The organism is Micromonospora sp. BL4 (assembly GCF_003667505.1).
Classification (GTDB): Bacteria; Actinomycetota; Actinomycetes; order Mycobacteriales; family Micromonosporaceae; genus Micromonospora.
Genome location: NZ_RCVJ01000104.1, coordinates 1 through 46,244 on the forward strand (window position 1 = coordinate 1; position 46,244 = coordinate 46,244).

A 46,244-nucleotide genomic window follows, 5' to 3' on the forward strand; every position below is an offset into this window, starting at 1 on the left:
GGCGTGACCGGTGGGGGCGGCGACGCCGGATAGCCGGTCTCCGGCTGGTAACCGGTCTCCAGCAGCGCGTACCGGGACTCCACCGGCGCGCTGCCGTGCCGGTAGCCGTTGTCCAGCAGCGCGTAGCGCGACTCGACCGGCTCGGCCCGGCGGGACGGCGGCTCCGGCTCGGGTTCGGCCCGGTACGCCGGCTCCGCCCGGTAGTCCGGCTCGGCGCGGTACGCCGGCTCGGCGCGGTAGTCCGGCTCGGCGCGGTACACCGGCTCGGCCCGATACGCCGGCTCGCCCCGGTAACCGGGCTCGCCCCGATAGCCCGGCTCGGCCCGGTAGCCCGGCTCGGCGCGGTAGTCCGGCTCCGACCGGTAGCCCGGCTCGGCCCGGTAGTCCGGCTCCGGCCGGTAACCCGGCTCGGCGCGGTAGGCGGGGTCGACCCGGTAGGTCGCCTCGGCCCGGTAACCCGGCTCCGCGCCGTACGACAGCTCGGCGGGATGCCCGATGGCCGACGCCCGCCCGGCGTAGCCGTTGGGGGCCGCGCGCCGTGGCAGCGGATCCGGCGGCGGCTCGTCGGCTCGCCGGTCGGGTTCGGCCTGCTCGGGGGCGCGGGCGCCGTGCCGGGCGCGGTCCAGCAGCGCCCTCCACCTCGGCGCTGGTTCGGCCGGCCGGCCCCAGCCGGTCTCACTGCCCTCCACGGCCCGCCCTCCCAGCGCCATCGATCTCCGTCTGACAGGCTACGAAGGAAACCCTATTCGGACCACACCACGGCATGCACACCACCCGGCGCAGATCACGACGGCGAGGGTGTCGGCGGCCCGGCGTCGGTGGCGTCCGGGGAGGTGGTGACGCTCGGCGTGGCCACCTCGGTGGGCCCGGTCGGCGACGGCGCGGGTGACGGGGTCGTCACGACCGGTGCGGGTTCCGACGATTCGCCCATCGACGCCGAGGGTGCCGGCGCGACGGGCGTCGGCTCGACCGCCGCCGTCGGGGTCGCCTCCGCGCTCGGCCCGGTGTCGGCCGGCGGGCGGACCACGTCCTGCTGCTCGGGCAGTGGCGGCGTGAAGACCGTGCGGTCCAGCCGGTACACCTCGGGGGCGGGGTCGACCGCGCGCACGTCCGGTCGGCTCGCCACGCCGCGCAGGGCCACCGGCGCCGCCCGCACCACGGCCGCGTAGACGCAGGCGCAGCCGGCGCGGTACGCGGCCGCCTCGGCGGCCGCCACGTCCGCGCCGCTGGCGTACCGCTCGCGCAGCTCCCGCTCGTCCGCGTCGTCGCCGCTCACCGCGGCGGCTCTCGTCCGGTAGTCCGCGGCCTCGGTGTCCTTGCGGACAGCCACCTGCGCCATCCCGGCGACCACGTCGTCCGGCACCCGCAGCGCGGGAATCTTGACGATCTCGGTCTGCCGGCCGGGCAGCGGCACCCGCCCGAACACCGTCGAGACCGACACGTCGCCGAGCACCGCCGCCAGTCGCTGCGGCGGCAGGTAGGCGTCCAGCGTGACCAGGGCGTAGGTCCCCTCGCCGGCGACCGGGGCCGCCGTGGGCAGCGTGGCCAGGTCGGCCGCGGCGGACCGCAGGTAGCCGGGGACCGAGTCGCCGTCGACCACCCCGACCCGGGTCACCTCGCCCACCGTCCGGTCGCCGACCGGAGCGTCGTCGGTGGCCCAGACCGCGGTGCCCAGCACCGCGGCCGAGGAGAGCACCGCCGCCCAGGTGAGCACCCCGGACCGCGACGACCGGTCACCCAGCCGGGCCACGGCCCGGGTCAGCGGCGGCAGCAGCCGTTGGTCCAGCTGCCGCAGCAGGTCGCCGGCGCGCACGGGCGGGATCCCCTCGTCGGGTCGGTGTCGGGCGGTCGCCGCTCAGTCACGCAGGATCTGAAGCGCGCGGTTCAGATCGTCAGGGTAGTCGCTGACGAACCGGACCTCGTCCCCCGTTCGGGGGTGCAGGAAGCTCAACTCGCGGGCGTGCAGCCACTGTCGGGCCAGCCCGAGCCGGGCCGAGAGGGTGGGGTCGGCGCCGTAGGTGAGGTCGCCCACACAGGGGTGCCGCATGGTCGAGAAGTGCACCCGGATCTGGTGGGTCCGGCCGGTCTCCAGGCGGACGTCGACCAGGCTCGCCGCCGGGAACGCCTCCAGCGTGTCGTAGTGCGTGATGCTCGGCTTGCCGCCGGAGACCACGGCCCAGCGGTAGTCGTGGGTGGGGTGCCGGTCGATCGGCGCGTCGACGGTGCCCCGCAGCGGGTCCAGGTGCCCCTGCACCACCGCGTGGTAGCCCTTGTCCACCTCGCGGTACTTGAAGGCCCGCTTCAACGCGGTGTACGCCTGCTCGCTCTTGGCCACCACCATGATCCCGGTGGTGCCCACGTCGAGCCGGTGCACCACGCCCTGCCGCTCGGCCGCGCCGCTGGTGGAGATGCGGTGCCCGATCGCGGCGAGCGCGCCGATCACCGTCGGGCCGGTCCAGCCCGGGCTCGGGTGCGCGGCCACGCCGACCGGCTTGTCCACCACCACGATGTCGTCGTCGGCGTACACGACCCGCAGACCCGGCACCGCCTGCGGCACCACGGTCGGTGGTGCGACCGGCGCGGGAAGCGTGACTTCCAGCCAGGAGCCGGCCTTGACCTTGTGCGAGTTGGGCCGTGCGGCGCCGTCGACCAGCGCGTCCCCGGCATCGACCAGGGCCGCGGCGGCGGTGCGGGAGAGCCCGAACAGCCGGGCCACCGCCTGGTCCAGGCGCATCCCGTCGAGCCCGTCCGGCACGGGCAGTGAGCGGTGGTCGCCGCCGGCGGCGAACGCGGAGGTCACGCCCGCTCCCGCTGGTCGGCGCCCTGGGTGGCGCTGGCATCGACGGGGTGGCCGTCGCGACCGACCCGCCGGCCGTCACGCTGGCGGCCGGTCAGCTCCAGCAGCACGGCCAGCAGCACGCCGCAGACCAGCGAGCTGTCGGCCAGGTTGAACACCGGCCAGACCTGGCCGTACGGGTCGAAGAGGCTGATCATGTCGACCACGTGCCCGTGGAACGGCGCGGGCGCCCGGAAGATCCGGTCGACGAGGTTGCCCAGCGCGCCGCCGAGCACCAGGCCGAGGGAGATCGCCCAGGGCAGCGAACGCAGCCGCAGCGCCATCCACACGATCCAGCCGACCACGCCGATGGTGATCAGCGGGAAGATCCAGGTGTGGTCGGCGCCGATGCTCCACGCGGCGCCGCTGTTGCGGGTGAGGCTGAAGTAGACCAGCCCGCCGAGGAGCCGGACCGGCTCCCGGTCGGTCAGCGTGGCCAGTGCGAGGTGCTTGGTGACCAGGTCGGCCAGCAGGGCCACCAGGGCGACCCCGGCGAGGATCGCGACGGCCCTCGGCCGGCGTTTGTCGCCGCCCGGGTCGGTGCGGCCGGGTTCGGCGGACGGTGCTGCGGTCATGCGCTCCCCATCGACAGTCTCGGCGGTGATCGCTCACCGTCTCATCGCCGCCGGGGAGCGGACCTCAGCGCCGCTCCTCCAGCTGCTTGCACGTCACGCAGAGGGTCGCCGACGGGAAGGCGGCGAGGCGCTCGACCGGAATCGGGTTGCCGCACCGCTCACACCAGCCGTAACCACCCTCGTCGAGGCGCTCGAGAGCGCGCTCGACCTGCGTGATCCGTTCCAGGATGCTGTTGGCGAGAGAGATCTCCTGCTCCCGCTCGAGCGTCTTGGTGCCGGTGTCGGCCTGGTCGTCCCCGGCCGAGTCGGTCAGCCGATCGCGCTGCAGCTCGGTGATCTCGCTCAGCGTCTGATCGTACTCGGCGCGAAGCTCGTCCCGCCGCGCCGCCAAGGCCGCCCGGATCTTCTCGGTCTCCGCCGCGCTGCGGGTGGCCTTGACCACCGGCTTGCGGCTGGCGGTCCTGGTGTCGGCTGGCTTCGCCATGGGTCGCTCCCTCGGCCGCGGAACCGCGTGGTCCGCGGCGCCTGGTCAGGGGGCGCCGACCAGGGCGTCCCCTATGTACGAAAAGGGGCGCACGGCGACGATGGCCGCGCACTCCGGAGGTTGGCAAGAATACGGTGCGTACAGGCGTCCGACAACGTGCCGCACCGTCGCACCGCTTAACAGCCCCGATCCCTGCCTAACTGGGGCAAAGGGAACGCTAGCAGATCAAAGCTCCGCCTCATCCCCGTACTCACCAAACCACCGGGCCAGCCGACCCCGCCGGCTGACCGCCCGCAGCCGGCGCTCGGCGGCGTCCCGCACACCGCCCGTGGCCACGATCAACAGGCTGTCGCCGGTCTTCAGACGGGTGTCCGGAGCGGGCACGAAGCCCACCCCGTCCCGCAGCACCAGGGTGACCGAGGCGCCCAGCGGCAAGCGCAACTCGTCGACGTGCACGCCGGCCAACCGCGAGCCCGGCGGCACCTCCAGTTGCAGCAGGTCGGCCCGCATCCGCTCCAACGGCGCGGTCTCCACGTGGATCTCGGTGGCCTCGGCCGGCGCGGCGATCCGCAGCCGCCGCGAGAGCGGACCGAGCGTCCCGGTCTGCACCAGCGTGAAGATCACCACCAGCACGAAGACCGCGTCGAAGAGGCGCTCCGCGCCGGGCACCCGCTCGGAGAGCGGAATGGTGGCCAGCACGATCGGCACCGCCCCGCGCAGCCCCGCCCAGGACAGGAACACCTGCTCGCGCAGGCCGACCCGGAACGGCAGCGCCGAGACGACCACCGACAGCGGCCGGGCCAGCAACACCAGCGCCAGCCCCGCGACCACCGCCGGCAGCACCGCCGCGTCCAGCCGGCCCGGCGAGGCCAGCAGCCCGAGCAGCACGAACAGACCGATCTGGGCGAGCCAGGCCAGCCCGTCGGCGAAACCGAGGATCGCCTGCCGGTGCGGCAGCCGGGCATTGCCCAGCAGCACCCCGGCGACGTAGACGGCGAGGAACCCCGAGGCGTGCAGCACGGCCCCCGCCGCGTACGCCAGCACCGTGATCCCCACCGCGGCGATCGGGTAGAGCCCGGCCGAGGGCAGCGCCGCGCGGCGCAGCGCCCAGGTCCCGGCGACACCGGCGCCCGCGCCCACCGCGGCCCCGACGCCCAGCTCGTAGGCGACCAGGCCGGCCTCGTACCACCACGGGTGCGCCCAGCCCTCGTGGGACAGCAGCACCACCAGCAGCACCACCGGGGCGTCGTTCATGCCCGACTCGGCCTCCAGGGTCGCCACCAGCCGGGGCGGCAGGCGCAGCCGGCGCAGGGTCGCGAAGACGGCGGCCGCGTCGGTGGACGAGAGCACCGCGCCGTAGAGCAGCGCCAGCCGCCAGTCCAGGCCGAGCAGCAGGTGCAGGGCCACGCCGACCACCACGATGCTGACCGCCACGCCCACCGTGGACAGTGCGGCGGACAGGCCGAGGACCGGCCGCAACGTGCTCCACCGGGCCGTCAGGCCACCCTCCGCGATGATCACGATCAGCGCGCAGAAGCCGAGGGTCCGGGTCAGCTCGACATCGTCGAAGCGGATGCCCAGCCCCGACTCGCCGATCGCCACGCCCAGCGCCAGGTAGACCAGGAGGCTGGGCACCCCGAGCCGGGTGGAGAGCCGGACCGCGCCGACCGCCACCAACAGCACCCCCGCGCCGAGCAGCAGCGCGATATCCAGCCCGGGCGTCACGGTTGCCGAGGACCTGTGTCGACGTCCCTGGCCCTGACCCGGGCGCTCCTCACCCCGCGGATCCGTCGCGCAGCCGGCGCAGCACCTCGGACAACTCCGGGCCGGGACGGTCGACGAGGAAGAGCTTGTCCCGGCTGGCCGCGCCGGTACGCAGCGACACCGCGGCCGGCCGGACGCCCAACGCGCCGGCCAGTGCCCGGCGCGCGGCCTCGGTGGCCCGACCGTCCACGGCCGGAGCGTGCACCGCGATCACCAGCGCCGGGCCGTGCGGGCCGTCGAAGCGACCACCGACCCGGTCCCGGGAGGCGCCGGGCTTCACCCGTACCGCCACGGTGAGCGTGTCCTGCGCGGGCACGGGCGCCGCTTCAGATCGGCCGGGCGTCGGCGAGCAGGGCGGTGGCCGGCGCACAGTCCGCGCACGGGGTGAAGCCGAGCTCGACGGCCTCGGCGACCGGCAGCGTCTCGGACGCCCGGCCGACGAGGTGCGGGCAACTGGCGAGGTGGTAGCGGGGCCGACCGTCGACCACCTGCACAGGATCGGGCAGCCGGGCCACCCGGGCCGCCTCGGCGGGGGTGACCGGCTGCGCGGCCGGCTCCTCGTCCGCCGGGACGTCGGCCGCCGACGGACCGACGCGAGACGCCTCGTCGGCCGGCGCCGCGAAGGGCGACGCCTGACCGGACGAGGCGTGGTCGGAGGCGGGATCGGTCGGGGCCACGAACGGCGGCCCCTGGTCGGCCGGCGGCTCGGGTGGTTGCCGCCACCCGGTGCCGCCGGTACCGACCGTCGTGGGCACGTGCTGGACCGGCACTTCCGGCTCGACCAGCGGTGGCCCGTACGCGAAGCCCGGTCCAGCCTGGCTGGCCGTGCGGGGCGCTCCGGGGCTCCGCCGGCCGGGTTCCGCCGTGCCGCGGTTGGCGGCTGCCTGGCGGGCGCCCACCACCAACGCCACGGCGGCCAGCAGACTGGCCGCGATGGAGATGATCAACATGAAGCTGGAGCCACCGGCCAGGCCGAGCACCAGTAACACCACCGCGACGAGGATGAGCAGGAGACTCGCGACTATCACGGCTCACCCCCGCCGCTTCGTACCGTCCAGCCGGGGCCGGCGACCGTCACCATCTGCGGACAGCGATCGCCGGCCGGTGCTCAGCGTCCGGCTTCGAGGGCGCCGGAGCGCCCGCCGCCGTACGAACCGGCGAGACCCGCGGCGGCGAGCCCGTTGCCACCGGCGACCCGGCCCGCCTCGGAGCGGGTCATCTCGGCTTCGAGGCCCTGGCCGCGACCGTCGAGGTCCCGCAGCTGGCTCTCCAGGTACGCCTTGAGCCGGGTGCGGTACTCGCGCTCGAACTGCTTGAGCTCCTCGATGTGCTTCTGCAGGGCCGTGCGCTTGGCGTCCAGGCCGCCCATGGCCTCCTGGTGCCGCTGGCGGGCGTCCCGCTCCAGGGCGTCGGCCTTCGCGCGAGCCTCGCGGGTCACCTCCTCGGCCTTGCTGCGGGCCTCGGACAGGAGCTGGTCGGCCTCGCGGCGCGCGTCGGACACGTGGTCGTCGGCGGTGCGCTGGGCCATCATCAGCACCCGCAGGGCCTGCTGCTCACCGTCACCGGTGACCGCGCCGGGGCCGCCGGTCGCGCGGACCTGCTCCAGCTCGGACTGCATGGCGCGGGCGGCCTGCTCGGCCGCCGCCTTGTCGCGCTGCACCCGGTCCAGCTGTGCCTTGACGTCGTTGAGCTCCGCCGCGAGTCGGGCGTCGCCGCCGGGGCCGGCGGGGGCACCGCCACGGCCGCCGCGCTCCACCTGGGCGCGCAGCTCGTTGTTCTCCTCGATGAGACGGGCGAGCTCGCGCTCAACCTCGTCCAGGAAAGCGTCGACCTCCTCCTCGTCATACCCCCGCTTGCCGATCGGCGGCTTTTTGAAGGCGACGTTGTGTACGTCGGCCGGGGTCAGCGGCATCGAAACTCCTCGGGTCAGTTGCGGCCGCGAAAGCGCGTCGGTCATCAGGCAGATGCCCTGATCGACGGCCCTAACACGAACTCCATCAGCACGAACAGGATAACCAGGAGCACAAGGGAGGCCAGGTCGATGCTCACGGTACCAATTCGCAGCGGAGGGATCACACGCCTCAACGCGTTGAGAGGGGGATCAGTGACGCTCCACACGGATTCCAGTCCTGCCGATGCCCCACGCCCCGGCTGCCACCGGCGGCCGTACTGAAGGACGGCGCTCAGCACAAACCGGGACAGAAGAAGGAGCAGGAAGACATAAAGGATCAGGTACAACACTTGCAGCAAGATCGACAACACGGTCAGCGACGTCCCTCGGGTCGGGCGATCAACTCAGACTGAAAAAGCCGCCCTCAGCGATCTTGGCCTTGTCCTCCGCGGTGACCTGGACATTGGCCGGTGAGAGCAGAAACACCCGATTGGTCACGCGCTCGATCGTACCGCGCAGCCCGAACGCCAGACCGGCGGCGAAGTCAACCAGACGGCGGGCATCGGCCTCATCCATCTCGGTGAGGTTGATGATCACCGGGACCCCGTCGCGGAAGTGCTCACCGATCGTGCGCGCCTCGCGGTACGTGGTCGGGTGCAGCGTGGTGATCTGGTAACGCTGCTCCTCCTCGGGCATCGCCCGCTCACGTGCCGTGACCTGCGGCGCGAGGGCCAGGTTGTCCCGCGTGTGGTAGGTCAGCGCGCCAGAGGTCTCGCCCGCCGACGACCGGGTGATCGACCGGACGCTGGACCGCTCGACCCGCTCCGGACGCTCGCCGTCGCCCCGGTCGGACTCGCCGACCCGCCCGTTCGAGCGCTCGGAGAGCCGACCCCGCTCGCTGGACCGTGGCCGTGGAGCCGGCGGCTCCTCGGTGTCGTCGTCGTCCTCGTCGGCGAACTCCTCCGCGTACCGGCTCTGCCGGTAACGCGAGTCGCGGTAGCCACCCTTGTCGTAGCCACCGTCGTCGTAGGCCCGCTCATCGTCCTCTTCGACCAGACCGAGCCAGACCCCCGCCTTGCGCAGTGCACCCATCCCGCGCCCTTCCGTCCGCCGTGCGGCACGCGCCCCCGTGCCATGTCGCCCGTCGCGAGTGGACAACCATGCCCATCGGACCGGAACGGCAATCTCCCTGGCGCGCGATTCGCGTCACGCGCCACGACCCCCGACTAGGAGACGCCGTTCCTGAAACAACACTGATGTAATTTGCTTCTCTCGCGGTCAGGCTACCGCAGCGTGGGGCGCATTCCGAGCAACGCGCTACCGACGCGGACATGTGTCGCGCCGTATTGGATCGCGATTTCCAGGTCGCCGCTCATTCCGGCGGACAACGCGACCGCTCCCGGATGGACCGAGCGAAACGCCTCGGCCACCTCGGCCAGCCGGGCGAAGGCCCGCTCCGGCGCCCAACCCAGCGGCGCCACCGCCATCAGGCCCGCCAGCCGCAGCGTCGGCGAGTCGGCCACCGCCTCGGCCACCGGCTCCAACCCGACGCCCGGGTCGGCCGAGCCCGGCAACGCGCCACCCCGGGCCGGGTCGCCGTCGATGCTCACCTGGACCAGGGCGTCCAGCGGTCGCTCCCGGCCGGCCGCCGCGGTGCCCAACGCCCGGGCCAGCCGGACACTGTCGACGGAGTGCACCACGTCGGCGTACCGGACCACCGAGCGGGCCTTGTTGCGCTGCAACTGCCCGATGAAGTGCCAGCGCGGGCTCACCCCGGCCGCGGCGACCTCGGCGGCCTTGCCGGCCGCCTCCTGGTCGCGGTTCTCCCCCACGTCGGTCACCCCGAGCCCGGCCAGCGCCAGCACGTCGCCGGCCGGGTAGGTCTTGGTCACCGCGATCATCGTGACGTCGGCACGATCCCGGCCGGCGACGGCGCACGCGTCGGCTATCCGGGCCCGAACCTGGGCCAGGCCGGCCGCGAGTTCGGCGCGCCGGTCCGGTCGTACCGTGGCTGAGCTGTCGGTCATCGGCGGTGCTCAGGACCCGTTCTTGAGGAAGTCGGGCACGTCGACGTCGTCGAAGAGCACCCGGCGCGGCGACTGGGTCGGCGCCGGCATGGTGGCCGGCGCCGGGACCGGGGCGCTCTGCGCCGCCGGCTGGTTGGTGTTGGTCTTACGGGCCGGCTCGGCCGCCTTGTACGCCGGCGCGCCCCCGTCGAAGCCCGCCGCGATGACCGTCACCCGCACCTCGTCGCCGAGCGCGTCGTCGATCACGGCGCCAAAGATGATGTTGGCGTCCGGGTGGGCCGCGTCGGTGACCAGCTGGGCCGCGTCGTTGATCTCGAACAGGCCCAGGTCGGAGCCGCCGGCGATGGAGAGCAGCACCCCGCGCGCGCCGTCCATGCTCTGCTCGAGCAGCGGGCTGGAGATGGCCGCCTCGGCCGCCTCGACCGCGCGGTTCTCGCCGCGGGCGCTGCCGATGCCCATCAGCGCGCTGCCGGCGCCGCTCATCACGCTCTTGACGTCGGCGAAGTCCAGGTTGATCAGACCCGGGGTGGTGATCAGGTCGGTGATGCCCTGCACGCCGGAGAGCAGCACCTGGTCGGCGGTGCGGAACGCGTCCATCATGCTGATCCCCCGGTCGCCCAGCGCCAGCAGCCGGTCGTTCGGGATGACGATCAGGGTGTCGCACTGGTTGCGGAGTTCGTCTATTCCGGACTCGGCCTGCACCTGGCGGCGCTTGCCCTCGAAGGAGAACGGCCGGGTCACCACGCCGATGGTCAGCGCGCCGAGCTTGCGGGCGATGTTCGCCACCACGGGCGCGCCACCGGTGCCGGTGCCACCGCCCTCGCCACAGGTCACGAAGACCATGTCGGCGCCCTTGAGCACCTCCTCGATCTCGTCCCGGTGGTCCTCGGCGGCGTTCTTGCCGACGTCCGGGTTGGCGCCGGCGCCCAGCCCCCGGGTCAGCTCGCGGCCGACATCGAGCTTGACGTCGGCGTCACTCATCAGCAGCGCCTGGGCATCGGTGTTGATCGCGATGAACTCGACGCCCTTGAGCCCAACCTCGATCATCCGGTTGACGGCGTTGACGCCGCCGCCCCCGATGCCGACGACCTTGATGACCGCCAGGTAGTTGTGCGGAGGTGTCATCTCCGGTCCTTTCCTTCGAGATTGGCTTCGGCCGACCGGCTACGGCGTGGCCAGACCAGCGGCCGACGACAGCTGTCACCAGCGAGGATCAGAGCTGAACCCTCACCCTCTACTAGAGGCTTACAGTTATGTCAACCACTGATCCTCTTCGGGGCAACGTAAGCGCCGCCGCGCGATGAGCCAAGGACCCGACCGGCGTGTCGCCGCCCGGAGCGCAACGAGTCACCTTTCCGCACCTCGCGGCACGCCCCTCGGTCAGCGGAAGGTGACGACGTCCGGCGCGCTCACGTCGATCCGGTCGGCGTCCTCGCCGAGCAGCGCGGTGGCCACTCGCGCCTTGTCCGTGCTCCGGGTCGCGTCGCCCCAGACCACCGTCCGGTCACCGCGCAAACGCAGGCTGATCCGGGCCAACCCCTCCACGCTCACGTCCACCAGCTCCGCGCGCAGTTCCGGGGTCAGCGCGACGAGCACCTCGAGCGCGGCCCGGGTGCCCGGATCGTCGGCGGCCGGCCGGGCCACCTTCACCACCGGAAGCTCGGCGGGGCGTCGGGCGACCGTCCGGAACGCCACCCCGGTCCGGTCGATCAGGGCGAGGCCCTCCCCCTGCGGCACCGCCGCCACCGGAGTCCGCTCGGTCACCCGGACCACCAGCGCGCCGGGCCAGTCCCGGGACACCGTGGCCCGCTCCACCGGCGCCAACGCACCGACCCGACGGGCGGCGGCGGCCAGGTCCACCCGGGCCAGCGGCACCCCGTCCGGCACCCCGACCGCATCGCGCACCTGCACCGGCGTGACCAGGGCGGCGCCCTCCACCTTCACCTCGCGCACCCCGAACAGCCCCGTGCCGAGCACCGTCCAGGCGACCAGCCCGACCAGCGCGAGAACTCCGGCGGCCACCGCCCACGGCAGCGCCGCGCGCATCCGGCGCTGGCGCGCCCGGGCCATGAACCGGCGGGTCGACGGTGGCACGGCGTCGCGGCCGGCCCGGACCAGCTGCCAGCGCCGGACCGGACCACGTCGCGGAGCGCCGCCGTCGGCGGCGCTGGTCCGCCCTCGGGCCGGGCCGGGACTCATCCGGCCGGAGGCGCCGCGCCGTCCGGTGCGGCGGTGCCACCGAGGGCCGCTCCGTCGCCACCGGCGGTGGCCCCGCCGGGCACCGGACCACCGACCGCCGGGGCGGTGGCCACCGGGTCGACGATCGCGGGCGGCGCGGAGCCGGCGCGCGCCAGCAGGCCGGCCAGCAGCTCGTCACCCATGAGCGAGATCGGCGGGGCGCCCATGGTCACCACCACGTCCCCCGGGCGGGCCCGCCGGACCACCTCGACCGGCGCCTCCTCCCAGGAGTCGACGAAGACCTTCCGGTCGGCGGGCAGCGCCACCGCCTCGATCAGCGCCGCCGAGCCCTCACCGGGCTGGCGCAGCTCGCCCGGCCCGAAGACCTCCAGCAGCACCAGTTCGTCGGCGATGGCCAGCGCCTCGGCGATCTCCGCCTGGGAGTCGCGGGTGCGGTACAGCCGGTACGGCTGGAAGACCACGATCAGCCGCCCCTCCCCGGCCACCTCGCGCAGCGTCTGCAACGCCAGCGTCATCGAGGTCGGGTGGTAGGCGTACTCGTCGTAGACCAGCACGCCGTCCGCGACACCCTTGCGCTCGAAGCGCCGCCGCACACCCGGGAAGACCGCCAGCGCGGCCTCCGCCGCCGGCAGCGGCAGATCCAGCAGGTACGCGGTCAGCACCGCGGAGGCGCTGTTCAGGCCCATGTGCCGCCCCGGCACCGGCAGCCGGAACTCGCCCAGCGACCGGCCGTCGATCGCGGCCAGATAGCGCACCCCGCGCGCGGACGAGACGATCTCGGTCAGCCGCAGGTCGGCGTCGGCCGCCTCGCCGTACGTGTGCACCCGCCGCCCCTCGGCGCGCAGGGTCTCCGCCAGCCGCCGCCCACCGGGGTCGTCGGCGCAGGTGATGATGAACCCGTCCGGGTCGGTGAGCCGGGCGAACTCGACGAACGCGGCCTCCAGCGTCGCGTAGTCGCCGTACGTGTTCAGGTGGTCCGCCTCGACGTTCGTGATGATCGAGACGTACGGGCGGTAGATGAGGAACGAGCGGTCGCTCTCGTCCGCCTCGACCACGAAGTGCTCGCCGGTGCCGTGGTGGGCGCCCGAACCGACCTCGGAGATCTCGCCGCCGATCACGAAGGACGGGTCCACCCCGGCCTGCTGGAGCACCATGGTCACCATCGAGGTGGTGGTGGTCTTGCCGTGGGTGCCGGCGACCGCGATCGCGCGGCGGCCCGTCATGGCCGCCGCGAGGGCCTCGGAGCGGTGCAGCACCCGCAGACCGCGCCGGCGGGCCTCGACCAGCTCCAGGTGGTCCTGCGAGATGGCCGAGGAGTAGACGACGGTGTCCACGCCGTCGAGGTTGGTCGCCTCGTGGCTGAGGTAGATGGTGCCGCCGAGCGCCCGCAGCCCCGCCAGTGAGGGCCACTCACGCAGGTCGCTGCCGGACACCCGGATGCCCCGGGTGAGCAGCAGCCGGGCCACGCCGAGCATGCCCACCCCACCCACTCCGATCAGGTGAACGGCGCCCAGGTCCTCGGCGGTGAGCGTGCCGGCCGGGGTGAACTGCGCGGTCATCGGGCCACCGCCTCGATGACGAACGAGCGCAGCGCCTCGTCACCGTCGCGCCGCCCGTACGCGGACGCCGCGGCGCCCATCGCGTACAGCCGCTGCGGGTCACGGATCAGCGGGATGACGGTGCGCTCCAGCCAGGCCGGGGTCAGCTCCGCGTCGTCGACCAGCAGCCCGCCGCCGGCCTCCACCACGGGCAGCGCGTTGCGCTTCTGCTCCTGGTTGCTGTGCGGGTACGGCACGTAGATCGTGGGCAACCCGATCGCGGCCACCTCGGCGCAGGTCATCGCCCCGCCCCGGCCCAGCATCAGGTCGGCGGCGGCGTAGCCCAGCTCCATCTCCGACAGGTACGGCAGAGTCACGTACGGCACCGGCAGGTCGGTGGGGATCGGCACCGGCTCGTTGCGGGCGCCCATCACGTGCAGCACCTGCACGCCGTTGCGGGCCAACTCCTTGGCCGCCCCGGACACCGCCAGGTTGATCGAGCGGGCGCCCGACGAGCCGCCGGCGACGAAGAGCACCGGCAGGTCCGGGCGGAGCCCGAAGTGCGCGCGGGCGGCGTTGCGCAGCGCGTACCGGTCCAGCCCGGCGATGCTGCGCCGCAGGGGCACGCCGACCACGGTGGCGTCCCGCAGTGCCTCGGCCTGGCTCGGCTGGTGTGGGAACCCGACCGCGACGTTCTTGGTGAACTTCATGCCCAGCCGGTTGGCCACCCCCGGCGGCACGTTCACCTCGTGGATCACCATGGGCAGCTCCCGGCGCCAGGCGGCGAGGTAGGCCGGCACCGAGACGTACCCGCCGAAGCCGACCACCACGTCGGCGCGCACCTCGTCGATCACCTTGCCCGCGGCGCGGGCCGCGGTCCACATCCGGCCCGGGGTGCGGACCAGGTTCATGTTGACCGACCGGGGCAGCTGGTACGCCGGGATCTGCCGCAGGTCGTAGCCGTGCGGCGGGATCAGCTCGTTCTCCATCCCGCGTGGTGTGCCGAGGCAGGTGATCCGGACGCCCGGGTCGTGTCGGCGCAGGCAGTCGGCGAAGGCGAGCAGCGGGTAGACGTGCCCCCCGGTGCCACCTCCCGCGAGCACCACCGAACGCAGCGGACCCATCAGCGTCTCCTCTCGCTCGCCGTACCCTTGCGGCTCCGGTCCTGCCGGACCCCGCGCGGTGCGGCCTGGTCATCCTGGCGCCGCTCCCGGGACCGGGGCACGGACCCTCGGCCAGCCGGTGGCGTCGCCGGTCGGCGACGCCGGCCGGGAAGCGGCGGCAACGGGGCCCAGAGTAGTCGGACCCACCGGGCCGGCGGACGGGCATGCAGTGCTCTGGCCGCATCGGGTTCGGCGCGGGCGAAGGACGCCAGCATGCCGATCGCGGCCAACGTCACGACCAGGGCACTTCCGCCGTCGGAGATGAACGGCAGCGGCAGGCCGGTGATCGGCAGCAGCCCGACCACCCCACCGATATTGATCACGGCCTGGCTCACCAGCCAGGTGGTGACCGCCGCGGCCGCGAGTCGCCGGAACGGGTCGTCGACCCGCCGGGCGATCCGCAGCCCGGTGTACGCGAGCACCGCGAAGAGCGCGAGCACCACCACGCAGCCGATCACGCCCAGCTCCTCGGCGATGATCGCGAAGATGAAGTCGTTGTGCGCCTCGGGCAGCCAGTCCCACTTGAGGCTGCTCTTGCCCAGCCCGACGCCGAACCAGCCGCCGTGCTCGATGGCCAGTCGACCCTGGTAGAACTGGAGGCAACCGTCGAGCTTGCACTTCTCCGGGTCCGGCGGGTTGAAGAACATGGCCAGCCGGGCGAAGCGGTAGTTCTCCTCGCCCTGCTCGCCGGAGCCGGCGCCCAGCGATGCCACCGCGACGAGCAGGCCGACGCCGAGCAGACCGACCACCGTCAACACGCCGAAGACCCGCATCCGGACGCCGGCGGCCCAGAGCAGACCCACCACGAGGGCCAGCAGACAGAGCATGGTGCCCGTGTCGTTGTAACCGACCAGGACGAAGAGCAGCCCGATCACCGGGAAGAGCGGCGTGGCCAACTCCCGCCACCAGCCCAGGGCAGCGCCCTTGCGGGCGATCAGGTGCGCGCCCCACAGGACCAGCGCGAATTTTGCCAGCTCGGAGGGCTGGAGCTGGATCCCGCCCACGAACAGCCAGTTCAGTCGCGCCTCCACCGGCCCGAACCCGACCGACCGCTGTCTGGTGAGCCGGGCGTAGGCGACCAGCAGGTTCAGCACCACCAGCAGCGCCACCGAGGTGATCAGCAGGGGTTGGCCCAACGACCGGTAGGTGCTGGCGGGCAGCCGCTGGCAGGCCCAGAACACGACGAGGCCCATGACCGCGAAGATGGCCTGCTTGGTCACCGAGGCCGAGGCGTTGCCGTCCTCGGCGTAGTCCTTGACGCTGGTCGCCGAGAAGACCATCGTCAGCCCGATCAGCAGCAGCAGGCCGGCGCTGGACAGCAGCAGGTAGTAGGAGGCCAGCGGCCGGTCCAGCAGGCCGCGCAGCGCCGCCAGCCCGCCGGCCGCGTCCAGCCCGCGCAACGGCGCCGGCGGCCCCGGTTCCGCCTCGCGCGGCGCCGCACCCGGTTCGGGGCCGCGCGTGTCGTCCGGCGACACGCCGGCCTCCGCGGTACGCGCCCCGCCCGGTGACCGTCGCGGTCGACCGGCTGCCCTGTCCTCGGTGCCTGGTTCCTCCCCCACCGGGACATCATTGCCGCTCGACCCACCGACGGACCGACAACGACGTACCGGGCGTGTCGGGCTTCGCCCCGGGGTGCACATCGCGGCCCGAACACCCGACGTCGCGCGGGGGCCAGTGAGCACGTGCTGAGCAGCAGGTCGGCGAAGGCCCTGACACCTACTTCTCAGCACGTGCTCACCGCAGGACGGTGACCTGCCCGGACGGGGTGCGGTCAGGTCATGTTGGCGAGGAACTCGCTGTAGAACAGGCCCAGCGCGATGGCCACCCCGATGCCGGCGATGATCCAGAACCGGACCACGATGTTGACCTCGCTCCAGCCGGCCAACTCGAAGTGGTGCTGCAACGGCGACATCCGGAACACCCGCTTGCCGGTGGTCCGGAAGGAGATGATCTGGATCACCACGGACATCGTGATGATCACGAAGAGCCCGCCGATGATCGGCAGCAGCAGGATGGTGCGGGTGGACATCGCCATGCCGGCGATCAGGCCGCCCAGACCCAGCGCGCCGGTGTCGCCCATGAAGATCCGCGCCGGGGACGTGTTCCACCACAGGAAGCCCACACAGGCCCCGGCCGCCGCCCCGGCTATCAGCGCGATCTCCAGCGGGTCGCGGACCGCGTAGCAGTAGTCCTGGGTGTAGCTCGGGTCGGCGCACCAGTGCCGGTACTGCCAGAACGCGATCAACGCGTACGCGGCGAGCACCATCACCGAGGCGCCGGTGGCCAGACCGTCCAGGCCGTCGGTGAGGTTCACCCCGTTCGTCGCGCCCATCACCACGAAGATGAAGATGATCACCGCGCCGATCTTGCTGACCTCCAGGGCGTCGATGTCCCGGATGAAGCTCAGCGTGGTGCTGCCCACCGTCTCGGTGTTCGTCACCGCGCCCGACGCGTCGGTCATCGTGCTCGGGAAGTACAGCGCCACCACGCCGAAGACCGCGCCGACCAGGATCTGGCCGAGCAGCTTGCCGCGCTTGTTCAGCCCGGCGCTGTTGCGCTTGCGCACCTTGAGGAAGTCGTCGAGGAAGCCCACCGCACCGGAGAAGACCATCAGCCCCAGCAGCACCAGCGCGGTGATGGTCGGCTCGACCTGGGCGATCTGCGCGTCCGGCAGGGTGGTCAGGGCCAGGTGCCCGGCCACGTACGCGATCACCGTGGCCAGGATGAAGACCACGCCGCCCATCGTCGGCGTGCCCTTCTTGGTCTGGTGCATGGCCGGGCCCTCGGCCCGGATCGGCTGGCCGGCCTTGAGCCGGGTGAACACCTTGATCGCGATCGGGGTGCAGAAGAGCGAGACGAGGAAGGCCACCCCGACGGCGACGATCACCGCCCTCACGCGGTAGCTCCGTTCCCGGTGGTGGCGTCGGCGCGCAGGGCGTCGGCCACCTCCCACGTCCGGTACCGGGAGCCCTTGACCAGGACGACATCGCCCGGCCGTAGCTCGCCCCGCAGCACCTCGACGGCCGCCGCCTGATCGGTGAGCAGCACCGACTCTCCTCCCCAGTTCCCTACCGCTGTCGCGCCCTCATGAATCGGCGCAGCCGGCTCGCCCACCACGAGCAGCCGGTCGACACCCAGCTCGGCCGCGAGTTGGCCGACCTCAGCGTGGCCGTCCCGCTCGAACGGGCCCAGCTCGGCCATGTAGCCGAGCACCGCGACGGTACGCCGACCCCGCCCGAGTGTGGCGAGCGCCTTCAGCGCCGCCGACATCGACGCCGGGTTGGCGTTGTACGAGTCGTCGATCACGGTCACCCCGTCGGGGCGGTCGAAGACGTCCATCCGCCGGGTGGAGACCAACCCCAGCTCGCCGAGCGCCGTGGCCAGGTCGGCCAGCGGCATGCCCAGCTCCCGGGCGACGGCCGCCGCGGCGAGGGTGTTCGACACCTGGTGGCGGCCGGTCAGCCCGAGCCGCACCGGCGCGCGCCCCTCCGGGACGACCAGGGTGTACGACGGGCGTCCGCGATCGTCGAGCGTGACGTCCTCGGCCCGCACGTCGGCGTCCGGGGCCTCGCCGTAGCGGACCACCCGGGCCCGGGTGCGGCTCGCCATCGCGTCCACCCGCGGGTCGTCGGCGTTGAGCACCGCCAGCCCGTCCGGCGGCAGCGCCTCGACCAGCTCCCCCTTGGCCACGGCGATGGTCTCCTGCGAGCCGAACTCACCGATGTGCGACGTTCCGACGTTGAGCACCACGGAGATCCGCGGCGGGACGATCTCGCACAGGTAGCGCACGTGCCCCACCCCGCGCGAGCCCTTCTCCAGCACGAGGTAGCGGGTGTCCGGCCCGGCCTGCAACGCGGTGTACGGGTGCCCCAGCTCGTTGTTGAACGAGCCGGGCGGCGCCACCGTGGACCCGAGCCGGGCGGTGAGCTGGCCGATCAGGTCCTTGGTGGTGGTCTTGCCCGACGAGCCGGTGAGGCCGATGACGGTCAGCCCGGGCAGCCGGTCCACCACCGCGCGCGCCAGCCGGCCCATCGCGGTCAGCGCGTCGCCGACCAGCACCATCGGCACGCCGGGCACCTCGCGGGTGCCGAGCACGGCCACCGCGCCGGCCGAGATCGCCCCCGCCGCATAGTCGTGCCCGTCGACCTTCTCCCCCGGAAAGGCCACGAAGAGCGCCCCGGGCCCCACCTTGCGCGAGTCGAACTCGACCGGGCCGGTGACGGTGGCGGCCGGGTCGACGGCGACCAGCCGCCCCTCGACCGCCGCGGCCACCTCGGCCAGGCTCAGCGCGATCACCGCTGACCCGCCAGGTCCCCGAAGCGGGCCCGCAGCGCGTCGGCCAGCTCGATGCTGTCGTCGAACGGGAACACCTCGCCCGCCACCTCCTGGCCGCGCTCGTGGCCCTTGCCGAGCAGCGCGATCACGTCGCCCGGCGCGGACAGCCGGACAGCCTCGTCGATCGCGGCCCGGCGGCCCGCCACCTCGATGATCCGGGCGGCCGTGCCGGCCCGGTACGCCCCGGCGAGCACCTCGGCGCGGATTTCCGCCGGGTCCTCGGTACGCGGATTGTCGTCGGTCACCAGCACCACGTCGGCCCCCTCCGCCGCGGCGGCGCCCATCACCGGCCGCTTGCCCCGGTCCCGGTCCCCGCCCGCGCCGATCACGCAGATCAACCGGCCGGCGCTCAGCTCACGCAGCGCGGCCAGGGCGGCCACGATCGCGTCCGACTTGTGCGCGTAGTCGACCACCCCGCGCACCGGCCCGGCGACGTCCACCAGCTCCAGCCGGCCCGGCACCCCGCCGCAGGCGGCCACGCCGTCCGCCGCGGTCGCCGGATCCACCCCGGCGCCCACCAGCGCGGCGATGGCCAGCAGCGCGTTGGCGACGTTGTGCCGCCCGGGCAGCGCCACCCCGGTGGGCAGGACCACCCCGTCCGGGCCGTGCGCGGTGAACCGCTGGGCGTACCCCTCGCCGCTCACATCGTCGGCCCACCAGGTCGCGGCCGGGTCGCCGGCCGCGGAGTAGCTGACCGTCGCCGGCTTGTACAGCGGCGCCAGCGCCGGGTCGTCGTGGTTGAGCACCTCGACCGCGCACCGGCCGTCGAAGAGCTGCGCCTTGGCGGCGAAGTAGTCGGCGCTGTCGGCGTGGAAGTCCAGGTGGTCGGAGCCGAAGTTGGTGTAGCCGCCGACGGCGAACCGCACACCGCCCACCCGGCCCATGGCCAGCGCGTGGCTGGAGACCTCCATGACCACCGCGGTGACCCCCCGCTCGCGGGCGGTGGCCAGCATGGCGTGCAGGTCGGTCGCCTCCGGGGTGGTGCGCACGCTGTCGATCACCAGGTCGCCGAGCCGGGTCTCCACGGTGCCGATCAACCCGGTGGTGTGCCCGGCGGCGCGCAGCCCCGACTCGACCAGGTAGGCGGTGGACGTCTTTCCGGCGGTGCCGGTCACGCCGATCACGGTCAGGCCTTCGGTCGGGTCGCCGTAGACGGCCGAGGCCAGCTCGCCGAGCGCCGCACGGGGGTCGGGCACCACCAGGACGGGCAGGCCGGTCCCCGCCGCCAGTTCGGCGCCGGCCGGGTCGGTCAGCAGGGCCACCGCGCCGGCCTCGGCGGCGCCGGCGGCGAACTCCGCGCCGTGCCGGCGCGCGCCGGGCAGCGCCGCGTACAGGTCGCCGGGGCGGACCTCCTGGCTGGCGTGGGTCGCCCCGGTGACGACCACTCCGGCGGCGTCCGCCGGCAGGTCGACGGCGAGCCGGACGGCGAGATCACCGAGCCGGACTCCGGTCACGGTACGTGGACGTGGATTGCCGGGCACGGCGTCAGACCCTACCCGGTCGCACGGTTCCGGCCGCACAGCCGCCCCGGTGGTTCTTCGGCACTCACCGATGATGTCCCGCCGTCGCTGGTCAGCGCGGATAGACCACGAACTTGGGCGCCGAACCGCCGGTGGACGGCGGTACGCGGTAGTGACGCAGCGTGAACTGCATCATGCTCCGGAACGCCGGATTGGCGATCGCCGCACCCCCGCCGCCGGGCGCGTACACGAAGACCGCGATCACGTACCGGGGCTTCTCCGCGGGGGCCATGCCGATGAACGAGGACACCTCGCCGGGCTGCTTCTTGCCGTCCACCAGCCGCCAGCCGGTGCCGGTCTTGCCGGCGACCCGATAACCGGGTACCGCCGCGGTCACGCCGGTGGCGTTGTCGACCGTGGTGACGGCCTCCAGCATGGTGCGCAGGGCCGCCGCGTTCTGCGGGCTGAGCACCGAGCGGGTCACCGGGGCCGGCGCGGGAGTGCGTTTGCCGTCCGGGCCGATCGTCTCCTTGACCAGGTGCGGCTGCACGTACGTGCCGTTGTTGGCGATGGCGGCGTACGCGGCTGCCATCTGCAGCGGCGTGGCGTCCACGCTGTGCCCGATCGGCACCGACCCGTACGACGATTCGCTCCACTCGTCGGCCGGCAGCAGCCGCCCGCTGGCCTCGCCCGGTAGCCCCTCGCCGGTGGGCTGGCCGAGCCCGAACCGCTTCTGGTAGTCGATCAACCGGTCCGGGCCGAGCTTGTCGGCGATCGTGATGGTGCCGACGTTCGACGAGTACGCGAGCATCCCGGGCACGCTCATCCGCCTGCCGTTGGCCGGGTGGGTGTCGGAGAACCAGGTGTCGCCCATCTTGATGCTGTTCGCGATGGGCAGCGTGGTGTCCGGGGTGATGACCCCCTCCTGCAACGCCGCGCCGAACGTGATCGCCTTGTGCACCGAGCCGGGGTCGACCACGAAGCTGGTCGCGGCGTCCTCCCGGGCGACCGGGTCGCTCGGGATCGGCTTCGCCGCGTTGTAGGTGGGTTCGCTGGCCTGGGCCAGCACCTCGCCGGTGGGCACGTCGATGATCACCGCCGCGGCGGTGCCGCCGCGCTGCTGCGCCATCCCCGCGCTGAGGATCTGCTGCGTGCGGAACTGGAGGTCACCTTCGATGGTGAGGGCCATCGAGCTGCCCGGCTTGGCCGGGGTGGTCCGGCTGTAGCCGCCCGGGATCGGCGCGGCGAGGTCACCGAGGCCGGCCTCGTACACCCGCTTGCCGTCCTGCCCGGCGAGTTGCTCGTCGTAGCGGGCCTCCAACCCCTCCAGCCCCACCATGTCCTGGCTGGTGAAGCCGATCAGGTTGGCCGCCAGGTCGCCGCCGGGCACCTCGCGGCGCTCGTCGCGGTGCACCCCGATGCCGGGCAGCTCGAGCGCCACCACCTGCTTGGCGGTCGGGATCTCCACCCCCCGGGCCAGGTACTCGAACCGGGACGGGTTGCCGTTCTCCAGCTTGCGGGGCTTCATCAGCTCGGTCAGCCGCGACACCGGGATGCCGAGCAGGGGCGAGAGCGCCTTCGCGGTGGCGGCGGAGTCCTCGATCTCGGTCGGGTCGGCGAACACGTACCGCGCCTCGACGCTGTGGGCCAGCGGCTCGCCGGTGCGGTCGTAGATCGCGCCGCGCGGCGCCGGCAGCTCGACCGTGCGGGTCCGGTCGGCGACGCCGCCGCCGGCGTACGCCGGGGTGTCCACCGCCTGAAGGAAGATGAGCCGGATCCCGATCACGGCGAACAGCGTCAGGGTGAGCGCGGTCCCGAGCCGCAGCCGCAGCCGCGGGTCGGCCAGCTTCGGCGGTCGCGGCGGCTTACGGGACGGCCGGCGGGCCGCCGGTCGGTCGCCGCGGCGCGGCGCGCGCGGCGTGGTCCGCCGGCGCGCGGGCGGCTCGTCGCCGGCCGGGCCGCGCGGAGTCCGGGGCGCGACGGTGCGCACGACCCCGCCGCGTCCCGCCGCCGGGGCGTCCCGCCGGCCCGAACGGGCGGCCGCCCGGCCGCCGTCGAGCACCTGCAACGCCGGCCGGAACGGGTCGCCGGAACGGGTGCTGCGCGGGGTACGCCGCTGCTCGGCGCCCCCGCTGCGCGGCGGAGTGCCGCGCTCCTCGCGCACCGTCCGGCCCCGCGGGGTGTACGCGCGGGCGCCGGAGATACCACCGATACCCGGCTCGCCGGGGCGCGGCTCCCCGTCGACGGGTCCGCTGTCACGTGAAGAGCCGCGCCGGGACCCCTTGGGATCCCGGCGCGGCTCGTCCGACCTCGGTGGCACCGGTCAGCCTCCAGTGCCCTGCTGGCTGGTCACCGACGGCTCGCCGGTCGCCGGCTTCGGCACGCCGATGGTCCGGCCGTCGGGCAGCCGGATGTACGCCGGCTCACCGGCGTCCACCAGGCCCAGCCGCCGCGCCTCGGCGGTCAGGTTGCCCGGCGCCTTGGCCTCGGCGATCTGCTTGTCGAGCTGCTGCTTCTCCAGGTCCAGTCGGGCCTGCTGCTGCTGCAGCTTCTCCAGTCGGAAGGCGTTCTCATTGATCTTGGTGTTGACCGCCAGGATGCCCAGCACCCCGCCGACCACCAGCACCACGATCAGCGCCGCGAACGGCGCGCGCGGCACCGACACCGGCGGAGGCGGCGCCACCCGCAGCCGGGGCGGACGGGCGCTCGCCGCGACGCCGGCCTTCTCGGCCGGACGCAGCGCGGCGGTGCCCTGGGTGGGAAACTCGCGCGCCCCCCGGGCGCGAGCCTCCCCCTGCCGCTTCACTCGATCGATGCGTGGCGTACCGTCTCCCACGCGCGGAGCCCGCTCCGCCGCGGTCCGGCCCCCCGACCGCGGTGCGCGCTGCCCGCCGCCGGTGACGTCCCGGCGGTCGCGCTTGTCAATGTTCATGTCCCTCCCCCTCTACATCCGTCCCTCTGTCGTCCCCCGGCGTCCCTGGATCCCTTACGGATCCCGCGGACCCCGTCCCCGGTTGGTGCATCGCCTTCACCCGTCGGCGGGACCGTTCGCGGTCGGTCCGCCCCTGCTGTGTCGCGTTCGGGTCGAGTCGCTCCGCGGCCCGCAACCGCACCGAGGCGGCTCGTGGGTTCGCGGCGACCTCCGCCTCCCCGGGCAGTTCGGCGCCCCGGCTGAGCAGCCGGAACGTCGGACCGGACCCGGGTAGTTCGACCGGGAGGTCGATCGGGCCCTTACTGCGGACCCGATCCGCGAGCGCCACCTTGGTGAGCCGGTCCTCCAGCGAGTGGTAGGACAGGACCACCATGCGACCGCCCACGGTCAGTGCGTCGAGCGCGGACGGCAGCGCTGACTCCAGCGCTGCCAGCTCCTTGTTTACCTCGATCCGTAAAGCCTGAAACGTTCTCTTTGCCGGGTGTCCACCCGTTCGTCGGGCTGGCGCCGGAATCGAGTCCCGGACCAGCTCCGCCAGCCGCGCGGACGAGGTGATCCGGGCGCGCTCCCGCTCCCGGATGATCGCCGAGGCGATCCGGCCGGCGAACTTCTCCTCGCCGTAGACCCGCAGCACCCGGGCCAGGTCCGGATGCGCGTAGGTGTTGACCACCTCCTCGGCGGTCACCCCCCGGGTCTGGTCCATCCGCATGTCCAGCGGCGCGTCCTGGGCGTACGCGAACCCGCGGTCGGGCGCGTCCAGTTGCAGCGACGAGACACCCAGATCGAACAGAATCCCGTCGATGCCCGGATAGCCCAGCCGGTCCAGCACCTCGGGCAGCTCGTCGTAGACGGCGTGCTCCAGGTGCACCCGGTCGGCGAAACGGGCCAGCCGGACCCGCGCGTGGGCGAGGGCCTCGGTGTCCCGGTCGAGCCCGATCAGGACCGTCTCCGGGTTCGCCTCGAGCACCGCCTCCGCATGCCCGGCCAGGCCGAGCGTCGCGTCGACGTGCACCGTGCGGCCGCCCCGACCCAGCGCGGGGGCCAGCAGCTCGAGACACCGCTCGAGCAGCACCGGCACGTGCGTGCCGCGCAGCTCCCCCATGTTGACCCCCACTGGTTGAAACGTCCGTTCGTCCATGCGCCTGTCGTCGGACGGCGCTGCCGTCGTACCGCCAGATCCCCATCCGCTCCCGCCCGGCACCGGGTTCGGACCCGATGACTGGATCGTGCGCCTGGCACCGGGGAAGGGATGCCAGGAACTCGAAAGCGGCTGGAGATCTCGCAGTACGTCGGGCGCCGTTCCGCCCTACAGACCGCCGGGCAGCACCCCCTCCTCGATGTCGGCGAAGTCGTCTTCGCTCTCGGCGAGGTAGGTCTCCCAGGCGACCCGGTCCCAGATCTCCACCCGCGTGCTCGCGCCGATCACGACCAGGTCGCGGTCGAGCGCGGCGTACGCCCGCAGGTGAGCCGGGATGGTCACCCGGCCCTGCTTGTCCGGCACCTCGTCGTGCGCGCTGGCGAAGAAGACCCGGCTGTAGGCCCGGGCCGCCTTGTGCGTCATCGGCTGCGCGCGCAACTGCTCCGCGATCCGCTGGAACTCCGGTGTCGGAAAGACGTAGAGGCAGCGCTCCTGCCCTTTGGTGATCACGACACCCCCCGCCAGCTCGTCCCGGAACTTGGCCGGAAGGATCAACCGGCCTTTGTCGTCCAGGCGCGGAGTGTGGGTGCCGAGAAACACCGGCCCTACCCCCTCGCCCTTAAGCGGCGTTCGCGGCGCCGCTGACCCCCCGGGCCGGTGAGCCCTCCCGGCCTCACCATTGGGCCCCACTCTACTCCACTTCCCTCCACCTGCAACCAGATTCGACCGCGTGGCGCGCCCGATCCATGGGCAAAACCGCACGTCACAAGGGGTGGAGCGGAGTGGAGGGCCAGGGCTGCCGCCCGGCGTGGTCCGCTTTCCGACATTGATCGACTCCATCCGGTGGAAGCCGACCCGGCCACCCGCGTCCGCACCACAACCGAACGGTTCGCCGTCGGCGGCGATCTGGTGGGGTGGGCGGTCCGGTAACCTCGCTCGCGTGACGGACGCGAAAATGCCCCTACGGGCCAAGGTGGCCAGCTCCGTGTCACGGACTGCCGCGGCGCTCTCCCGGGCGGCCGGCCGTGGCGACGGTTCGGTCATCGGCGGGTGGATCGGGCTGAAGATCGACCCGGACCTGCTGGCCCACCTGTCGGCCGGGCGCGCCATCGCGCTCGTTTCCGGCACCAACGGCAAGACCACCACCACCCGGTTGGCCGCCGCCGCGGTCGGCGTGCTCGGCCGGGTCGCGACCAACTCGTTCGGCGCCAACATGCCCACCGGGCACACCTCGGCGCTGGCCAAGGCGGGCAGCACCCCGTACGCGGTGCTGGAGGTCGACGAGCACTACCTCGCCCAGGTGCTGGAGGCGACCGAGCCGCACGTGGTCGCGCTGCTGAACCTCTCCCGCGACCAGCTCGACCGGGCCAAGGAGGTCGCCATGATGGCGCAGCTCTGGCGCGCCGCGCTGGTCCGGCACACCGACGTGCGGGTGGTGGCCAACGCCGACGACCCGATGGTGGTCTGGGCCGCCACCCCGCCGGCCGACCCCGCGCGCGGCATCAACCCGCCGCACGTGACGTGGTTCAGCGCCGGCCAGCGCTGGCACGACGACTCCTGGGTGTGCCCCGAGTGCGGCTCCACCATCCAGCGCTCCGGCGACCAGTGGTGGTGCACCGGCTGCCCGCTGCGCCGGCCGGAGCCGCAGTGGGTCGTCGAGGACGAGGGCGTGCTCGACCCCACCGGCGCCTGGCACAAGGTCTCCCTCCAGCTGCCCGGCAAGGTCAACCTCGGCAACGCGGCGACCGCGCTGGCCGTGGCCGCCGAGTTCGGCGTCCGCCCGGTCGACGCGGTGTCCCGCCTCGGCATCGTCACCTCGGTCGCCGGCCGCTACGCGCAGGTCGACAAGGACGGGCGCAACATCCGGCTGCTGCTGGCCAAGAACCCGGCCAGCTGGCTGGAGGCGTTCGACATGGCCGACGAGGCGCCCACCCTGCTGTCCATCAACGCGCGCGACCCCGACGGGCTGGACACCTCCTGGCTCTTCGACGTCGACTTCGCCCCGCTGCGCGGCCGGCAGGTGCTGATCACCGGCGACCGGGCGTACGACCTGGCGGTCCGGCTGGACGTCAACGACGTGCCGTTCCAGCACGTGCGCACGTTCGACGACGCGATCCGGTCGGTCCCGCCGGGGCGGCTGGAGGTCATCGCGAACTACACCGCGTTCCAGGACATCCGAGCGGAGTTGGACCGTGTCAACTGAGAGCCTGCGCATCGTCTGGATCTACCCCGACCTGCTCTCCACCTACGGCGACCGGGGCAACGCCCTGATCCTCGCCCGGCGGGCCCGCCAGCGCGGCATGCCGGTCGAGGTGCTGGAGGTCCGCTCCGACCAGCGGCTGCCCGCGACCGCCGACATCTACCTGGTCGGCGGCGGCGAGGACGGTCCGCAGGCGCTGGGCGCGCAGCGGCTCATCGCCGACGGCGGCCTGCACCGGGCGGTCGCCCAGGGTTCGGTGGTGTTCGGCGTCTGCGCCGGCTACCAGCTGCTCGGCACCTCCTTCTTCGCCAAGGGTGTGCAGTGCCGCGGGCTGGAGCTGCTCGACCTGCAGTCCGACCGGGGCCCGAGCCGGGCCGTCGGCGAGCTGGCCGGCGAGATCGACCCGCGGCTGGGCCTGCCCGCGCTGACCGGTTTCGAGAACCACGGCGGCCGCACCCACCTCGGCCCGGAGGTCGCGCCGCTGGCCCGGGTCAGCGCCGGGGTCGGCAACGACGGCAGCACCGAGGGCGCCTGGCGCGGCAAGCTGCTCGGCACGTATTCGCACGGCCCCGCACTGGCCCGCAACCCGGCCCTGGCCGACCTGCTGCTGCGCTGGGCCACCGGCGCGCACCAGCTTCCGCCGCTGGACGACACCTGGTCGGACCGGCTCCGGAACGAGCGCCGCGCCGCAGTGGCCGCCGCCCGGGCATGATCCGGGCCGTCCGGCGGCTGCTCCGGCAGCCGTCGGCCGCCCGGTTCGCCCTGCTCGTGCTGCTGATCGGCCTCTGCGGGCTGCTGCTGCTCCTGGTACCAAGGCCGGACCCGGCGCAGCTGCCGCGGCTGGCCGACCGGCTCGGCGACCTCGCCCCGGTGGCGGCGGTCCTCGGCGGCGCGTTGCTGCTGGTCGCGTTGGTCCCCCGGACGTTCATCACGCTCGCCGCCGGCGCGATCTTCGGTCCGCTGGAGGGCGCCGCGTACGCCCTGGGCGCCGCGCTGGTGGCGGCGGCGGTCGGGTTCACGGTCGGCCGGCTGCTCGGCCGGGAGTTCGTCGCCGAGCGGGTCCGCGGCCGGCTCGCCCGCCTGGACGGCTGGTTCGCCCGGCAGAGCGTGTTCGGCGTGGTCACCGTCCGGCTGCTGCCGATCGCCGGCTTCGGTCTGGTCAGTTACGGCTACGGCACCACCGGCGCCCGGGTGCTGCCGTTCCTGGTCGGCAGCGTGCTCGCGTCCGCGCCGACCGCCTTCGGCTACGCCGCGATCGGCGCCGCGGTCAGCTCCCCCGGCCACATCAACTGGTACGCCGCCGCCCCGGCCAGCCTCGGCCTGATCGCCAGCGTGGTGCTGATCTCCCGGTGGTGGCGCGCCGAGCGGCGGCGCCGGGCGACGCCGGCATGACCGTGTCCGAGCCGACCGACCTGCCCGGCGAGCAGCGGCTCGCGGGCGGCTTCGTCGCCGAGGTGGTCCGGGTCGGCGACACGGTGCGGCGTACCCCGCCGGCCAACCTCGACTTCGTCGGCGCGCTGCTGCGCCACCTCGCCGAGGTGAGCGCGGACCTCGCGCCCCAGCACCTCGGCGTCGACGCCCAGGGTCGGCAGATGCTCAGCTACGTCCCGGGTCGGGTGCCGTGGCGGGACCGGGAGGACCCCACGTTCTTCGCCGACCCGGCGCTGGTGCGGCTGGCCGAGCTGATCCGGCGGCTGCACGACGCGTGTGCGGGCACCGCGCTGGCCGGCGGCGCCGAGACGGTGTGCCACCGCGACCTGTCCCCGAAGAACACGGTGTATCGGGACTTCCCGACCGGGCCACTGCCGGTGACCTTCCTCGACTGGGACCTGGCCCGGCCCGGCCGACGGATCGAGGATGTCGCGTTCGCCGGCTGGCACTGGGCGGCGTTGGGCGAGGGCGCCGATCCGACCGAGCTGGGCCGGCGCTGCCAAGTGCTCTGTGACGCCTACGACGCGGCGTCCACCGCACCCGTTGGTCCGGCACTGCCCCGGGACGAGCTGGTGGACGTGATGCTCCACCAGATCGGGAGCACCTGGCGGAGCATCGACGCCGGCGCCGAGCGCGACGAGCCGGCCATGCGCCGGCTACGCGACGCGGGCGCCGTTCACGCGGTACGCCACTGGCACGACTGGCTGCTCACCCACCACCGCACAGTCGCTGCGGCGCTGACCGCCTGAGCCACCGCCCCGCCGGCGCGCCGTGTCGCAGCGCGGGGGCCGGCGGGTCGTCGGAGCGGGCGGACGCACCGACGAGCACGATGACTCAGAGGCATATTTATACCTCTGAGTCATCGCGCTTTTCGCAGCGTCCGCCTCCGCGGACGTCACGATCCGCCAGGGCGGTCAGGCGACGACCGAGACCACCCGGCCCGGGACGACGATGACCTTGCGAGGCTCCTTGCCGGCCAGGGCGGTGGCCACCGCGTCCAGCGCGGCCGCACGGACGGTCTCCTCGGACGAGCCGGCGGCGACCTCGATGCGGCCACGCACCTTGCCGTTGATCTGCACCGGATAGGTGACCGTGTCCACCACCAGCAGCGCCGGGTCAGCCGTCGGGAAGTCCGCGTACGTCAGCGACGTGTCGTGGCCCAGCCGGCGCCACAGCTCCTCGGCGACGTGCGGGGCGAACGGCGCCACCATCAGCACCAGCGGTTCGGCCACCTCGCGCGGCGTCGCCGACAGCCGGGTCAGCCCGTTGGTCAGCTCGATCAGCTTGGCGATCGCGGTGTTGAACCGGATGCCGTCCATGTCGCCGCGGACCCCGTTGATCACCTTGTGCAGCAGCCGGCGGGTCGCCTCGTCGGCCGGCTCGTCGGTGACCCGCAGCGCACCGGTCTCCTCGTCGACCACCGCCCGCCAGACCCGCTGCAGGAACCGGTACGAGCCGACGACCGCCCGGGTCTCCCACGGGCGGGACACCTCCAGCGGGCCCATCGACATCTCGTACACCCGGAAGGTGTCCGCGCCGTACGCGGCGCACATGTCGTCGGGGGTCACCACGTTCTTCAGCGACTTGCCCATCTTGCCGTACTCGCGGTTGACCGTCAGGTCGCCCAGGTAGTAGGCGCCGTCGCGCTCGACGACGTCCTCGGCCTGCACGTAGCTGCCGCGCGAGTCGGTGTACGCGTACGCCTGGATCATGCCCTGGTTGAACAGCTTGCGGAACGGCTCGAACGACGACACGTGCCCCAGGTCGAACAGCACCTTGTGCCAGAACCGCGCGTACAGCAGGTGCAGGACGGCGTGCTCGGCGCCGCCGACGTACAGGTCGGTCCCCCCGCAGTCGCCCTCGCCGCGCGGGCCCATCCAGTACCGCTCGTTCTCCGCGTCGACGAACCGCTCGCTGTTGGTCGGGTCCAGGTAGCGCAGCTCGTACCAGCAGGAGCCGGCCCACTGCGGCATCACGTTGGTCTCCCGCGTGTACCGCTTCGGACCGTCTCCCAGGTCCAGCTCCACCTCGACCCAGTCGCGGCGACGCGACAGCGGGGTCTCCGGGTTCGAGTCGGCGTCGTTCGGGTCGAACGTCTTCGGCGAGAAGTCGTCCACCTCGGGCAGCTCGACCGGCAGCATCTCCTCCGGCAGGGCGATCGCCGCGCCGGTCTCGTCGTAGACGATCGGGAAGGGCTCACCCCAGTAGCGCTGCCGGGAGAACAGCCAGTCGCGCAGCCGGTACGTCACCGCGCCGGCGCCGTGCCCGTTCGCCTCCAGCCAGGCGATGATCGCGGCCTTGGCGTCGGCGACCCCCAGGCCGTCCAGGTCCAGGCCGCGCTCGGGCGCCGCGCTGTTGATCGCCGGCCCGTCCCCGGTGTACGCCTTGCCGTCGAAGCCCTCCGACGGCTGCACGGTCCGCACGATGGGCAGCTCGAAGACCTCGGCGAACGCCCAGTCCCGCTCGTCCTGCGCGGGCACCGCCATGATCGCGCCGGTGCCGTAGCCGGCCAGCACGTAGTCGGCGATGAAGATCGGGATCTGCCCGCCGGTGACCGGGTTGGTGGCGTACGCCCCGATGAAGACGCCGGTCTTCTCCCTGGTGTCGGCCTGCCGTTCGACGTCCGTCTTGGCCGCCGCCGCCTTGCGGTACGCCTCGACGGCCGCACGCGGACTGGCGTGCCCGCCGGTCCAGGCGTCCCGCGTCCCCTCCGGCCAGGCGGCCGGCACCAGGGTGTCGACCAGCTCGTGCTCGGGCGCCAGCACCATGTAGGTGGCGCCGAAGATGGTGTCCGGCCGGGTCGTGAACACCCGCACCGGCTCGCCGGCGGTCGGGAAGTCGATGTGCGCACCGGTGGAGCGGCCGATCCAGTTGCGCTGCATGTGCTTGATCGGCTCGGGCCAGTCCAGGCTGTCCAGGTCGTCCAGCAGCCGGTCACCGTACGCGGTGATCCGCATCATCCACTGCTTCAGGTTGCGCTTGAAGACCGGGAAGTTGCCCCGATCGGAGCGGCCGTCGGCGGTGACCTCCTCGTTGGCCAGCACGGTGCCCAGCCCTGGGCACCAGTTCACCGGGGCCTGCGAGACGTACGCCAGCCGGTGGTCGTCGACGACCTGGCGGCGCTCGGCGACGCTCAGCTCGGCCCAGCCCCGGCCGTCCGGGGTCGGCCGGTTACCGCCCTCGAACTCGGCGATCAGCTCGGCGATCGGCCGGGCCCGCCCGGCGTCCCGGTCGTACCAGGAGTTGAAGATCTGCAGGAAGATCCACTGGGTCCAGCGGTAGAAGTCGGTGTCGATGGTGGCCACCGAGCGGCGCTCGTCGTGCGCCAGCCCCAGCCGGCGCAGCTGCGCCTTGTACCGCTCGATGTTCGCCACCGTGGTGGTCCGCGGGTGGGTGCCGGTCTGCACCGCGTACTGCTCGGCGGGCAGGCCGAACGCGTCGAAGCCCATCGCGTGCAGCACGTTGCGCCCGGCCATCCGCTGGTAGCGGGCGAAGCAGTCGGTGCCGATGTAGCCCAGCGGGTGGCCGACGTGCAGGCCGGCGCCCGAGGGGTACGGGAACATGTCCAGCACGTACAGCTTCTCCGCGCCGGCGCGGGGGTGGTCCGGGTCGGCCAGCGGGCCGGTCGGGTTCGGGGCGTGGAAGGTGCCCTCGCGCGCCCAGATGTCCTGCCAACGGTTCTCGATCTCGTCGGCCAGGGCCGCGGTGTACCGGAACGGGGGGATGTCGCCCGCCGGTGCGGCTGCCTCACTCATCGTCTCTCCTCGCTCCGCTTCGCTTCGTCTCGGCGCCACCGGGCCGGCCGGCGACGGGCACAAAAAAGCCCCTCGCGCAGGAGGGGCCGCCGTGCTGTCGCGCGTTCAGCGCATCAGCACGGCCCGGTAAGAAGCAGGAAAGCTCCGGCCATGTCCGGCAGTGTACCTCGCCGCCAGGCCCGACGATGGCTTGCCACCAGGCGGCGGGACGCCAGGCGGTCACCCGGCCGCGGCGAGCCGGGTGGTGTCGGTGGTGAAGCCCCAGCACTGCTGGGCGTTGAAGACCACCGCGTCCTTGCAGTACGTGGGGCTGGAGGTGGCGGTCGCGTCGGTGAGCAGCACCGAGGCGTAGTCCCGGAAGTAGGCGTCCTCCATCGTCGTGCTGACGCACTGGTCGGTGTTGACCCCGCCGAAGAAGAGGGTGCGGATGCCCTGCGCGCGGAGCACCTGGTCGAGGTAGGTGGCGTGGAACCCGTTCATCCGGTACTTCTGCACCTGCAGGTCCTCGGGCCGCACCAGCTCCCGCAGCTCGTCGACCAGCGTCGCGCCCCACGACCCCTCGGTCAGCACCGGGCCGTGGTCCAGGGGCTGCCCGATGCCGGCCTGGTCGAGGCGGTGCTTGAACGACCAGAGCGTGGGTGCGCCGAGGTTGCGCAGGTCTGGGCGGTTGTGCCAGAACACCCAGATGACCGGTACGTCGAGCTGGCGGGCGGCCTGCACCGCGCGTACCGCGCCGGGGATCGCCGCCCGGCAGGCCGTGTGGTCCAGCCCCGAGCGGTCGGTCCAGCCGCCCGGGGAGCAGAAGTCGTTCTGCAGGTCGAGCAGGACCAGGGCGCTCGCGTCCAGGTCCACCACGACGGGCAGCAGCTCGGCGGCGATCCGGGCCCGCCGCCCGGCGGCGCCGGCCGCCACGTCGACGTGGTCGGCGTGCAGGCGCCACTGCGCCGCGCCACCGCCGAGCCGTACGCCGCCGTCGTCGGTCTCCCCGTAGATGTCCCGCTCCCGCCACACCGCGCCCTCCCCCGGGTTCGCATCCCCGCGCCGACGGACGAGCCACGCGGATCGGGACGCCGGATACCCGGAGGCGGTACGGTCACGCGTCCCCCGAGATGGCGAATATCGGTGCGTAACCGACGGACTACCTGCGGGGGTCGGCGAGAACGACAAACATGGTTAGCCTGAGAGGCCAGTGAGATTTCTGCGGCAAACGAGGCTCGACGTCGCGAACCCAACGGCGGGTCCAGGTGCTCTTAACAGAGCTGCCGTGACGGCGACGAGGAGGAGGCCCGTGACACAACAGACCTGGGACGAGGTGGGCGGCTTGCTGCCGCACGACGAGTTCCGCGCCGCCAGCGAGGCCATCGTGGCCAACATCGAGCAGGTCATCGAGGGTAAGACCGCCACCGTGCGGCTGGCCCTGGCCGTCCTGCTCGCCGAGGGCCACCTCCTGATCGAAGACGTTCCCGGCGTCGGCAAGACCAAGCTCGCCAAGGCCCTCGCGCGGTCCATCGACTGCACCGTGCGGCGGATCCAGTTCACCCCTGACCTGCTGCCCAGCGATGTCACCGGCGTCAGCGTCTACAACCAGGAGACGCACGACTTCGAGTTCCGCCCCGGTGCCGTCTTCGCCAACCTGGTCGTCGGCGACGAGATCAACCGCGCCTCGCCGAAGACCCAGTCAGCGTTGCTGGAGTGCATGGAGGAGCGGCAGGTCACCGTCGACGGCGTGACGTACCAGCTACAGACCCCGTTCATGGTCATCGCGACGCAGAACCCGATCGAGATGGAGGGCACCTACCCGCTGCCCGAGGCGCAGCGCGACCGGTTCACCGCCCGGATCGCGATGGGCTACCCGGACGCCGGCGCCGAACTGGCGATGCTGGACGGGCACGGCGCCACGGACCCGCTGCACGAGCTGCGTCCGGTCTCCGACGCGGACATCGTCCGCCAGCTCATCGCCACCGTCCGGAAGGTGCACGTCGCGGACGCGGTCAAGCAGTACGCCGTCGACCTGGTCACCGCCACCCGCGAAGCGCCCGACCTGCGCCTGGGCGCCTCCCCCCGGGCGACCCTGCAGCTGCTGCGCACCGCCCGGGCGGTCGCCGCCCTGGAGGGGCGCGACTACGTCCTCCCCGACGATCTGCAGGCCCTCGCGGTGCCGGTGCTCGCGCACCGGATCATTCCGACCGCCGACGCGCAGCTCGCCCGACGCACCACCGACGCGATCGTCTCCGAGCTGGTGCACCGACTGCCGTTGCCACACGACCGGCAGCGCTCCCCCTACGACACCCGGCCCGCCACCGGCAACGGTCGCGCGCCCTACGAGCCGCGGAGGCCGTGACGTGCGTGCCGGGCTGCGCGGGCTGACCACCCGCGGGCGCTCGTTCCTCGCCGCCGGGGTCGCGGCGGCGATCTCGGCCGGCATCCTGGGCGAGAAGGACCTGCTCCGGGTTGCCGTGCTGCTGGGCATCCTGCCGCTGCTGGCCGCCGCATACGTCGGGCGCAGCCGCTACAAGCTGGCGTGCAACCGGTCGCTGGATCCGCACCGCGTCCCGGTCGGGGCCAACTCCCGGGTCGTGCTGCGCCTGCAGAACCTCTCCCGGCTGCCGACCGGCACCCTGCTCCTGGAGGACCGGCTGCCCTACGCCCTGGGCAGCCGGCCCCGGGTGGTGCTGGAGCGGCTGGGCGCGCACCAGGCCAGCTCGGTGGCGTACACCGTGCGCGCCGACGTGCGGGGCCGCTACGACGTGGGTCCGCTGGTGGTCCGGATGACCGACCCGTTCGGTCTCTGCGAGCTCAGCCGGGCGTTTCCCAGCACCGACCACCTGACGGTCATCCCGCAGGTCGCTCCGCTGCCGTCGGTCCGGCTGCCCGGCGAGTACGCGGGCAGCGGCGACAGCCGGGCCCGCTCGGTGGCGGTGCACGGCGAGGACGACGCGGCGACCCGGGAGTACCGGCGCGGCGACGACCTGCGCCGGGTGCACTGGAAGTCCACCGCGCGCACCGGCGAGCTGATGGTGCGCCGCGAGGAGCAGCCCTGGGAGAGCCGGGCCACGGTCGTGCTGGACACCCGCGCGTACGGCCACCGCGGCGACGGGCCGACGGCGAGCTTCGAGTGGGCCGTCTCCGCCGCCGCGAGCATCGCGGTGCACCTGCGGCAGGCCGGCTACAAGCTGCGCCTGGTCACCGGGTCGGGGGTCGACGTGGACGCCTCGGAGGCCGGCGGCGACGGGGCGCTGCTCGACCACCTCGCCGAGGTCCGACTGGACCAGCGGGCCGAGGTGACCGGCCTGGTGCAACGGGTCCGGCAGCGCGCCGACGGCGGGCTGATCATCGGGTTGTTCGGCGCGGTGAGTGTGGCCGAGGCCGAGCTGCTGGCCGGGCTGCGGGGCAACGGCGCCACCTGCGTCGGGTTCCTGCTGAACAGCTCCACCTGGCTCAGCCTGCCCGAGAAGGCCCGGGCCGAGGCGGAGCACGTGCACGGCGCCGCCGCGCTCGCCATGCTGCACAGCGGCTGGCGGGTGGTCGGCGTCGACCACGGCAGCCGACTGCCGGCGCTCTGGCCGCAGGCCGGCCGGGGCTCGCAGGGGTTCGCCCTGCGCGCCGCGCTGGCCGAGACGGTCGCCGGCGGCGTGCGATGAACGGAAGGTTCCCCTCATGATCGCCAGTCGGAACATCGGCCCGGTTGCGGCGGCCGCCACCCTTCTCGCCGCCGCGCCGCTGTCGTCCATCTTCGAGACCTGGACGTGGCTCGTCCAGTCCGCGATCGCGGTCGCGGTGGTGGCCGGGGTCGCCGCGCTGACCCGGCTGATCCGGGCGCCGCTGTGGGGTCAGGTCCTCGGCATGCTGGCCGCCCTGGGGCTCGCCCTGACCTGGCTGTTCCCCAGCGGCGGGGAGCTGCTCACGTTCCTGCCCACGCCGGGCACGTTCGGGCACTTCGCCGACCTGTTCACCGGCTCCATGCAGGACATGCGCTCGTACGGCGTGGAAGTCCCGGACACTGACCCGCTGCTGTTCATCACGGTGCTCGGCGTCGGCGGCGTGGCCGTACTGGTGGATGTGCTGGCGGTGGGTCTGCGCCGGCCGGCGCTGGCCGGGCTGCCGATGCTCGCCATCTACTCGGTGCCGGTCGCCGTCTACGTCGACAGCGTCCCCCCGGTGCCGTTCGTGGTGGGCGCCGCCGGGTACCTCTGGCTGCTGGTCACCGACAACGTCGACCGGGTCCGCCGCTTCGGCCGCCGGTTCACCGGCGACGGCCGCGACGTCGACGTGTGGGAGGCCTCGCCGCTGGCCGCCGCCGGCCGCCGGCTCGCGGTGGTCGGGGTGGCCATCGCCGTGGCGCTGCCGCTGGCCGTGCCGGGCATGACGGGCGGGCTGCTCGACACGCTGGGCGGCGGCACGGGCAACGGCAACGGCAACGGCCGGGCGGGTGCGGGCGGCTCCTCCGGCCGGATCGACCTGTTCGCCTCGCTCGCCGGCCAGCTCAACCAGTCCGAGGTGGCCGACCTGGTCAAGGTGACCACGTCCGAGCCGAGTCCGTTCTACCTGCGCTACGCCGTCGCGGACGAGCTGCGTCCGAACGGGTTCCAGGCGCGCAACCCCAGCGGCCGGCCGGTCAACCAGAACCTGCCGGATCCGACCGAACGGGCCGGCCCGGGCGTCCAACAGGCCCGCTACCGGGCGACCGTCGAGGTCACCAAGAGCCTGAGCATGTCCCTGATGCCGGTGTACGCCGAGCCGGTGCGCACCGAGGACCTCAACGGCAACTGGCTCTACGACCCCACCCAGCAGGTCGTCTTCTCCAACCGGGACAACTCCCGGGGCAGGAAGTACTCCTTCGACTACATCCGCTCGACGTACACGCCGGCGGCGCTGCGGGCCGCGCCGCCGCTGCCGGCCGAGCACCCGTTGAACCGGCAGCAGACCGCCACGCCCGGGCCGGTGCCCGAGGTGGAGGAGCTGGTCAAGGGCCTGGTCCAGGGCAAGCGCACCGACTACGACCGGGTGCTGGCGATCTACCGGCACTTCTCGGCGGACAACGGGTTCAGCTACCGGCTCAGCACCGAGAGCGGCAGCAGCGGCGAGGACATCGTCAACTTCCTGACCAACAAGGTCGGCTACTGCCAGCAGTACGCCGCGGCGATGGCCTGGCTGGTGCGCAGCGCCGGCATCCCGGCCCGGGTGGCGTTCGGGTTCACCAACGGCAACAAGCAGGACGGCAACACGTACACGCTGACCAACCTCAACCTGCACGCCTGGACCGAGGTCTACTTCGACGGGGTCGGTTGGGTGCCGTTCGACGCCACGCCGTCGTACGGTGTGCCGGGCTCGACCCGGTCGGCCTGGGCGCCGGACATCGACGCGCCGGAATCAATCACCCCAGACCCCGGCGCGTCGGGTGCCGCGGCGGACCCCGGCGCGTCGGGCGGCCCGACCGGTCCGGACAACGCCGACCGGGACACCGACTCGGGGCTCTCCCTCGCCGGCCAGACGCCGGCCGAGCAGCCGCCCGTGTGGCCGTGGTGGACGGCGGGCCTGCTGGCGCTGCTGGCGCTGCTGGCGGTGCCGGCGCTGCGTCGGCTGGCGCTGCGCCGGCGGCGGGGTGGCCGGGCGGCGGGCGCCGCGATGACCGCCACCCCGAACGAGGCGGCGCCGGTGGACGGGACACGGGTGGTGGTGGTCGGGCCGGACGCCAACCGGGCCCGCGCGGACGCGCACGCCGCCTGGGCGGAGCTGCTCGACACGCTGGTGGACTTCCGGGTCCGGGTCGACCGGACCGAGACGCCGCGGACGACCGCGGACCGGCTGGTCCGGGAGACCCTCAACGAGGACACCGCGGCGGTCGGCGCGGTGCGGCTGCTCGGCCGGGCTGAGGAGCGGGCCCGCTACGCGCGGGATCCGCTGACCGGCGAGCCCCTGGCGCCGGCGCTACGTGCGGTCCGCGGTGCGCTCGCCGCCCGCGCGGGCCGGCGGACCCGACTGTTCGCCGCCCTGCTGCCGCCGTCGGTGCTGCTGCGCTGGCGGACCACCCTCGCGGACACCTCCGGCCGGATGGTGGCGCTGACCGGGCGGGCCCGGTACCGGCTGCTCCGCTGGAATCCGCGTCGGCTGTTGGCCGACCGGGCGGCTCGCTGAGCGACGTCCGTCCGGCTCGGGGTGACGGTCCACCGGCCGTCGCCCCGAGTCGGCTCGCCGGGCCGGCGCAAACTGGCGGCCGTCGGTGCTTTCCGCCCCGCACCGCGCCTGCATGCTGGAGTCGGCGCGCGGCCTCAGAGCGTTGAGCGGGCGCGGCCTCAGAGCGTTGAGCGGGCGCGGCCTCAGAGCGTTGAGCGGCGCGGCCTCAGAGCGTTGAGCGGCGCGGCCTCGGATCGTTGAGCGGCGCGGCCTTTGACCGTTGAGCGGCGGAGCGGACGGCGTTCTTCGGCTGTGCGACGGGCGCGCGGATACGTCAGCGGTCGCCGGGGGCTGTGTTCCCGGCGACCCGCTCGTCGCGGCGTACGGCCCGCCTCAGCGGCGGGACGGGCTCAGCGGTGCCCCTCCGGGCGCTGCCGCCACCTGTCCTCCATGCGGTCCAGGATCGACGGCCGGCGACCGGATCGGCCACCGCCGCCGCGAGGACGGCGACGACTGGTCGTGCCACCCACCACGTGCAGGTCGGGTGACTGCGCCCGCCGGTGCGACTGCACCGCGAAGGCGGCCGAGGCCAGCATGAGAACGAAGCCGGCCACCGCCAGCGGTGGAGTCTTGATCACCGCGCCGTAGACCAGTAAAGCCAAGCCAGCGATGATCACGCCGGCGGCGACGAGCAGGCGACGCCGCGCGTGGAAGCGCGGATCGCTGGCGCGCACGGCCGAGGCGAATTTGGGGTCCTCGGCAAGCGACTGCTCGATCTGCTCGAACAGCCGCTGCTCGTGCTCCGAGAGCGGCACGGCACTCCTCCCCGGTCACGTTGGTCGGCCCACTCGGGCCGACAGACCGTGGCAGCCGACCGGCTGCTTACCCGCAAGTCTACGAGGGGGGTCGCGCGTCGGAAAGCGGGACGAGCTACGGGTGGGGTGGATTTTCCTTTCGACGGGGGTCACGGTCGCCCAGGAGACTGGCCGGACCTATGACGGACCGCCCGAATCGGGCAGCAGCGGCGTCCGCGGCAGCTTCCGCCTCCCGCCAGCCACGCTCGGGCGCGCCGAGGGTGAGCTGTCGGGGCGCCCCCTGCGCCGGGGCGAGCCCCTCCACCCGGACACCGACGAGCCGGATCCGCTCGCCCGGGTCCAGCGCGGTGTAGAGCGCCCAGACCGTGTCGAACATCTCGCGGGCCGTGTCGGTGGGCATGGCGAGGGTGCGGGAGCGGTTGACGGTGCGGAAGTCGGCCAGCCGCACCTTGAGCGTCACGGTGCGCCCCACCTGCCCGGAGCCGCGCAACCGGACGCCGACCTTCGCGCTGAGCGCGAGCAAGGCGCGGCGGATCTCCACCGGGTCGGCCACGTCGGCGTCGAAGGTCACCTCGGCGCCGATCGACTTGTCGACGTGCTCGGGGCTGACCCGGCGCGGGTCCCGTCCCCAGGCCAGCTCGTGCAGGTGCGCCGCCGACGCCGCGCCCACCGCGCGGCGGAGCATGCCCAGCGGGGCGTCGGCGAGGTCGCCGACGGTGGCCAGGCCGAGCCGGCGCAGCGCCTCGGCGGCGCGCTCCCCCACCCCCCAGAGCGCGTCCACCGGCAGGGGGTGCAGGAAGTCGAGCACCTGCCCGGGGGGCACGACCAGCAGGCCGTCCGGCTTGGCCCGGGTGGACCCCAGCTTGGCCACGAACTTGCTCGGCGCCACCCCCACCGAGCAGGTCAGCCCCTGCTCGTCGGCGACCCGGCGGCGGATCAGCCGGGCGATGGCGGCCGGGGAGCCGAACAGCCGGCGGGCTCCGGTCACGTCGAGGAACGCCTCGTCGAGGGAGAGCGGCTCGACCAGCGGCGTGACGTCCCGGAAGATCTGCATGACCGCGCGGGAGGCGGGGGCGTAGGCGGTGAAATCCGGCGGCAGGTAAACCGCGTGCGGGCAGCGGGCCCGGGCCTGGCTGGTCGGCATCGCGCTGCGCACGCCGTAGCGGCGGGCCTCGTAGCTGGCCGAGCTGACCACGCCGCGCGGCCCGACGCCGCCGACGATCACGGGCTTGCCGCGCAGCTCGGGCCGGCGACGCACCTCGACGGCGGCGAAGAAGGCGTCCATGTCGACGTGCAGGATCGGACTGGCGGAGTCGTCGGCGTCCGGCCCGAAGCGCGGATCGCCGCCCCGGGGCAACGACTGGCTGCGGCCCATCCCGGCAGGTTAACCCGGGGGTACGACATCACCAGCGGCCGGCGGGGCGCACCGTGCGTCGGTCAGCCCCGGACCACCAGCAGCGGCACGGTCAGCTCGGCCGCGGTGTCCGACCCGTGGTACGCCACCAGCCGGGACGCCATCGGCCGTTCGGTGCGGGTGGCCATGACCGCGTACGTGTCGTTGCAGCTCACCACCACGTCCCCGATGCGCCCCAGGTGCTCCTCGGGCACCGGCCCGAACCAGCCGCCGGCCACCACCTCGTCCCGGGTGCGCACCCGCGCCGCGTCACCGAGCACCTCCGACCAGGCGGCCACCACGTCGTCGACCGCACCCGGTACGACGTGCAGGTAGCGCACCCGGGCCTCACCGGCCACCAGCCGCACACCGGCGCGCAGCCGTGGATCGGTGTCCAGGTCGAAGCGGTGCGTTGCGGGCACGTTGAGCTGGCCGTGGTCGGCGGTCACCAGCAGCGCCGCGTCCGACGGCAGCCCGTCGACCAGCCGGGCGAGCAGCGCGTCCACCTCGCTGGCGGCGATCCGCCAGGGTGGGGAGTCCACCCCGCCGAGGTGGCCGTGCCGGTCGAGGTCCGGGTGGTAGCCGGAGACCAGGGTGGGTCCGGGGCCGGCGGCCAGCGCGGCCAGCATGGTGGCGGCCACGGCGTCCACGCCGGCGGCGCCCCGGAAGTCGCCGCCCCGGTTGGCGGCCAGGGTCAACCCGCTGCCGCCGAACTCGGGCCGGCTCACCACGGTCACCGCCACCCCGGCGGCGCGGGCCCGTTCGAGCTGCGTGGGCACCGGTTGCCAGCGCAGCGGTGACGGGTCGCCGGCCCAGTCGGTGTGGGTGAGCACCCGGTCGGTGCCGGGCACCCGCACGGTGAAGCCGAGCACCCCGTGCGCGCCCGGCGCCACGCCGGTGCCGAGGGTCACCAGGCTGGTCGGGGTGGTGGACGGGAAACCGGCGAGAAGCGGCCGGCCCACCGTCGCGGCGAGCCCGGCGAGGATCGGCGCGTACGGCGCGGCGGTCGGCAGTTGATACCAGCCGAGCCCGTCGACGAGCAGCACGGCGATCCGGCGTACCCCGGCCAGGGCGGGGACCAGCCCGAGCGGGTCGGCCGACCCGGGCACGCCCAGTACGGCGAGCGCGCTGGGCAGCACGTCAGCGAGGCGACCGCCGCCGTGGCCCGGACCGAGGACGGTCAGCGGCGCCGGCGCGCCGTCGTGCCGGGCGGTCATGCCGGACGGCGGGCGAACAGGTGCAGTTGGGCGGCCAGGTCCCGGTACGGGGGCTGCGCGGCCAGCGTCCGTTCCAGCTCCACCAGGGCCGCGGACTGGCCGTCGGCGACGGCGGCGGGCAGCAGGTCGGCCAGTACGCGTACCCCGTGGATCTCCTCGACCTCGAGCCCGGCGGCGGCGAGCAGCGCGGCGGCGCCGGTGGCGTCGTAGCGCCGGCGCAGGGTGTCCCGGGGTCCGGCGGTGCCGGCCGGGTCGGCGGCCAGCGCGGCCGCGACGTCCAGGTGCCCGTTCATCGCCCGACCCAGCACGGCGGCGGCCCGGCCGGCCACCAGCACGCTGGCCGCACCGCCCGGGCGCAGCGCGGTGGCCAGCGCGGCCACCACCGGCGTCGGGTCGTCGACCACCTCCAGCACGGCGTGGCAGAGCACCAGGTCGACGCCGGCCGGCTCGACCAGCCCCGCGAGGGCGTCCCCGTCGCCCTGCACGGCGGCGATCCGGTCGGCCACCCCGGCCTCGGCGGCCCGGCGGGTCAGCGCGGCCAGCGCGTCGGGGCTGGCGTCGACCACGGTGACGCGGTGCCCGGCGCGGGCCAGCGGGACGGCGAAACCGCCGGTGCCGCCGCCCACGTCCAGCACGGTGAGCTCGGCGTCGCCGCGCCGGTCCAGTTCGGCGCGGAGCACCGACCAGATCACGGCGGTACGGGGGGTCAGCGGCGGCCCGGTGAACCGGCCTCGGGTCTGCTCCACCCGGTCGAGCCTAGTCACCCGGTCCACTCAACCCTTGCGGCCGGTGGTGGCGATGCCCTCCACGAAGTGCCGCTGGGCCAGGAAGAACAGGATGATCATCGGCACGGTGGCCAGCACGCTCCCGGCGAGCACAATCTCCCACTGCTGCTCGCCGCCGTAGCCGAACCGGTCCAGCACCACCTTGAGCCCGCGCGGCAGCGTGTAGAGCTGCTCGTTGCGCAGGTAGATCAGTGGCTTGAGCAGGTCCGTCCAGCTGGCCTTGAACTCGAAGACGAAGGCGACCAGCAGCGCCGGCCGGATCAGCGGGAACGCCATCTTCCAGAACAACTGCGGGTAGCTCGCCCCGTCCACCCGGGCGGCCTCGAAGTACTCCCGGGGCAGCGAGAGCAGGAACTGCCGCAGCAGGAAGATGTAGAACGCCGAGCCGAACAGATTGCCCGCCCAGAGCGGCACCTGGGTGTCGGTCAAACCCAGATCCGACCAGATCAGGTACGTCGGGATCATGGTGACCGCGAACGGCAGCATCATGGTCGCCAGGACCAGCCCGAAGAGCAGGCTGCGGCCGGGGAAGCGGAAGTAGGCGAAGCCGAAGGCCACCCAGGCGCTGGAGAGGGTCACCGCCGCGGCGGCGGCCACGCCGACCACCACGCTGTTGCCGAACCAGGTCAGCAGCGGCACGGCGCTCCAGGCCTCGGCGTAGTTCTCCGGAGCGAACGGGACCGGCAGAAAGCCGGGGGCGAAGACGTACTCGCGGGGGCGCAGCGATGCGCTGACCAGCCAGACGAACGGCAGCATGAAGATGACCGCGGCGCCGACCAGCGCCGCCACGAAGAGCACCCGCTGCCAGACCGGCCGGCGGCCCTCACCGGCCGCCGACCGGGGCACCGTCGGCCGGGCCGGCGGAATGCCGGGCACCGGCGGAGCGGCGCCCCGCTCGACGGCGGCGGTCACGACTCGGCCCCAGCCGCCGGGTCCTCCTCGGCCCGGGACCGCCGAGCGTTGGCGACCGGGCCGTCGGTGAGCTCGTACTCGCGCGGCTCCAGGTGCTGCTCGGGCACCCAGCCCGCGGTCAGCTTGGTGCGTCGCGCGTTGGCCACGCCGTTGTGGCCGTTCATCCCCGTCACTTGTCTTCTCCCTCGTAGTACACGAACCGGTTGCTGAGTTTCACCTGTATCAGAGTGATGATCAAGATAATCACGAAGAGCAGCCAGGCCATCGCCGAGGCGAAGCCCATGTGCAGGAACTGGAACGCCTCCTGGAACAGGTGGATGACGTAGAAGCTCGCCGCGTCGCTGTTGAATGTGTTCTGGGTCTCCCGGTTGCCGAAGTACATGGTGTAGACCTCGGTGAACATCTGCAGCGACGCGATCGTGTTGACGATCAGCGTGAAGAACAGCGCCCCCGAGATCATCGGCAGGGTGACCGAACGGAACCTGGCCCAGGGGCCGGCGCCGTCGATGGAGGCCGCCTCGTACAGGTCACGGGGCACGTTCTGCAACGCGGCCAGGTAGATGATCACCGTGGAGCCGAGGCTCCACAGGCTCATCAGGATGATGCCCGGCATCACCCAGCCCGGGTCGGTGGTCCAGCTCGGACCGTCGATCCCGACCAGGCCGAGCGCCCGGTTGATCAGGCCGTCCTGGGTGTTGAGCAGCAACAGGAACAGGATCCCGACCGCCACCGCCGGGGTCATCACCGGCAGGTAGAAGACGGTGCGGAAGAAGCCCTGCAACCGGCCGACCCGCTTGAGCAGCAGCGCCAGGCCCAGCGAGATCACCATCACCAGCGGTACGTGCAACGCCGTGTAGTAGACGGTGTTGCCCAGGCTGCGGGCCACCGCCGGGTCACTCATCAGCTCCCGGTAGTTGTCCAGCCCGGTGTACTCCGGCGGATTGATCACGTCGTACTCGGTGAAGCTCAACCAGAGGCTGGCGATCATCGGCCCCGCGTAGAAGACCAGGAACCCGACGATCCACGGCGCCAGGAAGAGGTACGCCCAGCGCGCCTCCCGCCGGGCCAGCGGCGTACGGCGGCGCCGGCCCGGGGCGGGAGCGGTGACGGTGGCCATCGCGGGCTACTTCGCGGCCTTGTCCAGCGCGGCGGTGGCCTCCTGCTGGGCCCGCCGCAGCGCCTGCGCGGGCTGCTCCTGGCCAGCGAGCACCCGGTTGACCGCGTCGTAGTACGCCTTGTCGAACTCGGCGCCGGCCGGCGAGGCGGGCAGCGCGAACGCGGCGTCCTGCACCGAACGGATGGTGGCCACGGCGTCGTCGAAGCGCTTGTTGCCGGTCGGCTGGTACAGCTCCTCGAAGATCTTCCGGTCGGCGTCGGTGTTGGCGGTGTAGATGCCGGTGAACGGCAGGCCGGCGCTCTTGCGGGCGTCCGCCCGGGCCTTCGCGGCGGCCATCCAGGTGTCGGTGGCGGTCATCTGCTTGACGAACGCGCACGCCGCGTCCGGGTTCTTCGCGCCCTTGGTGATCACCCAGGCCTGCCCGCCGGACTGGGTCAGCGGCTTGCCCTGCCGGTCCACGAACGGCTTGACCACCAGCTCGGCGTTCGGGCTGTTCTTCGCGGCCTGGTTGAGGAACCACTCCTCCATCGGCCACGCCACGATCTGGTTCTTCGACAGCGGGTTCTGTGCGCCGAAGAAGTCGAAGGTGTCCCGGAACGACTTGAACCTGCCCCACCCGCCCTGCTGCTGGATGAGGTTGACACCGGTGGTGAGTGCCTCGATCACCCTGGGGTCGTCCAGCCGGGGGGTGCGGCCGTCGGCGGAGAGCATGTCGACGCCGTTGGCCTTGGCCCACATCGGCAGGAACTCGGGGATCTTCGGGTCGATGCCGATCCGGGAGAGCCGGTTGCCGGAGACCGAGGCCAGCTTGGCGTTGAGCCCGGGCAGCGCGGCCCAGTCGGCCAGGTTCACCTGCTCGGCGGTCATCCCGGCCTGCTTGAGCAGCCCCTCGTTCAGGTAGACCACCCGCACGGTGGAGAACTCCGGAATGCCGTAGACGGTGTCGTCCAGGGTGACCTGGGCGCGGGCGGCGGGCCGGTACTGGTCCAGGTTGATGTCCTGCTTCTTGACGCAGTCGGTCAGCGGCTGGATCGAGCCGCGCTTGGCGTACGTGCCGATCAGCTTGCGGTCCATGTAGACCAGATCCGGTGGGTTCCCCGAGGCGACCGCGGAGAGGAACTGCTGCTCGTCGAAGGCGCCCTCGGTGACCTTCAGCTCGACGTCGGGGTGGTCCCGCTTGAACGCGTCGACGCGGGTGGTCGCGATCTCGTCGGAGAAACCGAACCCCATGGTGCTGAGCGCGCCCCGGGTGGCGGTGCCGCCCCCCGCGTCGCTGCCGCCGCCGACTCCCCCGCACGCGCTGAGCGCCAGGGCGAGCACCCCGGCGAGCGCGGTCGACCCCAGTTTCCGTGACATGAGACCTCCCCGAACCGATGCGGGCCACCTTGCCCGCGACCTGCACTTCTCCCCAGCCGGATTTCTTAAACGTGCGGATCCGATGCCGTCGGTCAACGGAAGTCACGGGAGGCGGGGCTGACCGGTGGCTCAATGGCGTCCAGCCGGTCGGCAACGAGGTTGGTCACCCCCTCGTGCCGTTGCAGCCGTCCCCGGACCACCAGCGCGGCGCTGGTCCGGGCCACCCGCCGGTAGCGCTGCCACAGCCCCGGCGAGCAGGTGACGTTGAGCATCCCCGTCTCGTCCTCCAGGTTGAGGAAGGTGACCCCACCCGCGGTCGCCGGGCGCTGCCGGTGGGTGACGATGCCGCCGACCCGGATCCGCTGCCCGGGGTCCACCCGGCCCAGCCGGGCGATCGGCACCGCGCCGAGCACGTCGAGCTGCCCCCGGATGAACCGGGCCGGATGGCTCTCCGGCGACAGCCCGGTGGCCCACACGTCGGCGACCAGCCGGTCCACCGCCTCCATCCCGGGCAGCGTGGGCGCCGCCGCGCCGGTCACCGTGCCGGGCAGCCGGCCCGGCCGGTCCTGAGCCGCCGCGCCGGCGGCCCAGAGCGCCTCCCGCCGGGTCAGCCCGAAACAGGCGAAGGCGTCCGCGGTGGCCAGCGCCTCCAGCTGCGCGGCGGTGAGACCGACCCGCCGGGCCAGGTCCGGCATGTCCCGGTACGGCCCACCGGTCGCCCGTTCGGCCTCGATCCGCTCGGCCACCTCGGCGCCGAGGGTCCGCACGCCGGACAGCCCGAGCCGGACCGCCGGGCCACCCAGCCCC

General features: G+C 73.4%; 41 protein-coding genes and 1 pseudogene. 7 read left to right on the forward strand and 35 right to left on the reverse strand.

All coding sequences use genetic code 11. The annotated features are described in order from the left end of the window. The 24 genes and pseudogenes from EAD89_RS09910 to mraZ form a co-directional block, all read right to left on the reverse strand. Window positions 1–710, reverse strand: a pseudogene (locus EAD89_RS09910) (ATPase); the annotation flags it as partial. Window positions 711–784: 74 nt separating this feature from the next. Further along, window positions 785–1,813 (reverse strand): hypothetical protein, encoded by a 1,029-nt coding sequence (locus tag EAD89_RS09915; RefSeq protein ID WP_121675508.1) that lies wholly within the window; start codon window positions 1,811–1,813, stop codon window positions 785–787. 42 nt (window positions 1,814–1,855) lie between these two features. Next, window positions 1,856–2,800 carry an RluA family pseudouridine synthase gene (locus EAD89_RS09920; RefSeq protein ID WP_121654999.1) on the reverse strand — a complete coding sequence of 315 codons (945 nt, stop codon included), beginning with the start codon at window positions 2,798–2,800 and terminating at the stop codon, window positions 1,856–1,858. Then, window positions 2,797–3,411, reverse strand: coding sequence for a signal peptidase II (lspA, locus tag EAD89_RS09925; protein ID WP_121655000.1), 615 nt, complete (start codon window positions 3,409–3,411; stop codon window positions 2,797–2,799). The genes EAD89_RS09920 and lspA overlap by 4 nt, the downstream gene beginning before the upstream one ends. Window positions 3,412–3,475: 64 nt before the next feature. Next, the gene (locus tag EAD89_RS09930) at window positions 3,476–3,895 is read right to left on the reverse strand and encodes a TraR/DksA C4-type zinc finger protein (protein WP_121655001.1); all 420 of its coding nucleotides are present in this window, start codon (window positions 3,893–3,895) and stop codon (window positions 3,476–3,478) included. Between the two features lie 225 nt (window positions 3,896–4,120). Continuing rightward, window positions 4,121–5,620, reverse strand: a complete 1,500-nt coding sequence (locus EAD89_RS09935) for a potassium/proton antiporter (protein ID WP_121675509.1) — start codon at window positions 5,618–5,620, stop codon at window positions 4,121–4,123. Window positions 5,621–5,669: 49 nt separating this feature from the next. Continuing rightward, the gene (locus EAD89_RS09940; protein ID WP_121675510.1) at window positions 5,670–5,975 is read right to left on the reverse strand and encodes a DUF167 domain-containing protein; all 306 of its coding nucleotides are present in this window, start codon (window positions 5,973–5,975) and stop codon (window positions 5,670–5,672) included. Between the two features lie 10 nt (window positions 5,976–5,985). Beyond that, entirely contained in the window at window positions 5,986–6,687 is a 702-nt protein-coding gene (locus tag EAD89_RS09945; RefSeq protein WP_121675511.1) for a hypothetical protein, read from the reverse strand. An 80-nt stretch (window positions 6,688–6,767) separates the two neighbouring features. Then, window positions 6,768–7,571, reverse strand: coding sequence for a DivIVA domain-containing protein (locus EAD89_RS09950; RefSeq protein WP_074318798.1), 804 nt, complete (start codon window positions 7,569–7,571; stop codon window positions 6,768–6,770). 44 nt (window positions 7,572–7,615) lie between these two features. Beyond that, window positions 7,616–7,921: a YggT family protein gene (locus EAD89_RS09955; protein ID WP_030334503.1), complete on the reverse strand. Its 306-nt coding sequence runs from the start codon at window positions 7,919–7,921 to the stop codon at window positions 7,616–7,618. Between the two features lie 28 nt (window positions 7,922–7,949). Further along, complete coding sequence (locus tag EAD89_RS09960) at window positions 7,950–8,642, reverse strand: cell division protein SepF (RefSeq protein WP_121655005.1); 693 nt, start codon at window positions 8,640–8,642, stop codon at window positions 7,950–7,952. 191 nt (window positions 8,643–8,833) lie between these two features. Next, the gene (locus EAD89_RS09965) at window positions 8,834–9,577 is read right to left on the reverse strand and encodes a YggS family pyridoxal phosphate-dependent enzyme (RefSeq protein ID WP_121655006.1); all 744 of its coding nucleotides are present in this window, start codon (window positions 9,575–9,577) and stop codon (window positions 8,834–8,836) included. 9 nt (window positions 9,578–9,586) lie between these two features. After that, window positions 9,587–10,702, reverse strand: coding sequence for a cell division protein FtsZ (gene ftsZ / locus EAD89_RS09970; protein ID WP_089019751.1), 1,116 nt, complete (start codon window positions 10,700–10,702; stop codon window positions 9,587–9,589). Between the two features lie 255 nt (window positions 10,703–10,957). Next, a complete protein-coding gene (locus EAD89_RS09975) occupies window positions 10,958–11,776 on the reverse strand; it encodes a cell division protein FtsQ/DivIB (RefSeq protein ID WP_121655007.1) in 819 nt (272 codons plus the stop codon). Then, entirely contained in the window at window positions 11,773–13,335 is a 1,563-nt protein-coding gene (gene murC, locus EAD89_RS09980; protein WP_121655008.1) for a UDP-N-acetylmuramate--L-alanine ligase, read from the reverse strand. The genes EAD89_RS09975 and murC overlap by 4 nt, the downstream gene beginning before the upstream one ends. Then, window positions 13,332–14,438, reverse strand: a complete 1,107-nt coding sequence (murG, locus tag EAD89_RS09985) for an undecaprenyldiphospho-muramoylpentapeptide beta-N-acetylglucosaminyltransferase (protein ID WP_121675512.1) — start codon at window positions 14,436–14,438, stop codon at window positions 13,332–13,334. Before murG ends, murC begins: the two co-directional genes overlap by 4 nt. After that, window positions 14,438–15,850 (reverse strand): FtsW/RodA/SpoVE family cell cycle protein, encoded by a 1,413-nt coding sequence (locus EAD89_RS09990; RefSeq protein WP_368666349.1) that lies wholly within the window; start codon window positions 15,848–15,850, stop codon window positions 14,438–14,440. The genes murG and EAD89_RS09990 overlap by 1 nt, the downstream gene beginning before the upstream one ends. Window positions 15,851–16,248: 398 nt before the next feature. After that, window positions 16,249–17,373 (reverse strand): phospho-N-acetylmuramoyl-pentapeptide-transferase, encoded by a 1,125-nt coding sequence (gene mraY / locus EAD89_RS09995; protein ID WP_121655010.1) that lies wholly within the window; start codon window positions 17,371–17,373, stop codon window positions 16,249–16,251. Then, entirely contained in the window at window positions 17,370–18,773 is a 1,404-nt protein-coding gene (gene murF / locus EAD89_RS10000; RefSeq protein ID WP_121675513.1) for a UDP-N-acetylmuramoyl-tripeptide--D-alanyl-D-alanine ligase, read from the reverse strand. Before murF ends, mraY begins: the two co-directional genes overlap by 4 nt. Further along, window positions 18,770–20,332 (reverse strand): UDP-N-acetylmuramoyl-L-alanyl-D-glutamate--2,6-diaminopimelate ligase, encoded by a 1,563-nt coding sequence (locus tag EAD89_RS10005; protein ID WP_199733462.1) that lies wholly within the window; start codon window positions 20,330–20,332, stop codon window positions 18,770–18,772. Before EAD89_RS10005 ends, murF begins: the two co-directional genes overlap by 4 nt. 52 nt (window positions 20,333–20,384) lie before the next feature. Beyond that, complete coding sequence (locus EAD89_RS10010; RefSeq protein WP_121675515.1) at window positions 20,385–22,592, reverse strand: penicillin-binding protein 2; 2,208 nt, start codon at window positions 22,590–22,592, stop codon at window positions 20,385–20,387. 3 nt (window positions 22,593–22,595) lie between these two features. Then, complete coding sequence (locus EAD89_RS10015; RefSeq protein ID WP_121656726.1) at window positions 22,596–23,204, reverse strand: hypothetical protein; 609 nt, start codon at window positions 23,202–23,204, stop codon at window positions 22,596–22,598. Next, window positions 23,194–24,306, reverse strand: a complete 1,113-nt coding sequence (gene rsmH / locus EAD89_RS10020; RefSeq protein WP_199733464.1) for a 16S rRNA (cytosine(1402)-N(4))-methyltransferase RsmH — start codon at window positions 24,304–24,306, stop codon at window positions 23,194–23,196. The genes EAD89_RS10015 and rsmH overlap by 11 nt, the downstream gene beginning before the upstream one ends. Window positions 24,307–24,510: 204 nt before the next feature. Then, entirely contained in the window at window positions 24,511–24,942 is a 432-nt protein-coding gene (mraZ, locus tag EAD89_RS10025) for a division/cell wall cluster transcriptional repressor MraZ (RefSeq protein ID WP_074313044.1), read from the reverse strand. Between the two features lie 355 nt (window positions 24,943–25,297). Between mraZ and EAD89_RS10030 the strand changes: the two genes are divergently transcribed. From EAD89_RS10030 to EAD89_RS10045, 4 genes are read left to right on the forward strand one after another with little or no spacing between them, the layout of a single operon-like run. Continuing rightward, window positions 25,298–26,545 (forward strand): MurT ligase domain-containing protein, encoded by a 1,248-nt coding sequence (locus tag EAD89_RS10030; protein ID WP_121656724.1) that lies wholly within the window; start codon window positions 25,298–25,300, stop codon window positions 26,543–26,545. Next, window positions 26,535–27,254, forward strand: a complete 720-nt coding sequence (locus EAD89_RS10035) for a type 1 glutamine amidotransferase (RefSeq protein WP_121656723.1) — start codon at window positions 26,535–26,537, stop codon at window positions 27,252–27,254. The genes EAD89_RS10030 and EAD89_RS10035 overlap by 11 nt, the downstream gene beginning before the upstream one ends. Next, a complete protein-coding gene (locus tag EAD89_RS10040; RefSeq protein WP_121656722.1) occupies window positions 27,251–27,934 on the forward strand; it encodes a TVP38/TMEM64 family protein in 684 nt (227 codons plus the stop codon). The genes EAD89_RS10035 and EAD89_RS10040 overlap by 4 nt, the downstream gene beginning before the upstream one ends. Then, window positions 27,931–28,722: a phosphotransferase gene (locus tag EAD89_RS10045; protein ID WP_147458787.1), complete on the forward strand. Its 792-nt coding sequence runs from the start codon at window positions 27,931–27,933 to the stop codon at window positions 28,720–28,722. Before EAD89_RS10040 ends, EAD89_RS10045 begins: the two co-directional genes overlap by 4 nt. A 165-nt stretch (window positions 28,723–28,887) precedes the next feature. Here EAD89_RS10045 and leuS read toward each other — a convergent pair whose 3' ends face one another. Both leuS and EAD89_RS10055 read right to left on the reverse strand, forming a co-directional pair. After that, window positions 28,888–31,728, reverse strand: coding sequence for a leucine--tRNA ligase (leuS, locus tag EAD89_RS10050; RefSeq protein ID WP_121675518.1), 2,841 nt, complete (start codon window positions 31,726–31,728; stop codon window positions 28,888–28,890). Between the two features lie 219 nt (window positions 31,729–31,947). After that, window positions 31,948–32,739 (reverse strand): cysteine hydrolase family protein, encoded by a 792-nt coding sequence (locus EAD89_RS10055; RefSeq protein WP_121675519.1) that lies wholly within the window; start codon window positions 32,737–32,739, stop codon window positions 31,948–31,950. A gap of 277 nt (window positions 32,740–33,016) precedes the next feature. Between EAD89_RS10055 and EAD89_RS10060 the strand changes: the two genes are divergently transcribed. The 3 genes from EAD89_RS10060 to EAD89_RS10070 are packed head-to-tail and all read left to right on the forward strand — an operon-like array spanning window position 33,017 to window position 37,863. Then, window positions 33,017–34,069, forward strand: a complete 1,053-nt coding sequence (locus EAD89_RS10060) for a MoxR family ATPase (protein ID WP_121656718.1) — start codon at window positions 33,017–33,019, stop codon at window positions 34,067–34,069. 1 nt (window position 34,070) lies between these two features. Further along, window positions 34,071–35,369, forward strand: a complete 1,299-nt coding sequence (locus tag EAD89_RS10065) for a DUF58 domain-containing protein (RefSeq protein ID WP_121656717.1) — start codon at window positions 34,071–34,073, stop codon at window positions 35,367–35,369. A gap of 16 nt (window positions 35,370–35,385) precedes the next feature. Next, complete coding sequence (locus tag EAD89_RS10070; RefSeq protein ID WP_121675520.1) at window positions 35,386–37,863, forward strand: DUF3488 and transglutaminase-like domain-containing protein; 2,478 nt, start codon at window positions 35,386–35,388, stop codon at window positions 37,861–37,863. 389 nt (window positions 37,864–38,252) lie between these two features. On the opposite strand, the gene EAD89_RS10075 is transcribed toward EAD89_RS10070, so the two are convergent. The 9 genes from EAD89_RS10075 to EAD89_RS10110 form a co-directional block, all read right to left on the reverse strand. Continuing rightward, complete coding sequence (locus EAD89_RS10075; protein ID WP_121652275.1) at window positions 38,253–38,657, reverse strand: DUF3040 domain-containing protein; 405 nt, start codon at window positions 38,655–38,657, stop codon at window positions 38,253–38,255. A gap of 115 nt (window positions 38,658–38,772) precedes the next feature. Further along, complete coding sequence (locus EAD89_RS10080; protein WP_121675521.1) at window positions 38,773–40,032, reverse strand: DNA polymerase IV; 1,260 nt, start codon at window positions 40,030–40,032, stop codon at window positions 38,773–38,775. Between the two features lie 62 nt (window positions 40,033–40,094). Continuing rightward, on the reverse strand, window positions 40,095–41,267 hold the full coding sequence (locus EAD89_RS10085; protein ID WP_121675522.1) for an alkaline phosphatase family protein: 1,173 nt from the start codon (window positions 41,265–41,267) through the stop codon (window positions 40,095–40,097). Further along, window positions 41,264–42,031 (reverse strand): methyltransferase domain-containing protein, encoded by a 768-nt coding sequence (locus EAD89_RS10090; protein WP_121675525.1) that lies wholly within the window; start codon window positions 42,029–42,031, stop codon window positions 41,264–41,266. Before EAD89_RS10090 ends, EAD89_RS10085 begins: the two co-directional genes overlap by 4 nt. 9 nt (window positions 42,032–42,040) lie before the next feature. After that, complete coding sequence (locus tag EAD89_RS10095) at window positions 42,041–42,964, reverse strand: carbohydrate ABC transporter permease (protein ID WP_121675523.1); 924 nt, start codon at window positions 42,962–42,964, stop codon at window positions 42,041–42,043. Then, window positions 42,961–43,137, reverse strand: coding sequence for a hypothetical protein (locus EAD89_RS30700; protein ID WP_199733463.1), 177 nt, complete (start codon window positions 43,135–43,137; stop codon window positions 42,961–42,963). Before EAD89_RS30700 ends, EAD89_RS10095 begins: the two co-directional genes overlap by 4 nt. Further along, a complete protein-coding gene (locus EAD89_RS10100) occupies window positions 43,134–44,081 on the reverse strand; it encodes a carbohydrate ABC transporter permease (protein ID WP_121655868.1) in 948 nt (315 codons plus the stop codon). The genes EAD89_RS30700 and EAD89_RS10100 overlap by 4 nt, the downstream gene beginning before the upstream one ends. A 6-nt stretch (window positions 44,082–44,087) precedes the next feature. Continuing rightward, a complete protein-coding gene (locus EAD89_RS10105; RefSeq protein ID WP_121655869.1) occupies window positions 44,088–45,437 on the reverse strand; it encodes an extracellular solute-binding protein in 1,350 nt (449 codons plus the stop codon). A gap of 92 nt (window positions 45,438–45,529) precedes the next feature. Continuing rightward, window positions 45,530–46,244, reverse strand: a 715-nt coding sequence (locus EAD89_RS10110; protein ID WP_233578456.1) for an OB-fold nucleic acid binding domain-containing protein, incomplete at its 5' end; no start/stop codon positions are given.

Coding starts and splice junctions, on each gene's coding strand:
- EAD89_RS10100 (WP_121655868.1), bottom strand. CDS start 44,081: ATGGCCACCGTCACCGCTCCCGCCCCGGGCCGGCGCCGCCGTACGCCG.
- EAD89_RS10085 (WP_121675522.1), bottom strand. CDS start 41,267: ATGACCGCCCGGCACGACGGCGCGCCGGCGCCGCTGACCGTCCTCGGT.
- EAD89_RS09950 (WP_074318798.1), bottom strand. CDS start 7,571: ATGCCGCTGACCCCGGCCGACGTACACAACGTCGCCTTCAAAAAGCCG.
- EAD89_RS09930 (WP_121655001.1), bottom strand. CDS start 3,895: ATGGCGAAGCCAGCCGACACCAGGACCGCCAGCCGCAAGCCGGTGGTC.
- EAD89_RS10080 (WP_121675521.1), bottom strand. CDS start 40,032: ATGGGCCGCAGCCAGTCGTTGCCCCGGGGCGGCGATCCGCGCTTCGGG.
- EAD89_RS09975 (WP_121655007.1), bottom strand. CDS start 11,776: ATGAGTCCCGGCCCGGCCCGAGGGCGGACCAGCGCCGCCGACGGCGGC.
- EAD89_RS10040 (WP_121656722.1), top strand. CDS start 27,251: ATGATCCGGGCCGTCCGGCGGCTGCTCCGGCAGCCGTCGGCCGCCCGG.
- ftsZ (WP_089019751.1), bottom strand. CDS start 10,702: ATGACACCTCCGCACAACTACCTGGCGGTCATCAAGGTCGTCGGCATC.
- EAD89_RS10030 (WP_121656724.1), top strand. CDS start 25,298: ATGCCCCTACGGGCCAAGGTGGCCAGCTCCGTGTCACGGACTGCCGCG.
- EAD89_RS10105 (WP_121655869.1), bottom strand. CDS start 45,437: ATGTCACGGAAACTGGGGTCGACCGCGCTCGCCGGGGTGCTCGCCCTG.
- EAD89_RS10070 (WP_121675520.1), top strand. CDS start 35,386: ATGATCGCCAGTCGGAACATCGGCCCGGTTGCGGCGGCCGCCACCCTT.
- murG (WP_121675512.1), bottom strand. CDS start 14,438: ATGGGTCCGCTGCGTTCGGTGGTGCTCGCGGGAGGTGGCACCGGGGGG.
- EAD89_RS09965 (WP_121655006.1), bottom strand. CDS start 9,577: ATGACCGACAGCTCAGCCACGGTACGACCGGACCGGCGCGCCGAACTC.
- murC (WP_121655008.1), bottom strand. CDS start 13,335: ATGACCGCGCAGTTCACCCCGGCCGGCACGCTCACCGCCGAGGACCTG.
- EAD89_RS10045 (WP_147458787.1), top strand. CDS start 27,931: ATGACCGTGTCCGAGCCGACCGACCTGCCCGGCGAGCAGCGGCTCGCG.
- lspA (WP_121655000.1), bottom strand. CDS start 3,411: ATGACCGCAGCACCGTCCGCCGAACCCGGCCGCACCGACCCGGGCGGC.
- leuS (WP_121675518.1), bottom strand. CDS start 31,728: ATGAGTGAGGCAGCCGCACCGGCGGGCGACATCCCCCCGTTCCGGTAC.
- EAD89_RS10015 (WP_121656726.1), bottom strand. CDS start 23,204: ATGAACATTGACAAGCGCGACCGCCGGGACGTCACCGGCGGCGGGCAG.
- rsmH (WP_199733464.1), bottom strand. CDS start 24,306: ATGGGGGAGCTGCGCGGCACGCACGTGCCGGTGCTGCTCGAGCGGTGT.
- EAD89_RS09960 (WP_121655005.1), bottom strand. CDS start 8,642: ATGGGTGCACTGCGCAAGGCGGGGGTCTGGCTCGGTCTGGTCGAAGAG.